Raw genomic sequence first — 55,613 nt, forward strand, 5'->3', positions numbered from 1 at the left:
CCCTGATTCCGCACTCTGCTGGAGCCCCCCATGCCCCGCCGTTCCCAGACTGAAACCCTCGACCTGCCGGTCCTGCCGCTACGCGACGTGGTGGTGTTCCCGCACATGGTCATCCCGCTGTTCGTCGGCCGGGACAAATCCATGCGTGCGCTCGAACAGGCGATGGAAGCCGACAAGCGCATCATCCTGCTGGCACAGAAGTCCGCCGAGACCGACGACCCGGCCGCCGCCGATCTGTACACGGTCGGCACGCTGGCGCAGGTGCTGCAACTGCTCAAGCTTCCCGATGGCACCATCAAGGTGCTGGTGGAGGGCACGGCACGCATCGGCGTGTCCAACGTGGTGGAACGCGACGGTTCGTTGTACGGACAGGGCGAAGAGATCGATTCCACCGACGCCCGTGAGCCCCGGGAAATCGAAGCGGTGGCGCGCTCACTGATGGGCCTGTTCGAACAGTACGTGAAGACCAACCGCAAGCTGCCGCCGGAACTGCTGCAGACGCTGGCCGGCATCGACGAGCCCAGCCGGTTGGCCGACACCATCGCCGCGCACCTCGGCGTGCGTCTGAGCGACAAGCAGCGCCTGCTGGAGACCATCGAGGTCGGCGAACGACTGGAACTGCTGGTCGGCTTCGTCGACGGCGAGATCGACGTGCAGCAGCTGGAGAAGCGCATCCGCGGCCGCGTGAAGTCGCAGATGGAGAAGAGCCAGCGCGAGTACTACCTCAACGAGCAGATGAAGGCCATCCAGAAAGAGCTGGGCGAGCTGGACGAGGCGCCCAACGAACTGGAGGAACTCGCGCGCAAGATCGCCGCCGCCGGCATGCCCAAGCCCGTGGAGACGAAGGCGCGCAATGAACTGAACAAGCTCAAGCAGATGTCGCCCATGTCGGCCGAGGCGGCCGTGGTGCGCAACTACCTGGACTGGCTGCTGGGCGTGCCGTGGAACAAGCGCACCAAGGTGCGCAAGGACCTCAAGGTCGCCCAGGACACGCTGGATGCCGACCATTACGGGCTGGACAAGGTCAAGGAGCGCATCCTCGAGTACCTCGCGGTGCAGTCGCGGGTGAAGAAGCTGCGCGGTCCCATCCTGTGCCTGGTCGGTCCGCCGGGCGTGGGCAAGACCTCGCTGGGGCAGAGCATCGCCAAGGCGACCAACCGCAAGTTCGTGCGCATGTCGCTGGGCGGCGGGCGCGACGAGGCGGAGATCCGCGGCCATCGTCGTACCTATGTGGGTTCGATGCCGGGCCGCATCGTGCAGAACCTCAACAAGACCGGCAGCAAGAACCCGCTGTTCGTGCTGGACGAGATCGACAAGATGTCGATGGACTTCCGCGGCGATCCCTCGTCGGCATTGCTGGAAGTGCTGGACCCCGAGCAGAACAGCGCCTTCAACGACCACTACCTCGAAGTGGACCTGGACCTGTCCGAAGTGATGTTCGTCGCCACCTCGAACTCGCTGAACATCCCGGGTCCGCTGCTGGATCGCATGGAGGTCATCCGCATTCCTGGGTACACCGAGGACGAGAAGGTCAACATCGCGCAGCGCTACCTGGTGCCCAAGCAGCTGAAGGCCAACGGCCTGAGGGCGGACGAACTCAAGATTGCCGAGAGCGCGATCCGCGACCTGGTGCGCTATTACACGCGCGAATCCGGCGTGCGCAACCTCGAACGCGAAGTCGCCAAGATCTGCCGCAAGGTGGTGAAGGAGATCGCACTGGGCGGCGCCAAGGCGCTGGCCAGGAAGAAGGCCGCGAAGGCCGCCGCGATGCAGGTCACCTCCAAGAACCTGGAGAAGTACGCCGGCGTGCGCCGCTACGACTTCGGGCGTGCCGCGGAGCAGAACGAGGTCGGCCTGGTCACCGGGCTGGCGTGGACCGAAGTCGGCGGCGACCTGCTTCAGATCGAGGTGGCGCTGGTGCCCGGCAAGGGTGGCATGCTGCTGACCGGGCAGTTGGGCGACGTGATGAAGGAGTCCGGCTCGGCCGCCCTGTCGGTGGTGCGTGCCCGCGCCACCAGCCTGGGCGTCGACGCCGAATTCCTGCAGAAGCACGATGTGCACCTGCACGTGCCCGACGGTGCCACGCCGAAGGACGGCCCCAGCGCCGGTATCGCCATGGCCACCGCGCTGGTGTCGGCGCTGACGAAGAATCCGGTGCGCGCCGACGTCGCCATGACCGGCGAGATCCCGCTGCGAGGACGCGTCACCGCCATCGGCGGCCTGAAGGAGAAGCTGCTGGCCGCGCTGCGCGGCGGCATCACCACCGTGATCATTCCGGAAGAGAACAAGAAGGATCTGGCCGACATTCCCGCCAACGTCCCCGAGGGGCTGAAGATCGTGCCGGTGAAATGGATCGACGAAGTGCTGGACCTAGCGCTCGAGCGACCCTTGGCACCCGTGCCGGCCGATGGCGGTGGCGGTGGACAGCGCGCCGTGCCGACCGCCGAAAAGGATGGCGACAAGGTGACGCAGCCGCTTGGCGTAAAGCATTGACGAAGGAATGGATTGACCCTGCAATCGCCCGGAAACCCGCGTCATTGCTGGGTTTTCGGGTTGCGTGGCATTTTTCGCACTGGTATAACGAGTCACCTGCGCGCGCGGGGTAAGGCCTTGTTGCGCGCGGAGACAAACGGTCGGACCCGCAAGGCAACCCTTGCCCGAGGTGCCGGCTACTCATTCCGCGGGTTTACCGCAAAGGGAGTTACTCAATGAACAAAACCGAATTGATCGATGCCGTCGCCGACGAAGCCGAAGTGTCCAAGGCGGAAGCCGGCCGTGCTGTCGACGCCGTCATCTCCAGCATCACCAAGGCTCTCAAGAAGGGCGACAGCGTGACGCTGGTCGGCTTCGGCACCTTCCAGGTCCGCAAGCGCGCGGCGCGTACCGGCCGCAACCCGAAGACCGGCGACACGATCAAGATCAAGGCGTCTAAGAACCCCGCGTTCAAGGCTGGCAAAGCCCTGAAGGATGCCGTAAACTAATTGACTCGCTGCCGATGGCAGGGTGCTTGCACCCGGGTGCTTAGCTCAGCGGTAGAGCGTCTCCCTTACACGGAGAGGGTCGGGGGTTCGAAACCCTCAGCACCCACCACATCGGGGCGATGCAAGGTAAAAAAATTGTCGGATGGGCTGGCGCAAAGCGCTTAAATCGTCTTACAATGTTCGTCTCAACGCGGAGTGGTAGTTCAGTCGGTTAGAATGCTGGCCTGTCACGCCGGAGGTCGCGGGTTCGAGTCCCGTCCACTCCGCCACTTGATCCCAAAAAGCCCGCGAAAGCGGGCTTTTTGCTGTCTGACTGCGGATCGGACACGTCGTTGCGGTTCTGCCTGCGCACCGCAGCGTGCCCGCCGGGCGGCGAGACGCCGCCGCGCCGGCACGCTAAACTGCGCGGCTGAACGAATCCGGGTCCCGTGCTCACATGCTGCAGAAACTCCGCGACAAAACTTCCGGCTGGATCGCCAGCCTGATCCTGGGTCTGCTGATCATTCCGTTCGCCTTCGTCGGCGTGAACGAATACATGACCGGCGGCACGGCAAGCGACGTGGCCCTGGTCGAGGCGCCGCCCACCTGGTGGGAGTCCGCGCCGCAGTGGTGGCCGGTGTCTACGCTGTGGCAGCGCGAGGAAGTCACCCTGGACGAGTTCCGCACGGCATTCGAGCAGGCGCGGCAGCAGCAGCGCCAGGCGCTGGGCGATGCATTCGATCCGCGCGAGTTCGAGAGCGCCGACAACAAGCGCAAGGTGCTGGAACAGCTGATCGACCAGAAGGTGTTGGCGCTGGGTGCCCAGCGTGCGGGCATCGTCGTTGGCGATGCGGCCGTGCAGAAGATGATCATGAGCGAACCCGCCTTCCAGGTGGACGGCAAGTTCAGCCCCGAGCAGTACCAGATGCTGCTGTCCTCGCAGGTGCCGGCGATCTCGCCGCTGCAGTTCCAGGAGCAGCAGCGCGATCGCCTGCGCATGATGCTGGTGCCGCAGGCCATCAGTGAGTCGGACTTCGTCACCGAGGGCGAACAGGCCCGCATGTGGAAGGTGCTGGGCGAAACCCGCGACATCGGTATCGCCCTGCTGCCGCCGGTCGCCGAAGACGCCGCGCCGGTCACCGATGCCGAGATCAAGGCCTGGTACGACGGCCACAAGGACGACTTCAAGCAGGCCGAGCAGGTGTCGCTGGAGTATCTGGAGATCAACGGCGCCACGTTGCCCGTCACCGCAACGGCCGACGAGGCCGCGCTGCGCAAGCGCTACGAGGCGGAGAAATCGCGCTTCGTCTCGCCGGAGCAGCGCGTGGTGGCCCACATCCTGATCGCGGCGGATGCGGGTGCCGATGCCGCCACGCTTAAGAAGGCCGAGGACAAGGCGGCGGCGCTGGCCAAGCAGGCGCGTGAAGGCGCCGACTTCGCTGCGCTGGCGCGCGCCAATTCCGAAGATCCGGGCTCCAAGGACCAGGGCGGCGAGCTGCCGCCGTTCGCGAAGGACGGGTCGATGGTCAAACCGTTCGAGGATGCCGCCTTTGCCATGCAGGTGGGCGAGATCCGTGGGCCGGTGAAGAGCGATTTCGGCTACCACGTCCTGCAGCTGAAGCAGGTCACCGGCGGCACCGGCCGCAGTTTCGAGGAAGTGCGCGACGAACTGGCGGCAGAAGAGACCAATGCCGAGCGCGAGCGCGCGTTCAACGACCTCGCAGGCCGCGTGGTCAACGAGACGCTGAAGAATCCGACCGCGCTGGCTCCGGCCGCCCAGGCCACCGGCCTGCCGCTGCAGAAGGTCGGTCCGTTCTCGCGCAACGATCCGCAGGGCATCGCGACCGTGCCGGCGGTGCTGCGTGCCGCCTTCTCCGACACGCTGGTGCAGGACGGCACCATCAGCGATCCGATCGAGATCGCGCCCAACCACAGCGTGGTCATCCGCGTGACCCAGCACACGCCGGAACAGTCGCTGCCGTTGGACAAGGCGCGCGATGCGGTGGTGCTGGCCATCCGCGCCGCCCGGCGCGAGAAGGCGGCCCAGGCCGCGGCGGACGCGTTGGTCGCACGCCTGCAGAAGGGCGAGTCGCTGGCGACCATCGCCGCCGCCGAAGGCCTGCGCTACAACGCACTGCCGGGGCTGCGCCGTGGCATGCCCATGCCGACCGCTGAAGCCAACGAGGCGATCTTCGCTGCCGGGCGCCCTGCGCAGGGCAAGATCACCGCCGGCAAGGTCGCGCTGGGCAACGGCGCCTATGCCGTGTTCACCGTCGACAAGGTGACCGAGGGTGATATCGCGCAGATGCCGGCCGAAGAGCGCGAGGGCATGCGTCAGCAGATGGCCCAGCTCAACGGCGGCATCGCGACGCAGGCCTACGTCGATGCGCTGCGCAAGCGTTTCAAGGTCAAGGTGTTCGAAGAGCGCCTCTGAGGCGCCGCCTTCGCGTCTGACCGAAATCCCGCCGCAAGGCGGGATTTCCTTTTCTGCGTCGGAAATGCCGGCGCGTGGAGTTCAACCGGCCGCGTCGTCCAGCTTCAGCACCATGCCCGGGCGAAGGACGGCATCGGTCTTCAGGCCATTGAGTCGCAGCAGCCGTGCCGGCGCAATGCCGTAACGGCGGCCGATGCTCCAGGCGGATTCGCCGCGCTGGACGGTGTGCGTGCGCGCCGGGGTGGTGGACGGAGGGGCGAAATCGGAGGCGGCATCGAGTGCCGCGATGCTCCCTTGCGGGGCCGGCTCCGTGCCGGTACCCGTCGGCGCAAGCAGGCGCAGCGGTTTGCTGCCGCGGGTGAAACGGCCTGCCAGCGCCGGATTGAGTCGTGCGAGCAGTGCGGCGGACTGTTGCCGGTCGCGGGCCCAGGACGCGAGGGTCGCATCGCCGGGCAGTTCGTGCGCCGCCAGCCGTGGCACCGGACGATCGAGCTCTCTGAGCCACGCGTCGCGGTCGTCGGCCTGCTGGAAGATGCAGGCGAGCGCATGCAGCTTTTCCACGTAGGCGTAGGTGATGCCGGACAGCCCGGGCAGTTCCGCCGGCCGGGCATTGCGCGCATTCATGCCGGCGCGGCGCATCGATTGCAGTACCCGGTACTCGCCGGCGTTGTAGGCCATGACGGCCAGCCGCCAGTCGCCGCCGAACATGCCGTGCAGCGTTTTCAGGTACCGCACCGCGGCCTGGGTGGAGTCCACCGGTGAGAGCCGGCCGTCGTAACCGGCGCGCATCGGCACGCCATGGTTGCGTGCGGTGATGCCGATGAACTGCCACAGGCCGGCCGGCCCATTGGGATTGCGCGCGCCGGGTTTGTAGCCGCTCTCCACGAACGGGATCAGTGCGAATTCCGTGGGCAGTTGCGCCTCGCGCAGGGCGTCCACCACGTAGCCGAACAGGGGCAACACGTCGTCCTCTGCCCGTGCCAGCTGCCCGGGCGCGTGGCCGAAGTGCTTCTTCCAGCGCCCGCTCGTCGCCTGGCTGTCGCATTCGGGGTCGGCCAGGCCCTCGCGGAAGCGCTGGTAGATGTCCAGGCCGCTGCGTTGGTGACTGGGGGTAATGCCAGCGGCATCGGGCGCGGCGACGGAAGCCTCCAATGGTGCCTCCGCCGACCCGGGTGGCTCCGCCAGGGCGGCGGACGCCGACAAGCTCCAAGTCGATGCCAGCAGGGCAAGACGCAGCGCGTGGCGGCCGTTCATGCGCGGAAATCGTTCTTCCACTGCCGCAGCGTAGCGAACGTCTCCACCCGATCGGCCGGCGCACGTCCCAGGCGATGGGTGACCGCGGTGATGAGGGCGTCCTCGTCCACCCGCAGGAAGGGGTTGGTCGTCGCCTCGCCGGCCAGCGTCACGGGGAGGGTGGGTCGGCCGGTCTGGCGCATGGTGCGGGCGTCCTCGATGCGTCGGCGCAGGGCCGGGTTGTGCGGATCCACGGTGGTGGCGAAGGCGGCATTGGACAGGGTGTATTCGTGACCGGAACAGACCAGCGACGCGGGCGGCAGCGCCGCCAGCCGGTCGAGCGAGGCGAGCATCTGCGCGGGCGTACCTTCGAACAGGCGGCCACAGCCGAGGCTGAACAAGGTGTCCCCGCAGAAGAGATGCGGAGCGGTGCCGGGGCTGCCTCCGTGGAAGGCGATATGGCTGCGCGTGTGCCCCGGCACCTCCAGCACGGACAGGCGCCAGTGTTTCACCTGCACCACATCGCCTTCGCCAACGCGGTCCGATGCTTCGGGAATGCGATCGTCGCGCGGGGCGAATACCGGCAGCGTCGGCCAGCGCGCACGCAGGGCGGCGATGCCGCCGGCGTGGTCGGGGTGGTGGTGCGTGACCAGGACGGCGGCAGGCCACAGACCGTTGCCGGTGGCGGCGAGCACGGGCGCGGCATCGCCGGGATCGATCACCAGCGCATCGCCTTCGTCGTCGACCAATGCCCAGATGTAGTTGTCCTCGAAGGCGGGCAGGGCGAGCAGGCGCATCGGGGGCGGACTCCGGACGGGACGGACGCCCGGGGGCGGCGTCCTCTACAATCCGAACATGCCTGCCTTCGCGTTTACCCGTCAACCCGATGCCCTGGCGTGGTTCGGGACGGGCCGCGGGGGGGCGGTCCTGGCCTCGGAACAGGCCCGGGTCAGCCAGGCGCTCACCAGCAGGACCCCGGGGCCATGGCTCTGGGTTTCGCCGGACGGCGTGGAGCCTGTGCCTGCCGGGGACATCCCCCGCATGCGTGGCCTGCGGCTGCATGCCCGGTCCGGTGCCCAGCGACTGACCGGACAGGTGCGTTGCGGCCTGCCGCTGCCGCTTCCCACCGAGGCGGTCGCCGTGATCGTGCTGCAGCACGTGCTGGATGCGGGCTACCCGCAACCGCTGCTGCAGGAATGCGCGCGCGTCCTCGAGCCCGGCGGACGGCTGTGGCTGTTCGTGCTGAACCCCTGGAGCCCGTATCGACTGCGCTGGCGCGGCACCGGCCTGACCGCCCGGGCCTTGGGCCAGTGGCAGCTTCAGCTGGCCGCGGCGGGCCTCACGACGGCCGAACACGTCCTGCACTACGGCCCCGTCTGGCGGGGTGTCCCCGACGCTCCCGGCCACGGCCCTGCACCTCTGCGTGCGGCCCGCCTGCTCGGCGCGGAAAAGCGCGTGGCGGGCCTGATTCCCCCGGCTCCGGTGGCGCGTGCCTGGCGCGCCGCTCCGGCGGCCTGACTTTCTTCCACGAGGACACATGAAGCACGTCAGCATCCACACCGATGGCTCTTGCCTGGGGAATCCCGGCCCCGGCGGCTGGGCCGCACTCCTGCGGTACGGGGAGAAGGAGCGTGAGCTGGTCGGGGGCGAGGCGCAGACCACCAACAACCGCATGGAGCTGATGGCGGCCATCGCCGCGCTGGAAGTGCTGACGGAGGGCTGCCGGGTGACGTTGCACATCGATTCGCAGTACGTGCGCCAGGGCATCACCGAATGGATGCCGGGCTGGGTACGACGCGGCTGGAGGACGGCCGGCGGCGACCCGGTCAAGAACCGCGACCTGTGGGAGCGTCTGCATGCCGCCACCGGCCGGCACACGATCGAATGGAAGTGGGTCAAGGGCCACAACGGCGATCCGGACAACGAGCGCGTCGACGTGCTGGCGCGCAACGCGGCGGTGCGGTTCCGCAACGGGGCGGTGGTATGACGATAGCGGTCATGCCTGGTCAGATCGTCGCCGAGACGCCGCGCCTGTGCCTGCATGCCATGTCCGATCGCAATGACGATGACGCGGCGCTGATGCTCGCGCTGCTCAACGACCCGGACTTCATCCGCCATATCGCCGACCGCGGCGTGCGCACGCTGGACCAGGCGCGTGCCTACCTGCGTGACGGCGCGCTGCGGAGCTATGCGGAGCATGGCTTCGGCATGTACGCGGTACGGCGCAAGGACACCGGTGCGCTGATCGGCAACTGCGGCCTGGTCCGACGCGAGGGGCTGGACGGCCCCGATCTGGGCTACGCACTGTTGCCCATGCACACGGGTGAGGGCTTTGCCCACGAGGCCGCGCAGGCGGTTATTGCCGACGCCGCCACGCGGCTGTGGCTTGGCCGCCTGCAAGCCATCGTCAATCCCGACAACGTCGCGTCGATCGGCTTGTTGCAGAAGCTGGGATTCGAATTCGACAGAATGATCGTGTTGCCGCACATCGAGCATTCGCTCGACCTGTTCCACCTGTCCCTGACCAAGGAAGCCTCCCTCTGATGCGCCAGATCGTCCTCGACACCGAAACCACCGGCCTGGAGTGGAAGAAGGGCAACCGCGTGGTCGAAATCGGCTGCGTGGAGCTGATCGAGCGCCGGCCGACCGGGCGGACCTACCACCAGTACATCAATCCGCAGCGCGAGTTCGAGCAGGGGGCGGCCGAGGTCACGGGCCTCAGCCTGGAGTTCCTGTCGGACAAGCCCGTGTTCGCGGCGATCGCCGACGAGTTCCTGGCCTTCATCGACGGTGCCGAGCTGGTGATCCACAACGCCGCCTTCGACGTGGGGTTCCTGGACTACGAGCTGTCGCTGTTGGGGGAGGCCTACGGTCGCCTGGGCGACCGCGTGACGGTCGAGGATTCGCTGCTGCTGGCCCGGCAGCGGTTCCCGGGGCAGCGCAATTCGCTGGACGCGCTGTGCAAGCGGTTGGGTGTGGACAACACGCACCGGCAGCTGCACGGCGCGCTGCTCGATGCCCAGTTGCTGTGCGATGTCTACCTGAACCTGACGGCGGGACAGCGTGAGATCGGCTTCGGTGGCGCCGATGAGGCGGCACCGGGCGCCGCGGTGGCGGTGGTCCGCCATTTCGATCCCGCGGTTGCGGGCGCCCGTCCGCGCGTGACCGTGTCGGCGGACGAACTGGCCGCGCACGAGGCGCGCCTGGCGACCCTGCGCAAGAAGGCGGGGGGGCGCTGCCTGTGGGACCCGCCGGCGCTCGAAGCCGGCTGAAACGGATCAGTGGCAGCGCACGAGGATGGCGGTGACGTTGTCCGAACCGCCGCCGTCCAGCGCGGCGGCGATCAGGGTATCGACGCATTCCTGCGCACTGCAGTCGTCGTGCTTCAGGGTGGCGGCGATGCTGGGGTCGTCGACTTCCTCGGTCAGGCCGTCGCTGCACAACAGCAGCTGCATGCCGGGGCGGAGTTCGCCCGTCATCGTCTCTACGTTGAGGTGGTTCGGGTCGGTGACGCCGAGCGCCTGGGTGACGACGTTGCGGTGCGGATGCGTGCGCGCCTGCTCGCTGGTCAGCGCGCCCTGCGCGATCAGTTCCTGCACGTAGCTGTGGTCCTGGCTCAACTGCGCCAGTTGGCCCTCGCGCCACAGATAGGCGCGGCTGTCGCCCACCCAGGCCACCTCGAAGCGGTTGCCCTGGATGCGCGCGGCCACCACCGTGGTGCCCATGGGCAGGGTGTCGTTGCGGCGGCGGGAGGTACGGATGATCTCTTCGTCGGCGATCCGGATGGCCTGCGCCAGCGGCGTGCCGTCGCGGATCTCGCGCACGATGGTCTCGCGTGCCAGTGCGCTGGCCACTTCGCCACAGGCATGCCCGCCCATGCCGTCGGCCACCAGCCACAGGCCCAGCTCGCTGTCGCCGTAGTACGTGTCCTCGTTCAGCTCGCGCCGGAGTCCCACGTGCGAAATGTGGCCGAATTCGATCATGGTGCCCTGTCTGTGCGGACGGCGGTCGCCTATCCCGTCATACGCAATGATCCGGGTGGACAGGACATCGGGCAAGGCGGGCGTGCCGTGGGGCGTGGCCGGAGTTCATTCACGTGCAGGCGAAGTGAGGCACCGAGACGGCGGACGCGCCGGTGGGCATGGTGTCGGCTTGTCCGGACGCGGCCTGCCACGTATCATTCACGCCCCGGCAAGCGCCGGGCCACCGGAGAGGTGGCAGAGTGGTTGAATGTACCTGACTCGAAATCAGGCATACGTTAATAGCGTATCGAGGGTTCGAATCCCTCCCTCTCCGCCAGTTTCAAGAAAGCCCCCGCAAGGGGGCTTTCGCGTTCCGGGGCGCGCGCCGGCGCCTAGAATGTCCTCCCCAGCCGCGGAAGTCCCCCATGTCCGAGATCCTCGTCCCCGTGTCCTTCGGCGAACTGCTGGACAAGATCGCGATCCTGCAGATCAAGTCCGAACGCATGAGCGATCCGGCCAAACTGGCCCATGTGCGCGATGAACTGGCCGCGCTGGAAAAGACCGGGCTGGCGCATCCCGTCGCCGGACACGACATCGCCGAACTCCGCGCCAGGCTGAAGGCCGTCAACGAACGGCTATGGGTGATCGAGGACGACGTGCGGCTGAAGGAGAAAGCGCAGGCGTTCGACGACGACTTCGTCCGCCTGGCACGCAGCGTCTACATCGAGAACGACGAACGCGCGCGGATCAAGAAGGCCATCAACCTGGCCCTGGGCTCGAGCTACGTCGAAGAGAAGTCCTACCAGGACTACCGGGTGGCCGGCACGCCCTGAGCGCGGATCCGCTCACGCCGCCAGGTCGGCGCGGCGGCGTTCGAACGCGGCGATGGCGTCGTCCACGGTGATCAGTGCCATCACGCCATCGTGTTCGATCTTGGCGCCCCATTTCAGCTCCGACGCCGGCTTGCCCCTGTAGCGGCGCGCGGCATCGTCGTAGCGGTCCACGCAGTAGCGCACGCTGGAGTACGGGCCGCTGCGGAGCGGGTTGCTGGCGGCATGCAGGCCAAGCACGGCGGTTCCCATCGCATTGGCGATGTGCATGGGGCCGGGGTCGGGCGTCATCACCAGGTCCGCGCGCGCCAGCAGGGCCGGCAACTGCTTCAGGGTGTCCTTGCCCACCAGGTCCAGCGCGGGCGCCCGCATGGCGCCGATGATGGCATCCGCAGTCCGGCGTTCCAGGTCGCTGCGTCCGCCGCAGAGCACGATGCGCCATCCCTGGGCGGCGGCATGGTCGGCCACCGCCGCGTAGCGGTCGGCGTACCAGTTGCGGCGTTCGTGGCTGGAGCACGGCGAAATGACCAGCGTGCGCATCGCGTCCGTGGGCCACTGCGCGCGGGCCCAGGCATGCGCGTCGGCGGGGACGGGCAGGTCCCAGGTGACGCCGGTCTGTTTCAGGCCCAGCGGTTCGCAGAAGCTGCCGATGGCATCCAGCACGTGGATGCCGGGACGGTCCGGGATCCGCTCATTGATGACCAGGCCGTGCAGGTCCTTGGAGCGGCTGCGGTCGTAGCCGATGCGCCTGCGCGCGCGGATGAAGGCCGACAGCAGGTTGGCGCGCAGGGCCACCTGCATCTGCAGCAGCGCATCGAAACCTTCGGCCAGCAGTTCCGCCCGCAACGCCCGCATGCCCGCCAGGCCCGTCTTCTTGTCGTAGGTGTGGAAGGTGACGCCTTCCAGGCCCTCCAGCAGCTTGAAGCCTCCCTTGTCGATCACCCAGTGCAGGCGCGCCTGGGGCCAGTGGCGCTGCAGCGTGCGCACCAGCGGGACCACATGGGTGACGTCGCCCAACGCGGACAGGCGGAGCAGGCAGAGCGATTGGGGAATCGTGGACAAGTGTTGTTAGACTCGCTGGATGGTCGGTTTTGACGCCTCGGAATCCCTGACGCCGTTCCGCGAAGGCCGCGGATACGGTGCGATTCTGTTCGACCGCAAACACCTGCGGCAAGCCAGCCCGGACTGGTTCTCGCCGGAAAAGTGGGGTGAACGCGCCCGGCCGGTCGACAGCGGGGGCCGCGGCGGCGCCTGGTTCATCGATGCCCCTTCCAGCCAGTGCGTCTTGCGGCACTACCGGCGCGGGGGCCTGGCGGCGCGATTCAGCCGCGACCGCTACCTGTGGCATGGGCCCGACAAGACGCGCAGTTTCGCCGAATTCCGTCTCACCCGTGCCCTGTTGGCGCGTGGATTGCCCGTGCCGCGCCCGGTCGCAGCGAGCTACGTGCGCGACGGCATGTTCTACCGCGCCTCCATCCTGCTGGAACGGTTGATGGACGTGCGCACGCTCGCCGACCTTGCCGCGAAGACGGAAGGGCAGGCGCCGTGGGAAAGCACGGGCCGCCTGGTGGCGCGTTTCCACCGCGCCGGCCTGGACCATGCGGACCTCAATGCCCACAACATCCTGTTCGACGGGGATGGCCACGGTTGGCTGATCGACTTCGATCGCGGACGCCTGCGTATCCCCGCCACCGCCTGGCGCGAACAGAACCTCGCGCGCTTGAGGCGCTCGCTGCTGAAGCTGCGGGGCGAGCGCAGCGCGGACGACGTGGGTCTCGCCTTCGCTCATCTGCGGCGCGCCTACGACCACGCCTGGTCGCGGGGGTACTGAGGTGGAGTGGGTGCTGCGCTTCCACGGCGTCGGTAACGCCAGCGCGGTCGAGCTGGGCTCGGCGATGGCCACGCTCGAACGCGAGGGCGCGCCATGGTTGACCATCGATTGCGGGGGCGAAGGCCTGACCGCCTTCCAGGCACGCTACGGCGACATGCCGCGGGCGGTCTTCATCACCCACCTGCACCTGGACCACGTGGCGGGGATGGAACGGCTGTTCGTGGCCAGCTATTTCGATCCTGCGCGGCGCGGCCAGGTGCGCCTGTACGTGCCGGCGCCGCTGGTACCGCTGCTGCACCAGCGTATCGCCAGCTATCCGAACGTACTGGCCGAGGGTGGCGCGAACTTCTGGGATGCGTTCCAGCTGGTGCCGGTGGGCGAGGCCTTCTGGCACGACGGTCAGCGGCTGGAGGTCTTCCCGGTGCGGCATCACTGGCCCGAGACGGCGTTCGGCCTGCGCCTGCGCGGCAGCGTGGTCTGGACCGGCGATACGCGGCCCATTCCGGAAATGCTGGCGCGCCATGCCGATGCCGGCGAACTGATCGCGCACGACTGCGGGCTGCACGGCAATCCCTCGCACAGCGGTATCGACGACCTCGAACGCGAGTACCCGCCCGCGCTGCTGGCCCGCTGCGTGCTTTACCACTACGCCAGTGCCGAGGACGGTGAAGCCCTGCGCGCGCGCGGGCATCGGGTCGCGACGCCCGGCGAGGGCGCGGCGCTGTCGCCGCCCCGGCAGGTCGAACTGCCGTGAGCGACAGCCACCTGCCGTACGACCTGCTGGGACGTCCGCTGCACGACCTGCGCCTGTCGGTCATCGACGCCTGCAACTTCCGCTGCGGCTATTGCATGCCGGCGGACCGTGTGCCCGAAGACTACGGCACGGATGCTTCGCAGCGCCTGTCCTTCGACGAGATCGAGACCCTGGTGCGCGCCTTCGTGCGACTGGGCGTGCGCAAGCTCCGGCTGACGGGCGGTGAGCCCCTGCTGCGCAAGCGCCTGCCTGACCTGGTGCGCCGGTTGGCCGTGATACCGGGTTTGGAGGACATCGCCCTGACCACCAACGGCGTGCTGCTCGCCCAGCAGGCGCAGGCCCTGCACGACGCCGGCCTGCGGCGCATCACCGTCAGCCTGGACGCGCTGGATCCGGAGGTGTTCGCCGAGATGTCCGGAAGGCGCGGTCAGGTCGGCGAGGTGCTGGCCGGCATCGACGCCGCCGTGGCGGCCGGCTTCAAGCGCTTGAAGATCAATGCCGTCGTGCAGCGCGGCGTCAACGAGGGCCAGGTGGTGCCGCTGCTGGAGCGCTTCCGTGGCACCGGGCATGTCGTGCGTTTCATCGAGTTCATGGACGTGGGCGACAGCAACGACTGGCGACTGGAACGGATGGTGCCGTCGTCGGTGCTGCGTGACCGCATCGCCGCGCGCTGGCCGCTGCATCCCGTGCAGGCGGACTATCGGGGCGAGGTGGCCGAGCGTTACGGATTCGACGACGGCGGGGGCGAAGTCGGTTTCGTCAGTTCCGTCAGCACGCCGTTCTGCGGCGACTGCCATCGTGCGGGCGTGTCCGCGGATGGCCGCTTGTTCACCTGCCTGTTTGCGGCCGCGGGCGCCGACCTGCGCGCGGTCCTGGCGCAGGGCGAAGACGCCTTGGCCGCGCATGTGGCCGGCCTGTGGTCGGCGCGCGGCGACCGCTACAGCGAGCTGCGCGGCCGGCCGGAAGTGCGGGACCGGCGCCGTGTCGAGATGTATCTTATCGGCGGCTGATTCCCCCAGGACCTGCATGCCCCGCACCGTACTGACCCATCTGGATGCTGCCGGTCGACCCGCGATGGTCGACGTTTCCGGCAAGGCCGTCACCGCGCGGGAGGCCCGGGCGACCTGCCGGGTACGCTTTCCCGCCGACGTCGCACGACAGCTGAAGCGAAACGGCCTGCGCAGCGCGAAGGGCGGCATCGTCGATACCGCCATCATCGCCGGCACGATGGCGGTGAAGCGCACGCACGAACTGATCCCGTTCTGCCATCCACTCCCCATCGATGGATGCCGGTTGGCCATCGACTGGGACGGAGAGAGTGCGCTGCTGATCGAATGCCAGGTCCGCACCGTGCACCGCACCGGGGTGGAGATGGAAGCGTTGACCGGGGCCACCGTGGCCGCGTTGACGGTGTACGACATGTGCAAGGCGCTGTCGCACGCCATCGTGCTGGGGCCGGCGAAGCTGGTGGGCAAACGCGGCGGCAAGCGCGATGTGGGGGCAGCATGAGCGTCACCCTGACCCTGCTGTATTTCGCCAGCCTGCGCGAGCGCGCGGGTGTGCCCAGTGAGTCGCTCAGCACCGAGGCGGCCGATCTGGCCGGGCTTTATGAGGAGATCCAGGCCCGCCACGGCATCGCCTGGCCACGCGAACACCTGCGCGTCGCCGTGGATGGCGAATTCGCGCGCTGGCAGGAACCGCTGCGCGCTGGCAGCGAGGTCGCCTTCATCCCGCCCGTGAGCGGAGGCTGAGCGATGCCGCGTTTCCTACTGTCGGCGGAGCCGCTGGACGTCGCCGCGTTGGGGGCCGGCCTGCGCGATCCGCGCGCGGGCGGCTTCGCGACGTTCGAGGGCTGGGTCCGCGACCACCACGCCGGTCGCGCGGTGGATGGCCTGGACTATGAAGCCTATGGCGCCCTGGCCGAATGCGAAGGCGAACGGATCGTGGCCGAGGCGATGGCGCGTTTCGATGTGCTGGCGGCCTGCTGCGCGCACCGTGTCGGCGCCCTCGCGATCGGCGATCTCGCCGTGTGGGTCGGGGTGAGCGCAGCGCATCGTGGCGCCGCCTTCGACGCCTGCCGCTACATCATCGATGAAGTGAAGCAGCGCGTGCCGATCTGGAAGCGCGAACACTATCGCGAAGGCGATGCGGACTGGCTGCATCCCGTGGCGGACGGCCCGTGAGCGCGGTTCGGGCGGTCGCACTCGGCATCGGCATCGCCCTGGCATGCCTGGGCGCACGTGCGACGCATGCGGCCGAACTGCTGGTGGGCAACAAGTCCGCGGACACCGTGTGGCGGCTGTCGCTGCGCGACGGACGCAGGACGGGCGAGTACAGGACGGGCGAGGCACCGCACGAAATCGCGGTGGCGCCGGACGGCCGCACGGCCGTGGTGACGAACTATGGAGGCTCGCAGTCCGGCAACACGCTGTCGGTCCTGGACCTGGTGGGAGGCAAGCCCACGCGCTCGATCGACCTGGGGCAGCACAGCGCCCCGCATGGCATCCGCTTCCTCCCCGACGGTCGCCGGGTGCTGGTCACCACGGAAGCCACCGCCAGCCTGGTGGTGGTGGATGTCGCGTCGGGCGAAGTCGAGCGGACGCTCGACGTGGGCGCCGGCACCGGCCACATGGTGGCGTTGTCGCCGGACGGGCAGGTGGCCTACCTGACCAAGATCCAGGCCGGCACGGTCAGCCGGATCGACCTGGCCACCGGTGCGCGCGTGGAACGCGCCGCGGGCAAGGGCGCCGAAGGTGTCGCGGTGCGGCCGGACGGGGCCGAAGTCTGGGTGAGCAATCGCGAGGACGGCACCCTCACCGTGCACGACCCGCGCACGCTGGCCATCAGGCGCCGCATGAGCAGCAAGGGCTTCCCGATCCGCGTGACCTTCGCTGCCGACGGTACGCTCGCCTTCGTCACCAATGCGCGCGCCGCGACGCTGGCCGTGTTCAATGCGCGCACCAAGGTCCCGTTGGCCACGGTCCCGCTGTCGCGCGAGGACATGACTTACCAGCCCACGATGCTCGGCCATGCGGCGCTTCCCATCGGAGTGGTGGTGGCGCCGGACCGTCCGCGCGCCTACGTGGCGATCAGTGGGGGCGATCGCATCGCCGTGATCGACACGCAGCGCTGGCAGGTCATCGACTACTGGGTGACCGGACGTGAACCCGACGCCCTGGCCTTCATTCCTGACTGAACAGCCGGCCTGACGGGAAGAAGAGGCCGCGCCCAGTGACTCGCTGAAAAGGCGGTGACCCCGCCGGCTGACCTCGGCGCCCGCGTCGATCGATACCGTTGCTGCCTTCCGGCCCTGGCGGGATTTTCGACCTAGCGTCGCGAGGGGCCGACGGGGCCACCATAGAAACGAAACCGCGCCTTGGCGCGGTCCGTCGTCACCCGCCATGGCGGGTTGCGATGAATCTGGCGGAGAGAGGGGGATTCGACCCCCCGAAGCGCGGTTTAGACGCTTACACGCTTTCCAGGCGTGCTCCTTCAACCACTCGGACACCTCTCCGGGCCCTGAACGCGGCTTGCGGCCGCTTTCAGGGGCGTGAATTCTAGCCCCCGCAGGGGGCGCGCCACAAGCGAAACCGGCAAGCGGTCCCCGGCGGGAGGACGGGCTTGCGCAGCGTGGCACAATGGCGGCATGTCCTATCTCGTCCTCGCCCGCAAGTGGCGTCCCAAGCGATTCGCAGAGCTGGTCGGCCAGCAACACGTGGTCCGCGCGCTCACCAATGCGCTGGACAGCGGCCGCGTTCACCATGCCTTCCTGTTCACGGGTACGCGCGGCGTGGGCAAGACCACCATCGCCCGCATCTTCGCCAAATCGCTGAACTGCGAGAAGGGCACCAGTGCCGATCCCTGCGGCCAGTGCGCGGCCTGCCTGGACATCGATGCCGGCCGCTACATCGACCTGCTGGAGATCGACGCCGCCTCGAACACCGGTGTGGACGATGTGCGCGAAGTGATCGAGAACGCGCAGTACATGCCCTCGCGCGGCAAGTACAAGGTCTATCTGATCGACGAAGTGCACATGCTGTCGAAAGCGGCGTTCAACGCGCTGCTGAAGACGCTGGAGGAGCCGCCGGAACACGTCAAGTTCCTGCTCGCCACCACCGACCCGCAGAAGCTGCCGGTCACCGTGCTGTCGCGCTGCCTGCAGTTCAACCTCAAGCGCCTGGACGAGGAACAGATCCGCGGCCAGATGACGAAGATCCTGGGGGCGGAAGCCATCGAGGCCGATGCGACCGCCATCGCCCAGCTCGCGCGCGCCGCCGACGGTTCGCTGCGCGACGGCCTGTCGCTGCTCGACCAGGCCATCGCCTACGCCGGTGGTGCGCTGCGCGAGGAGGGCGTGCGCACCATGCTGGGCACGGTGGACCGTACGCAGGTCAGCGCCATGCTGGCGGCCCTGGTGCAGGGCGATGGCGAGGCCCTGCTGCAGGTGGTGGCACGGCTGGCGGAGTTCTCGCCCGACTGGGCAGGCGTCCTCGATGCGGTGGCGGAAGCGCTGCATCGCATCCAGGTGCGCCAGCTGGTGCCGTCGGCCAGCGTGGAAGCGGAGGGCGTCGATGTCGATGCGTTCGCCGGCCAGCTGCGGCCCGAGGTCGTCCAGCTGTGGTATCAGATGGCGATCAATGGGCGTCGCGACCTGCACCTGGCGCCGAGTGGGCGCGCCGGCTTCGAGATGAGCCTGCTGCGGATGCTCGCGTTCCGTCCCGCCCAGGCCGGCGAGATGCGCGGCGACGCGCGCACGTCTTCCGCCAGCGTCACGTCGGCATCCGCGCCAGTGGCGTCGGCACCGGCTTCCAGCGCTTCCGCGCCTGTGCAGGCGAGGGTGACCGCCACAGCGGAGCCGGTCATGCCGCCGCAACAGATGGCGCGCGAAGAGATGCCGGCGCCGGCACGCGTTGCCGTCGACGACATGCCGCCGTGGCCTCCGGCCGAACCGGCGAAGGTTGGCGCATCTGCACCTGCGCCTGTATCTGCAGCGTCGGCGACGATGCCGGCCGACATCGGCATCACCGATGCCGAAACCTGGCTGCATTTCGCCGGGACCTGCGGCCTGAAGGGCGTGGGCAAGCAATTGGTGGACAGCGTAGCCTTTGCCGGTTATGCGAACGGAACGTTGACCCTGGCGCTGGACAGCGGCTTCGACTACCTCCGCTCCGAACGCACCCTGGGCGAGTTGCGCGATGCGATCGCCAGCCGCTATGGCGTGGCGCCCCGGCTGGCCTTCGCCACCGCGGCCGAAGGCGAGACGCTCAAGCAGCGCAGCCATCGCCAGCGCGACGAGCAGCAGAACGTCGCCGAGGAAACCTTCATGAACCATCCGGACGTGCGGCAGCTGATGCAGCAGCATGGCGCCAGGCTCGTCCCGGATTCCATCCGACCTTACGAAGAGTGATCACGACATGCGTGGAAACATCGCCCAACTGATGCAGCAGGCGCAGAAGATGCAGGAAAACCTGCAGCGCGCCCAGGAAGAACTGGCCAAGCTGGAGGTCACCGGCAACGCGGGCGGCGGCATGGTCAGCGTGACGCTGACCGGCGCCAAGGAATGCCGCAAGGTCCGCATCGACCCCTCGCTGCTGTCCGACGCCGAGATGCTGGAAGACCTGATCGCGGCGGCCTTCAACGACGCCTCCAACAAGGTCGATGCCGAATCAAAGGCACGCATGGGCGCGGCCACGGCCGGGATGCCGATCCCGCCGGGCATGAAGCTGCCGTTCTGAGCGTCGTGGGGGGCAGGGGGAGGGCAAGCCGTCGTTGCGGTTGGCCCGTCTGCACGCTGCCGCATAGCCGCGACCAACCGCATCCGTGTCCACACTCCTCGAACAACTGATCGAGTCGTTGCGCGTCCTGCCCGGTGTCGGGCAGAAGACCGCGCAGCGCATGGCCTACCACCTGCTCGACCGCGAGCGGGACGGCGGCAAGCGCCTGGCCGGCGTGCTGGCGGAGGCGCTGGACCATATCGGCCATTGCGCACAGTGCCGCGACTTCACCGAGAGCGAGATCTGCGCTTTGTGCGCCAGCGGCAGCCGCGACCGTCATCAGCTGTGCGTGGTGGAGTCGCCGTCGGACCGGCTGGCGATCGAACAGGCGACCGGTTACCGCGGCCTCTATTTCGTCCTGCATGGACGGCTGTCGCCGCTGGATGGCATCGGTCCGCGCGAACTGGGGCTGGACGCACTGTCCGCGCGCCTGGCGCAGGGCGAGGTGACCGAACTGATCATCGCCACCAATCCCACCGTCGAAGGTGAGGCGACCGCGCACTATCTGGCGCAACTGGCGCGCCAGCAGGGCGTGCGGCCGAGCAGGCTCGCCCACGGCGTACCGCTGGGGGGCGAACTGGAATACGTGGACCGCGGCACGCTGGCGCACGCGTTCGGTGGCCGCAGCGAAATGAATTGACCGTACCCGCACGAGGACGCGCCCCATGACCGACACCATCTTCGCCAAGATCATCCGCCGCGAAATTCCCGCCACCATCGTCTACGAGGACGAGGAGGTGCTGGGCTTCAAGGACATCGCGCCGCAGGCGCCCGTGCACGTGCTCTTCATCCCGAAGAACGAAGCCATCCCCACGCTGGACGACGTGCGCCAGGACCAAGCGCACCTGATCGGCAAGCTGGCGCTGGCGGCAGCCGAATATGCGCGCCGAGAAGGCTTCGCCCAGGACGGTTACCGCATCGTCATGAACTGCCGTGAGCATGCGGGCCAGACCGTGTTCCACATCCACCTGCACCTGCTCGCCGGTGCACCGCTGGGGCGCTTCGGGACCTCCGCCTGAGCGATGCGATGCAGGCCCATGAAAAATGTCCGCTGTCAAGCCTTTGATGCGGACAGGCAGCAACATGAAAGGTCTTGTGGGGCAATAGGTTAGGCCAAAAATCGACCGTTGCGCGCTCCTACTGCTTTTTAGGCTAGGTGCCACATAGGCGCTTTGCGGTGGCAAGTGTAGGGGCACTCCGGCGAGCCGGGGCGCATCGCTGTTGTAGCTTCTAGCCTGGTGCAATCCACTCCAAAAGCGAAAGCGCAGCCCGTAGGCTGCGCTTTCGTCGTGATGAACCAACAAAATCAGGCCTGTTTCGGTTGCACGGCCTTCGCCGCCGCCACTGCTCCTTTCCTGAATCCTCGATCCCCAGCCATGAACGCCTCCAGCATGTGCGGGATGAGCGTCGCAGCATCGACCGCCTCGCCGTAGGTCTGCGCGTGCAGCGCGGCGTAGCGGTCGAGGTCGGCCCGCAGGCTGGCCGGACACGCGAAGGTCAGCTTCGTGGACTCCAGTTTCGGCAGTGGCCCGAGCCGCAGCTTCTTGCCCGTGCTCATCGCATCGCCCCCCTGTTGAAGAACATCGGCTGGTACGGTCGCAGCACCAGGTCACGCTTGACGATGATCCGCACCGGCAGGCCCGGCCGCTCGGTCAAGGTCGGCTGGATGTTCATGTTGCGCCGGGTCATCTCCTGGCCGACCTGATTGATGCTGTCCTGCGCGCTGTCGCGCCCCGCGATCACGATGCGGTTGCCGTCCTGCCGGTTCTCCGGCGCGGCCAACTCGGCACCCACGCCCAGTAGCGTCGTCAGCGCCGCGCCGGCGACGATGCGGCTCCAGTGGTAGTCCACGCCATCTTCGAGGCCGGAATAGCCGGCCGGGTCGGTGCCCACAAGGTTGTCGATGGTCAGCGAAGACGTGTCCGGCAGGATGATCCGGTTCCACACCACCTGCACGCGACTCTGCCCGTAGCTGACCTGGCTGTTGTATTTGCCCATGATGCGCGAGCCTTGCGGGATCAGCAGGAACTTGCCTGTGGCCGAGTCATAGACCGGCTCCGTCACCGTGGCGATCACGTCGCCCGGCAAGTCCGACTTGATGCCCGTGACGAGCGCCCCGGCGATCACCGTGCCAGCCATGACCTGATACGGCGATGCCGGCATTTGCAGGTTGCCGGAATTGCGGGTTTCCGTAGAACCGCCTTTCAGGAACGCCTCCTTCTGGTCTTGCCGGTTCTGCGTGGCGGTCGGGTCGGCGGGCTGGGCCGCTGTCGAGGCCGGCCCGGCCGCCAGCGGGTCGAAGGCGCTGCCCGGCGCAGCCGCAGGGGTTTGGGCCGTGGCTGGCGCTGCGGCCTTGCCCTGCTGGCCCGAGCGGAAGAACACCGATGAGGCCGCCGCGGCGTCGGCCTCCTTGCGCAAGGCGTCCTCTGGGTCGTGGCCGGGCGGCGCATAGGTCGGCGTTACCGGCTGCTGCGAGGCCACGATGGCGGGGCCAAGGTCGCCCGGCAGCGGCGGCCCCAGCTCGGGCACCTTCTGCGGCAGCTTCGAGTAGTCCGAAGGCAGGCCGTCCAGCCCTTCGGACTTGCTCACGCGATCGACGTTGTAAAGCTCGGTCTGCTCGCCCGCGCCCCGCCGGTGCGGCTGCAATGACCAGATAGTCGCACCCAGCACGGCGACCGACAGGCCGCCCATGAGCATCGCCAGCGTGCGCCGGTTCAGGCGAGTGACCGGGCGCGGCTGGGCGCGCAGCGCCACCGCCTCGGGCGCGACCTTGCCCGCCTGCGGCGCGGCACGGTCGGGGGTGTCGTCCTTGCTCATGGTCAGTTCCTCCGGGTGCCGTCCGTGCGCTCGATCCGCACCACGTCGCCCTTGTCGCCGCCCAGGCGCAGCTCCGCCGCGCCAAAGAGGCGATCCACGATGTAGTACGGCGCGCGGAAGCGGTAGTTCACCAGTTGCCCGTCGCCCTGCGCACCGATCACGAACAGCGGCGGCAGCTCGCCTTGCGCGATGCCGGCGGGGAACTGGATATAGACCTTCTCGCCGTCATCGAAGGCGCGCAGCGGCTTCCACGGCGGATTGCTGCCGCTGACCGCGTAGCGGAAGCGGATCTTCTCCAGCGACAAGCCGGTATCAACAGGCGCGGCGGTGCTGGCCGCCTGCGCCTGGCGCTGCAAGGCCAGCATCTTGTCCTTCGGGTACTCCCAGGAAACCGAGGCCATCCATGTCTTTTCGGTCGAGGTCAGCTCCAGCAGGTAGGTGCGCCGGCTGGTGGTGATGACCAGATTCGTCTTGAGGCCCGAGCGGATGGGCTTGACCATCACGTTCACGCGCAGCGCATCACCGCTGCCGCTGGACGTGTCGCCCACGATCCAGCGCACCGTGTCGCCCGCGGCGACCGTCACCAGTTCCTCGCCGGGCTGGAGCGCGATCACGGTCACGCGGCCCACGGCCGCATAGACCTGATACAGCGCGCCATCGGTGAAGGGCCACACCTGAATCGCATTGACGTAGCCCTCGCGCGTGGGCGCGATGCGCGCCTCGGCATTGGCACGCGAGACGCGCACAGTTTCGTCGGCCGGTTCCGGCACGGGCTTGGCGGCCTCGGCTTCGGGCAACGGCTTCAACTGCGCCGGCAGCGCCAGCGGCTCGGGCACCTTGACCACTTCCACCGGCGCGGGCGGCTCCGGCAGCGGCTGGGCCGGCACCGGCTCATCGAGCGAGATGGCCGGCGGCGGCTTGCCCTGTGTGGCGCAGCCCGCCAAGGCAACGAGCATCAACGGCAAAGCGTAAAAGCGGAAAGACAGGTTCATGGTTTTGCTCCTTCGGAAGAATCCAGCTCACGGCTCCACGACAGGCCGTTGACGTAGATGCCCAGGGGGTTCTTGCGCAGGCGCTGTTCGGTGCGCGGGGTCTGCTGCACGATGGAAATCACGGCGTTCCAGCGTTCAGTGCCCGCCGCGGCGCCGTTGACGAAGCGCCGTTCCGTCCAGCGCACGTTGAAAGACGTGTCGCTGGCGCGGGTCACGCTGGTTATCTGCACCGTGACGGATTCCTTGCCGATACGCGCGAACGGGTCGTTGGTGCGCGCGTAGTCGTTGAGCACCACGGCGCCCTTGTCGGTGGTGTAGTCGTAGGCGTCGAGCCAGTTCTGGCGCACGACAATGGGGTCGATGGACAGCGAGCGCACCAGCTCGATGAAGCGGCCCAGGTGGTAGGCCACTTGTGCATCGCTGGGCCGGTACGGCGTGGCGGCTTCGCCGACGGCGCGCACTTGGCCCGCGTTGTCCACCTCCACCACGTAGGGCGTGACGATGGATTGCGCGGAGCGCCACACCAGGCCGCCGGCCATCAGCAGCGCCAGCAGCAGGCAGCCGAAAGCCATCAGCCGCCAGTTCTTCGCTTGCACGCGGGACGAACCGATGCGCTCGTCCCACACTTGCGCGGCGGATTGATACGGGGTCGCAGGCTGCGGCGTGTCGGCATAGCGCACCTGCGGGCGTTTGAATCGCATGGGTGTTCTCCTTGAAGATCAGGAATCGGAATCGCGCAGGCTCGGCCCTTGGCTGGAACTGCCGCCGTCGCCACCGCGCAGCGTGTGGGCGGCGGTCGTCGCGGCATGGGTGAGCTGTTGGCGTCGGTGCAGGCGCTTGGCCCAGGCCGGTTGCTCCTGCGGTGCTGACGGCGGCGCATCGCCACTCGCTGGGGACGCGGCTGCTGGCGCATCGGTGCTGAACGCAGCGGCAGCGCGATCGCGGATCGAGCGCGCGCCTTGCGCCACCTTCTGCCCGGCCGCCTGTGCGCCGGTCTTGGCGACGTTGCCCACGCCGGCGGCTGCGCCCTTGAGGCCGCCGCCAGCAGAAGCGGAACCAGCCTGAAACGCGGACTTCGCGCTGCTGGCGGCCCCGGCGGCGGCACGCGCGCCGCTACCGGCCAGCTTGGCGGCAGCCGGGGCCATGCGCGCGCCGGCAGCGACGGCGCCACCAACGCCCGTGGCCGCAGCGCCCACGGCAACGGCGGTGCCGGCCGCGCCCAGCACGGCGCCGGCCATCGCGCCCGCGCCGAGTTGCGGGCCGCCCGATACCAGCCCGGTCGCAATGCCTGGCCCGAAGATGCCCAGCGCCAGCAGGGTCAGCGAGGCCAGCATGACGACGACCGAATGGTCGATGGACGGCTCGGCCGGTTGCACCTGAAACTCGGCGAACAAGCCCGAGCCGATGCCCACGATGACGGCCAGCACCAGCACCTTGATGCCCGACGACACCACGTTGCCCAGCACCTTTTCGGCGAGGAACGCGGTCTTGTTCCAAAGGGCGAACGGCACCAGCACGAAGCCCGCGAGCGTCGTCAATTTGAACTCGATCAGCGTGATGAAAAGCTGGATCGCCAACACGAAGAAGCACAGCAGGACGATCAGCCAGGCGAGGAACATTACGACGATGGGCGTGATGTTCACGAACACCTCGGGAAAGCCCGCCATGTCGCCGATCTGATCGAGGATCGGCGCTCCGGCGTCGATGCCGATCTTGGCCAGCCTTCCCGGATGCAGGAAGTTCTCCATGCTCAAGGTCGAGCCGCTGGCCGTCAGGCCCAGCCCGGCGAAGGAGCGGAACACGATGCCGGCCAGCCAGTTGAAGTTGCCGATGATGTAGGCGAAGGCACCGACGTAGAGCACCTTGCGGATCAGCTTGGCGATCACGTCTTCGCCCTGGCCGGTGGCATGGCTCATCGCCCAGAACAGCCCGGCGATCGTCATGTCGATGACGATCAGCGTGGCGGTCAGAAACGCCACCTCGCCATGCAGCAGGCCAAACCCCGAGTCGATGTAGCGCGAGAACGTATCGAGGAAGCGGTCGATGATGGTTACGTCATTCATGGCGAGTTCTCCTGCCCAGGCCCGTTGTCATCGGCAGCGGGTTCATCGAAGCTGGGTGGGATCGGCGGCAGGTCGGCGAGCGTCTGGTACTCGCCGGGGCCGGCCTTGCCGGAGAGAAAGCGGCGCAGGTCGGCTCGGGCCACCTGCGCGCAGAACGCGCCGCCGTGCTCGCCCGCGCGGCATTGCGCGCGTAGCGCGTGCAGCCGGGACGGGTCGGCGGCCAGCGCGTCCACCGAAGGCGGCCGGCCGCACCCGGCCAACAGGGAAGCGAGAGCGAACAGGACGGGCGCGTTCTTCATGGCCGCACCCGTCAGGGGTTGTAGAAGTTGACGGGCTGCGGCGTGTACGGCGTGCCGCTGCCCAGGAAGCGCCGCGTCACTTCGCGCCCGCGCTCGGTGGCTGCGGCCTGCCGCGCCAGCTCCAGTGCGGTGGCTCGGTCTTGCGTGATCTGGAGCCGCTGCGACTGGATCGACTGCTTGGCCTGCAAGGCGAGCAACTGGTTCATGGCCTGCATCGCCTGCAACGCGCCTTCGGCCGATTGGCTCTTGCCCACGAGGTCGGCCAGCACGGTTTCGTCAACGCCCAGGTTCTGCGACACCTGCGCCTGCATCTGCATGGTGGTCTGCAAGCCGTTGAGCGTGTTCTTCCAACGCTCCTGCGTGTCGCGGTACATCTGGTCGCCACTGACGGTGGCCGCGTACTGCTCGGGGTACAGGCGCGCGAACTCCTGATCCAGATTCGTCACGTCGTAGGCCAAGCCCTTCGCCTGGGCGATCAGCCGCTCGGTCGTCGCCAGGTTGGTGCGCAACTGGCCGACCACGCTGGACGGCAGGCTGGCGAGGTTGCGCGCCTGGTTCATCAGCATCTGCGCTTCGTTCTGGAGCTGCTGGATCTGGTTGTTGATCTGCTCCAGCGTGCGAATCGCGGTCAGCGTGTTCTGCACGAGGTTCGTGGGGTCGATCACGACCCATTGCGCGTGTACGGTGGAAACGGTGCAAAGCATGGCCGCGACGGCAGCGGCGATGAGTCGCTTTTTCATGGCTGGTTCTCCTGTGGGTAGTCGGCGGTACGGAGGAAATCCGGCGTGAGGCCGGAGAACAAGGGCAGCAGGTCAGCCGCCCAATCGAGGCCGCGATGGCGCAGCCAGGCGCCGGCGAAACCGGGGGTACCGGCGTCCAGCCGCACGCGGTCTATGTCGAGCTGGTCTTGCGGCGTGGAAGCGCCTACGAACGCGAGCGCAGCCGCCCCCAGGTCGAGGTCGAACAGGCGGTTTCCGAGGCGGGATTGGTAGTAGTAGTCGCGCTTCGGAACTGCCGTGGCGACGATTTCGATCTGGCGGTTGTTGAGGCCGAAGCCCTGATAGATCGTCTTGATCTGCGGCTCGGTCGCCTGCGGGTTCGGCAGGAAGATGCGGCTCGCGCAGCTTTCGACGATCGCGGGCGCGATGCCCGAATCCTTGATGTCCGCGAGCGACTGCGTGGCGGAGATGACGCTGACGGTTTTCTTGCGCCGCGTCTTGAGCCATTGGCGGATGCGCGCTGCAAACACTGGGTCATCGAGAAACAACCAGGCTTCATCGAGGATCAGCAGCGTGGGCGCACCGTCGAAGCGTTCATCGAAACGCGCAAAGAGGTAATGCAGCACGGCCAGGACGGCGGCCTTGCTGTGCATCAGCTCCTCCATCTCGAACCCCTGCACGTCCGCCATGCCCAGCCGGTCGGGGTCGGCGTCCAGCAGCTTGCCGTGTGCGCCGCCCAACACATAGGGCGACAAGGCTTGGCGCAGCGCGTTCGATTGCAGCAGCACTGACAAGCCGGTCATGGTGCGCTGCTCCACCGGCGCACCAGCGAGGCTGCCGAGTGCCGACCAGATAGCCGCCTTCTCGTCCGGGCCGACGGCCACGCCTTCGTGCAGCAAGCGGCCTTCGATCCATTCGGCCGCCCAGGTGCGGTAGCCGTCGCGGTCAATGCGTGCCAACGGCTGGAAGGCGATTTCGCCATCCATGCCCAGGTCGTAGTGCTCGCCGCCCAGCCCGAGAACAGTGGCGCGCATCGAGCGCCCCATATCGAACGCGAAGAAGCGCGAGCCGCGATAGCGGCGGAACTGCATCGCCAGCGTGGCAAGCAAGACCGACTTGCCCATGCCCGTCGGGCCGGCGACCAGCGTGTGGCCCACGTCGCCGATGTGCGTCACCAGCCGGAACGGCGTCGCGCCATCGGTGCGGGTGACGATCAGCGGCGGGCCGTCCAAGTGGTCGTTCTTCTCCGGCCCGGCCCATACCGCCGACACCGGCCTCATGTGCGCCAGATTGAGGGTCGAGATGATCGGCTGCCGGACATTCGCATAGGCGTTGCCGGGAAGCGAGGACAGCCACGCATCCACGGCATTGAGCGTTTCGGGGATGGTCACAAACCCGCGCCCCTGGATGACGCGCTCCACCATCCGCAGCTTCTCGTCGGCTGCGCCGGCGTCCTCGTCCATGACGGTGACGGTCGCCGTCAGGTAGCCGAAGGCGACTTGATCGCTGCCCAGCTCCTGCAAGGCGGCATCCGCATCGGCGGCCTTGTTGCTGGCATCGGTATCGACCAGCGGGCTTTCCTGCTGGAAGATCGTTTCGCGCAGCAGCGCGATGACGTTCTTGCGCTTGGCGAACCACTGGCGGCGCAGACGCCCCAATTCCCGTTCCGCCTCGGATTTGTCGAGGCACAGAAAGCGCGTACTCCAGCGATACCCAAATCCCAGGCGGTTGAGGTCGTCCAGAATCCCCGGCCAGGTCGAGGTCGGAAAGCCCCGCACCGACACCACGCGCAGGTGCCGGTCGCCCAGCATGGGCGCCAGGCCGCCGACCAGCGGCGAATCAGTCAGTAGCGCGTCGATGTGGAACGGCACTTCGGGCACCGCCAGCCGATCGCGCCGCGTCGATACCGTGGCGTGCAGGTACGTCAGCGTCTGGCTGTCGTCCAGCCAGGAGATTTCCGGCATCACGCCATCGAGCAGATCAAAGACCCGATCCGTCTCCGCCACGAAGGCGGTCAGGCGCTCACGCCAGTCCACGCCCTCGGTGGGCCGGTTCTCGTACAGCATTCCCGCTGCACGGGCACGCGATTCTTCGGGCGGCAGGTACACCAGCGTCAGGTGATAGCCGCTCTCGAAGTGGTTGTCGGATTCCTCGAACGCTGCACGGCGTTCCTCGTCCACCAGCCACGAAAGCGGCTCGGAAAACTCGGAGTGAGGATAGTCGGCGGCGGCGCGGCGCTCGGCCTCGATGAACAGCGCCCAGCCCGAACCCAGCCGGCGCAGCGCGTTGTTCAAGCGCGCCGACGTGGCGATCAGCTCGCCTTGCGTGGCGCTGTCGAGGTCAGGACCGCGAAACCGGGCCGTGCGCTGGAAACTGCCGTCCTTGTTCAAGACGACACCCGGCGCGACCAGCCCGGCCCAGGGCAGCCAGTCGGCGAGCAGCGTGGGCCGCTGGCGGTATTCGGCGAGGTTCAGCATGGCATCACCTCACACGTCCAGCAGCGGGCGATGCTTGACGTGCCGCGCGAAGACCTGCATGAACTGCGGATCGACGCGCGCCCCCCAAACCGCCAGCGCATGGCCGACGATCCAGAGCACGGCACCGGGAATCCAGAGTTGCAGGCCCAGCCCGACAGCGGCGGCCAGCGTGCCGTTGGCGATCGCCACGGTGCGCGGTGCGCCGCCCAGCAAGATCGGCTCGGTGAGCGAGCGATGCAAAGGCACCTCGAACCCTGCCGCGAAGCTGTCCGGGCCGCTCATACGACAGCCCCGCCGGAGAAGCTGAAGAACGACAGGAAGAAGCTCGAAGCCGCGAACGCGATGGACAGGCCGAACACGATCTGGATCAGTTTGCGGAAGCCGCCCGACGTGTCGCCGAAGGCCAGCGCGAGGCCCGTGGCGATGATGATGATGACCGCGACGATGCGCGCCACCGGCCCTTGGATCGACTCCAAGATCGACTGCAGCGGCCCTTCCCACGGCATCGAGGAACCTGCGGCCTTTGCCGTCCCGGCCATGAACAGCATTACCGCAGCCATCATCATTCCCTGCTGTGCAGGGCGAGCCAGGCGGCGCAGTCGGGCAAGGCCGGACAGGCGCGAAGGCGGATTTACGGAAATACGGAAAGCAGGAACGTGCATCTGCGTCATGGCAGTTCTCCAGGGTGGTTGAGGGACGGGGAAGAAAGGTCGGACTGCGATGGCAGCTCGGGAAACGGCGCGGCCAGAGCGTCCGCCAGTTGGTAGCCCACGCCATCGAAGCCGACGACGCGGGCGATGCTCTCGATGCGGCGCTTGCGCCCGCGCCCGGCGATATGGATCACCACGTCCACGGCTTCGGCGATCAGCGCACGGGGCGGGTTCACCGCCACTTCGAGAATCAGTTGCTCCATGCGCAGCAGCGCGCCCAGCGCGGAGCCTGCGTGGATCGTGGCGATGCCGCCGGGGTGGCCGGTGCCCCACACCTTGATGAGATCCAGCGCCTCGGGGCCGCGCACCTCGCCGACGACGACGCGATCCGGCCGCAGACGCATGGATGAGCGCACCAGCTCGGTCATGGACACCACGCCGGAACGCGTGCGCAGCGGAACGTGGTCGCGGGCCGCGCATTGCAGCTCCACCGTGTCTTCGAGCACTAGCACGCGGTCGCCGGTAGCGGCGATTTCAGCGAGCAAGGCATTGGCGAGCGTGGTCTTACCGCTGCTGGTGGCCCCGGCGATCAGGATGTTCTTGCGCTCGCGCACCGCGCGAACGAGAAAGGCCGCCTGGGCGGCGGTCATCATTCCGTCCACGACGTACCGCTCCAGCGGGATCACGCCGATGGCGCGCTTGCGCAGCGCAAAGGCAGGCCCCGGCGCGGCGGGCGGCAAGATGCCCTCGAAGCGTTCGCCGGTTTCGGGCAGCTCGGCGGATAGCAGCGGCTGGCCGCGATGCACCTCCGCGCCGACGTGAGCCGCGACTAGGCGGATGATTCGCTCGCCATCCGCTTCGGGCATTTCCACGCCCATCGGCGCGCGGCCCGAGGACAGGCGATCCACCCAAAGGGTGCGATCCGGGTTGAGCATGATTTCCACCACGTCGGGGTCTTCGAGCGCGGTGGCGATCAGCGGCCCCATTGCCGTGCGCAGCATCTGGATGCGCCGGTCGAGCGACGTGGCGCTCATGGATTGGGGAACTGCGCTCATGACGCACGCTCCTGCGCTTCTGTGGCTGCCGCCGCGTCCTCCATCCGTACCGGATCAGGATGCAGTTCTTCCACTACGTCACGCACGAGGCTTCGCCCGCGCAGCAGGTGGCGACCAAGCTGCTCCACGAACTGCTCGAAGCGCGCTTTGCCCTGGGCGCGCGCTGCCTCTTGGTGCGCCTCGGGAACCGGCATGCTGACCGTGAGGTAGTAGCGGATGAACAGCGCCAGCGTTTCGATGGCGATGTTCTGGTCGCGCTCCATACGCTCGGCCTGGCGCGACAGGCGATCCAGCCGCTTGGCGATGGCCGCCTCGCGCTGGTCGGCGGCATCGGGCGACAGCCAGGACGCCAAGGCGGCAGCGACGATGCTGGATTTGGACACGCCTTTCTTGGCGGCCAGTTCGTCGAGCCGCTGGGCGTGCTCGGGCTGGATAAAGAGATTCAGGCGATAACTTGAACGATGTGGGCTCATAGTTCGATTCCATCGTTGGGGTCGAGGGATGCCAGCCGGGCCGTGCGCTGCATGGCCGTATCGAGCTGGCGAGGAAGGGGAAGCGGCAGGTCGTCGTCGTCATCGAGCAGCCCGAGGTCGGCCGCGGGTGCGGCTTGCTCGGGGTCGTAGGCGACGGCCTCAGTTAGCTCGGGCTGGCGGCGCGGGCCGCCGTCGTCGGCCGTTCCCAGGTGCTCCAGGCCATCGGCGGATGCCGTGGCCGGTGCGGCAGGCGTCGGCGGAATCGCCAGGCCACTCCAGTCGTCAGCGCGTGCCGGAGGAACATCGGCATAGCGCCCTGGACTGGACGCTGTGGCGAGCGCAGGCGGCGACAGAACGCGCCGCTTGAAGTTGGCGTCGGCGTAGTAGCGCAGCTTCTTGGCCCTGATCGGCGCCACGCTCGACACCATCACCACGGCTTCGTCGGGTGGTAGCTGCATGACTTCGCCCGGCGTGAGCAGCGGGCGGGCCGTTTCCTGCCGCGACACCATGAGGTGCCCCAGCCACGGCGCGAGGCGATGGCCCGCGTAGTTGCGCTGCGCGCGCAGCTCGGTCGCGGTGCCCAGCGTCTCGGAAATGCGCTTGGCCGTGCGTTCGTCGTTGGTGGCGAACGTCACGCGCACATGGCAGTTGTCGAGGATCGAATGGTTCTGCCCATACGCCTTGTCGATCTGGTTGAGCGACTGCGCGATGAGGAAGCTGCGGATGCCGTAGCCCGCCATGAAGGCCAAGGCCGTCTCGAAGAAGTCCAGGCGCCCGAGCGCCGGAAACTCATCGAGCATCAGCAGCAGCTTGTGGCGGCGCTCGATGCCATCGCTGCCGTCGAGTGATTCGGTGAGCCGCCGCCCGATCTGGTTGAGGATCAAGCGGATCAGCGGCTTCGTGCGCGAAATGTCCGAAGGCGGCACTACGAGGTACAGCGATACCGGGTGCTCGGCGGAAATGAGGTCTGCAATGCGCCAGTCGCAGCGCGACGTGACTTCGGCCACCGTAGGGTCTCGGTACAGGCCGAGGAACGACATGGCGGTGGACAGCACGCCCGAGCGCTCGTTGTCGCTCTTGTTGAGCACTTCGCGCGCCGCAGAGGCCACCACCGGATGCGGGCTTCCACCGTTCCCGTTCATCAGGTGGGGCGTGGTCATCATCCGGTGCAGGGTCAGCTCGAAGGGACTGGCCGGATCGGAGAGGAAGTTGGCGACGCCGCGCAGCGTCTTGTCTTCGCCCGCATACAGAACATGCAGGATGGCGCCCACCAGCAGCGCGTGCGAAGTCTTCTCCCAATGGTTGCGCTTCTCCAGCGCGCCTTCGGGATCGACCAGAATGTCCGCGATGTTCTGCACGTCGCGCACCTCATGCGCGCCGCGCCGCACCTCCAGCAGCGGGTTGTAGGCCGCCGACTTCGCATCCGTGGGGTTGAACAGCAGGCAATGCGAGAAGCGCGAGCGCCAGCCGGCGGTGATCTGCCAGTTCTCGCCCTTGATGTCATGGACGACGGCGGACGCGGGCCAGGAAAGCAGCGTTGGCACCACCAGGCCGACACCCTTGCCGCTGCGCGTCGGCGCGAAGGTCAGGACGTGTTCCGGGCCTTCGTGGCGCAGGTACTGGCGGTCGTGCGGGCCGGGGAACACGCCGGCCGGCTGCGGGAGGCCCGCCTTGCGGATGTCCTCCGCGTTGGCCCAGCGGGCCGAGCCGTAGGTGGTGACGAGGCGTGATTGGCGCGAGCGCCAGATCGACATGCCGATGGCGACCAGCACAGCGACAAGGCCGCTGCCGCCGGCAAACGCACCGCCGATGTCGAAAACACGGGGCGCGTAGGCGTCGAAGAAGAACCACCACTCGAACAACCGCCACGGGTGGTAGATCGGCGTACCCAGGAAATCAAACCAGGGCGAGCCAAGGCGTAGCTGATAGCCCAGAGCGGCGGCTGTCCATTGCGTGGCGCTCCAGACGCCAGCGATCACGATGCCGAATACCACGGCGATCTGACCGAACAGTACGTTCGTCCCTTGCATGACCTTGCCTCCGATTTCTCCTGCGCTGATTCCTCATGGGAAAAGCGGCACAAGGGCGTGCCGCAGGCGTCAGGATCGGTGTCAGGTCAGTGCCGGTCAAAGACCGTTTCAGGCAGAAAGATCGAGCAAAAGGAAAGAATTCGTGAAGCGGCGAGTCAAAGAAAAACGCCACAAGAACTGGCGCATTGCGGCGTGTTGAGAAAAATAAGGCTCTGTTGAATTTCAAGTGGGTTGCGGGGCATGAGGATTGATGGCCTGGAAGTCGAGCTTGCCGGCGATCAGGAAGATGACGGTTCTGATGGTGGCCAGGCGCACGAAGCCACGGGCGCGGCGCTTGGCGGCCTGGAACAGGCCGTTGATGGCCTCCAAGAAGCCGTTGGTCTGGCGGGTCTGCGCCCAGGCGACGATGCCCTCCAGGTGGCGACGCACGAGCGCGGCCACCTCCTTCATCGGTTCAACCTTGGAGTGCATGACGCAAGTGCACCAGTGCTGGAGCATGGTGCGCACGACGTTGATCTGCTTGCGCTCGAGGATCTCTCGCAGCTGCTCCTTGTAGACCCAGGCGCGGGCCGTGCGCACCGTGGTCATTCTGGCGATCAAGGCGTCCAGATCGGCGGCGGCCTCGGGCCTGAGGCGGCTGCGATCCTTCAGCAGCGACCAGCGCAGACCCTTGAGCGACTTGTCGCTGCGCTGCTCGATGCGGCGCATCTTGTCCACCGCCGCACTGGCATGCCAGACAACGTGGAACTTGTCGAAGGTGATGCGGGCGTTGGGCAGGAACTCAGTGCAGCCCTTGATGAAGGCGGGTGACATGTCGATGCTCACCGAGGTGATCTGCTCGGCCGGGCAGCCGTGCGCAGCAAGGTCCGCTGCCAGCGCTTGGAGCGTCTTGGCGTCACGGCCCTCGGTGACGAACAGCACCCGGCGTGCGGCGGCGTCGGCAGCCAAAGTGGCGTAGTCGTGGCCTCGGGCACGCGAGGTCTCGTCGATGGCCAGAGCCGTGACCTGGCTGAAGTCGGCCAGGCCCAGGGCGATCTCAACGTAGCGCTCGCACACGGCCATCACCCGGTGGGCCGACTCGCCCACGATGCGCGCCACGGCGGCAAACGGCATCTGCTGCGCCAGCATCAGGATCAGCGCCTCGAACAGCAGCGTGAAGGTATCCGTCCGGCCAACTCACCTGGACGGATTTGCATTCCTTTGATCTGGCGCGCTGCTACGGGGCTGCCGCAAGCTTCCAGCGATGCGGCAGCAACTCATCAATGCGGCTGGCCGGGTGCGTGGGCAGGCGCTCCAACACGTTCTTGATGTAGGCGTAGGGCTCATGCCCGTTGATGCGCGCCGAGTGCAGCAGGCTCATGATGGCCGCCGCCCGCTGGCCTGCGCGCAGGCTGCCGGCGAACAGCCAATTCGAGCGGCCGATGGCGATGGGCCGGATCTGGTTCTCCACCCAGTTGTTGGAGATCGGCACATCGCCGTCCTGCACGAAGCGCGTGAGTTGCGTCCAGCGCTTGAAGCTGTAGTCGATGGCCTTCATCGTGGCCGAGCCCGGCGGCACCAACTGCCGCTGTCTGAGCAACCAGCGATGCAAGACCGCTAGCACCCGACGTGACTTGCGCTGCCGTATCTTCCTGCGCTCATCGCCAGGCAGTTCCTCGATCTCGCGCTCGATACTGAACAGCACCTGGAAGTAGCGCAGCGCTTGGTGGCCGACCGCGCTGGCGTGGTTGGCCCACAGGTCGTTGAATTTCCTGCGCGCGTGCGCCATGCATTGCGCCGATGTCACGCCCTTGGTCGTCGTGGCGGTGTAGCCGCCAAAGCCGTCGGTAACCAGCGTTCCCTGCCAGGCTCGCGGGGTGTCGAGCTTGAGGAACTGCTGAACGTTCTCGCCGCTGCGGCCCTCGGTGAACTGGAAGACCACGGCCTTCGTCGCGTTCAAGCTCGTGGTGCAGTACGACCAGATGTAGGCCTTGTGCGTCTTGCCGTCGCTCAGGTGCTTGGGCTTGAGCATGGCCACCGGCGTCTCGTCGGCGTGCAGCACCGCATGGCGGCGCAACTCGTCGGCCAGCGCGTTGACCAGCGGCTGCAATTGCGCCCCGCACTCGCCGACCCACTGCGCCAGCGTCGAGCGGGCGATCAGGTGGCCGGCGCGCTCGAAGATGGCTTCCTGGCGGTACAGCGGCAGGTGATCCAGGAACTTGGCAACCAGCAGGTGCGCCAGCAGGCCGGCGCTCGGGATGCCCTTGTCGATGACGTGTGCCGGCACCGGCGCCTGAACAATCCGCTCGCAGCAGCGGCATGCCCACTTGCCACGCACATGGCGCTCGACGCTGAACACGCCGGGCTGGTAGTCCAGCCGCTCGGCCACGTCCTCGCCGAAGCGCTGCAGGGGCTGCCCGCAATTGCAGGTGGTGTCCACCGGCTCGTGCAGCACGTCGCGGCGCGGCAGATGCGCTGGCAACGGGGTGCGCTTGGGCGTCTTCTTCTCGGTCTTGTCCTTGGCCTTGTCGTCGGCCTGGCCCTGCTCGCGTTCGATCTCCCGTTCGAGTTCGGCCAGGTCGGCGTCCAGCGTCTCCTCCAGCAGACTCCTTTGCTCGGGTGCCAGGCTGGCAGCGAAGCGTTCGCTGGTGGCGGCGAACTTCATCCGCTTGAGCACGGCCATCTCGTGCGTGAGCTTGTCGATGAACGCCTGCTTGAAGGCGATCTCGGCGTCGCGCTGCTGGATCTGCGCCAGCAGCGACTGCACGGCCTGGCGCATCTGCGGCTGCAGGGTGTCCAGTTGCTCGGCGCTGATCATGGACGTGATCCTGCCGCGCCGAAGCGCCCTGCGCATCGGCACATCCGGCAATTGCAAGGGTGGTTCAGATCACACGGATGATCCCCGCATCGCCCAGCCGCTGCCAGGGCAGGCCCAGCACCAGGGCATCGAACTGCGGCCGCGTCAGCTGCAGCGTGGCGCTGGCGTCGGCGGGCCAGACGAACTTGCCGGCGTTGAGCCTGCGAGCGGCCAGCCACACGCCGATGCCGTCGTGCACCAGCACCTTCATGCGGTTGGCGCGCCGATTGGCGAAGAGGTAGGCATGGTTCGGGTGCGCAGCGCCGAAGACGCCGACCACGCGGGCGAGTGCGGCCTCGGTGCCCAGGCGCATGTCCAGGGGCTGTACGGCCAGCCACACAGCATCGACCTTGATCATGCGCGTCTCAAGCCAGTACGTCGCGCAGCCAGGCGGCGCTGCGCGCGTCCATCGGCAGGCTGGCGCTGACACTGGTGGTGCCGCGGCGGATCTCCACCGTGACGCGTTCGGATGCCGAGGGGGCAGCGCTCGGCTCGGGCGCGGCAGGTGTTCGATCACCGAAGTCGGCCAGCGTCACCGGCACGAATGCGGGTGGGCTCATGGCGGCCTGGGTGCGCGTCGCCGCGGATGCATCGTCGGCCATCTCCGACTCCCGCACCCAGCGTCGCAGCATGTTCGCGTTCAGGCCGTTGGCAAGCGCCACTGCGGCGACCGAGCCATGGCCTTGGCGGGCCATCGCGATGACATGCGACTTGAACTCATCGCAGTGCCGCCGCCAGCTCCGCTTGGGTGGCCGCGCCACACCGGGATCGGGTTGGGAAGTGTCCATGTGTCCACGCATTTGTTCGTGGACACAAGCATCCAGGGCCGGCTGCGGCAATTCAAGGTGGGTTGGCCGGACGGTTACGCGTGAAGCCCGACAGGCGCCCGGCAAAGTCCGGCTCGACCAGGCGCACCGAGCCGTTGGGCAGCTTGACACGAGGCGTGCGCACCTGCAGGTGGCATTCGTGCTGGAAGAAGTTCAGGTGCCGATAGGTCTTGGTCACGGTGTCGTGCACCGGGTGCGCACCTTCGTGTCCGGAGATCGTGAAGCGCGTGCCCGGCTTGAAGTCGATCAGCACCGTCAGCACCTTGGCCGCTTCGTCGAACTCCACCGTGTCCACCACCCAGGGCTGGGCAATCCCCAGCGCCACCTCAAACAGCTTGGCCGTCATCACTGCCCCCCGCTTCTATGCCCACCAAGGCCCAAGATTACCCACTCGGAATTCAAGAGAGGCAAAAATAATGAGGTGATGCGGCTAAGGAAGGTCTGAACAAGTGCATGTTTCTTGCATGAGGCACAGGGTCACGCAGCGGAGCCACATCGATGAGCCAGATCAGTTTCTCGGACGCGGAGCAAGCGGGCAAGAGGAAGAAGACGCGGCGCGAAGTCTTCCTCGGCGAGATGGAAGTGGTGGTGCCGTGGAAGGCGCTGCTCAAGGTGATCGAGCCGCACTACCCGGTGGCGGGTCGGGGCCGCAGGCCGTATCCGCTGGAGGCGATGCTGCGAGTGAACCTGATGCAGAACTGGGTCGCGCTGAGCGATCCGGCGATGGAAGAGGCGCTGTACGAGATCGCCTCGCTGCGCACGTTTGCCGAGCTGGATCTGGCGGCGATCCCTGACGAGACGACGATCCTAAACTTCCGCCACCTGCTGGAGGCCAACGACCTGGCCGAGGACATCCTCAAGACGGTCAACGCGCACCTGGCCCGCAAAGGCCTGCTGCTCAAGCGCGGCAGCATCGTGGACGCCACGATCATCGCCGCGCCGAGTTCGACCAAGAACGCCGAGGGTGGGCGCGACCCCGAGATGCACCAGACCCGCAAGGGCAAGCAGTGGCACTTCGGCATGAAGGCGCACATCGCGGTGGATGCCGACAGTGGTCTGGTTCACACGGTCACCACCACGGCGGCCAACGAGTCCGACGTCGAACAGATCGGCGATCTGCTGCATGGCAAGGAACAAGACGTGTGGGCCGACTCGGGCTACCGGGGCGCGCAGCGCCGAGTGACCCGAGATGATCGGCACTGGCACATCGCCGGCCGGCCCAGCGACATGGCCAAGCTGCCCGAGGGGCGTGCGAAGCAGAGGCTCAGGAAGCAGGAGTACCGCAAGGCCAGCGTGCGCGCAAAGGTCGAGCACCCGTTTCGGGTCATCAAGTGGCAGTTCGGGCTGGTGAAGGTCAGGTTCCGGGGGTTGGCGAAGAACACGGCCCACGTGGTCACCCTCTTCGCGCTGTCGAACCTGTGGATGGCGCGCAAGAAGTTGATGGCGATGGTGGGAGTCGTCCGCCTGCAGATGGCATGACGCACGAACAACGCGGCGCGATGCGCCCAAAATCCTCGAAGCGCCGGCACTCTTCCGGGCCGAACCAGTTCGCACGGCTCAATGCCATCGCGTTCTTGCCCTGTTCAGACCTTCCCTAACCGCCAACAGTCAGAACTTCGGCGATTCTTTCGGTGGCGCGTACGGGGTTTCGCCGTCGCCATAGAACCGCTTGCGCGTGGCTTCGGCGACCCGGTTGCACAGAAGGTCACCCAACTTGGGGCGGCCGGCTTTGCATTGCCGCCGCAGCTCCTTGAGCCGTTCGGGGTTGGCTGCCAGTTCTTCCACCGTTGGAATGCTGACCTCTGAGACGGCGGCCTTTTGAGGCGTCTCGGACTGGCCGCAGGCTGTCAGGGCTGCCACGAACAGGAAGGGGATGATCTTCTTCACGGCCTCGGTTCCTCCGGTGGATCGGGATGGAGGTCCGGTATGGGCCCGGGCGACTCCGGTGACTCGACGGCCTGCACGCGCTCAATGAACCGCGCCAGCACATCGGACGAGTTGCCTTCGAGACGCAGCAGGTAAGTTGTCAAAGGCGGCACGCGCGATGCCAACGGCCGGGCCACGACGCCAGGCTCGCGATTGGCAGCAATGCGTGCGGCGCCGACCAGTCCCAGCGCGAAGCCGGCTGATACCAGGGCCATCATCAGGTCAGTGGATGCCACCCGCTCTGCAATCAGTGGCTCCATATCCGCGCGGCGTAGCACCCGCTCAACGTGCTTGGCATGGCCTTCACATGCCTGTGGATCGCACAAGACCAACGGATAGCGCAAAAGTTCGTCTAAAGGAATGCGCTTATGTGCCAGTAGGGGGTGCCGAGCGGGCACTGCCACTATCAGCGCATCGCTCCAAGCGGGCACGGAAACGATGCCATTGCCAACTTCGTTGGACTGGGCGAACCCTACGTCATAGAGATCGTCATGTAGCCCTTTGATCTGCTGCGACAGCGGCACCTCGAAGAGGCGAATCTCGACCTCAGGTTCTTCTTGGCGACAAAGTACAAGCAAAGCGGATAGGCGCGACAGCGTGATACCGTCGGACAGAGCCACGCGCAGTTGCCTGTGAAAGCCATTGGCTGCCGCTTTCACGCTGTCACGCGCTTGTTCCAAGGCAGCAAACACGCGACGCACGTGCTCAAGGAACAGATTCCCGGCTCGGGTTAGCCGCGTGCTGCGTGTGGTGCGAGCAAACAAAATCACGCCTAGTTCTTCTTCCAGTTCCTTGATGGCGCGCGATAGCGGCGACTGCTCGATATACAATCGCTCGGCGGCGCGGGCGAAGTGGAGTTCTTCGGCCACAGCCAGAAAGCAGCGCAAATGACGAAGTTCCATATCCCGTTCCTCACTAGGTGACTGGCAAAGCCTTGTGGTGATGCATGGCCGAGTGACCTGCCCCAACGCGCGCATTGCCTTCGATAAGTTCTACTTCGTTGCCCACGCCACAAGCGATGTTGACTAGACGCCTCACCTTGGACAGAAGATCGAACCGGATCTCGAGGGCTCATGCTGGGCGTTGATCAGAGACCGCATCCGCCAGCCCGCCTTCCTACGGGCCGATCTGAGCAGCCTCATCACCCAAGTTGCGACCAAGCGCACGGCGCGCGAGCCTTTACCGAAAGCGGCTGCACGAGTTCCCCGTTCGGAAGCAGACCATCGTTGCGTGCGAGATGCGCACCCAGTGGTACACGACCTTCATGCGCTCCGGGGTTGAGCCGAGGAGGGGCGCTTGTCTGATCCGCAAACATTTCGAGGACATCGTTGCCTAGACGCAAGTCCGTCAGACCAACGGCTTCTTCCATGCGGCTAAGCGCAAGGCGCGCGTCTACCCGCTTCGCCACCAGGTGAACCGTATTCTTCCTGAGCACAGGCAAGCACAACTTCGTTCAGATAGGCCCGCAACTGCTTAACCCACGCAAAGTCGGAAAGAGTCTGTAGCGAAAGAGCCCTTGATTCACCTCCAGACTTGCTTGGGTAAACTGAAAATCCTTTCAAATTGGTATGAATTTCTCGCCGTCACCCACGCAGGGCGTTGACGAAAATCCTCGGCAGCTTGGTCCAGCTGGGTTTGAACTGGAAGTCGGTCAAGAGACGGCCAATCACATCTTGCCGCCGGTTCGTGATGAACCAAGGTGGCCGAGGAAGGAGCGTTGGATGCAGTGAGAGCAGACTGCGAGGGAATGGTCGCCATGGGGCGGATATGACGGTACGCTCCGTTCCTTCAAGCATGAACGAGTTATGTACCGTCCCAATACCAGATTGCGGATCGCGCGACGACCCTCCGGGAAATCCTCCCCAGGGGCAGGGTGCAAGCAGAAATCCCAATCCGGTCCAAGCATTCACGGCGATGGTGCCGTAGCGCAGCTTTTGAAGCAGTTCTTCGAAGCGTTGACGACCGATCTCTCGCACAGTCTTGGGGTGAATCAGAATATTTGCCCCCAGGGTGCCGTACAAACGGTCATTAGCGTACGCAATGGCTGATTCAAGGTACGACCCCGCATCTTTATATTCGAAGGACTTTATTGCTAACGCCGTGCCGAAGACTTCGTGCTGCGCCAGCCATGGCTCATCGCCCCGATCCATGTTCGCAAGAATGCACGCAGGCGCAAGCAGACCACGGTCGATCGCATCCGAACCTCCGGCGTGGGCGGCAAACTCTTCGATGCGCTGCTCGTTGCCAGGGTAGTAGGCCTCCCGCTGCCCGAAGCGCGACATGACATTGGACACAGCAGCCAAAAGTTTGTCCGTGTGTCGCCAGCCACGAGGCACGATCAAGGTTTGGCACGCCACGCAGTTAAAGCCGGAGTTGTGCAACTTGTGCGTTGCTATCTGTTCGGCCTGAAAGCGGATGTCCGCGTTCGACCACGGCCCGGGCACCACAATGGTGGGGCAGACTGCGCCCAGTTCGGACGTGATCTTTCGATGGTTCTTCGGTGTATTCGCGGCCTTGTTGCGTGCGCCTTCTTCTCCGATGCCCCAGACGATGGCATCGTGGGTGGCCTTTGCGCCGGTGATGTGGATTTCCTCTACCAGCGGATGCTCGCACAGGTAGGCACCCACGGCGCCATCGCCGCGAATGATGCGTAGCGCGTCGCATTCGATCAGGGGCCGCAGGGCTGCCTTGAGATAGTCGGTCAGGTAGTCGTTGACCGGATTCATCTTCAGCAGAACCACCTGGTTTTCGATAAACAGCTTCTGAAATGCATCGAGAGGCGAGATGGCCGCGATGTTGCCTGCCCCCAAGACTAGGGCCACCTTACCGCGCCGCTGTTCGGGAGGGATGTCATAGGCGACCGCCGCATGTTGAGCGAGACTGGCCTCGGAGATTCCCTTTTGCATCCAGACTTCAGCTGAGACCCCGGATAGGAGCAACCGATCCCAGATCGAATGGGGCAGAACTCTAACCGCCAATTGCCCATTCTTGAGGTGGCCCAAGGGCAAGTGCTCAAGATATTCCTTTCTATCAATGGCACCGAGTGTCTGCATCAACCCGTTGCAGGCGCCCATGAGGGCGTAGGGGCCGGAGAGCCATTCCTCCCCGGCCAGCGGCGATGCATGCGGAATGCGCTTCTTCCGGGCAGCTGTCTCCGCCCACCCCTGCGCAACCTGCATCAGCGCTGGCTTGATGCGGCCGAGAATAGCAATCCGATCGGCGACCGAGGTTTTTGCCCAGTGGTGCTTGGCCCCATCCAGTGCCTGCAAGTCCTGATCCAACAGGGCCTGAATATCGAAATTTGGGAGAGCGGCCCCCATCACTGCGTGCTCTCCGTGGTATTGCCGGTCAGGAGGCTGCCGTAGGCTTCGCGGAGCCTGTTCTTGAGCACCTTCCCCGTGCCACTGAGTGGCAGCACATCAACGAAGACGGCTTTGTCGGGGATCTGCCAGTCCGGCAGGCGTCCTTTGAAGCAGGCCAGAAGGTCCGCTTCGGACACATTCGCGCCTTCCTTTTTCACGGCGACCAGAACCGGTCGTTCGTCCCACTTCGGGTGGGGCACGCCGATGGCCGCCGCATTGGCGATGGCAGGATGTCCGATAGCGATGTTCTCGATCTCGACCGATGAAATCCACTCTCCACCAGACTTGATGATGTCCTTGGCGCGGTCGCGGATGACCATATAGCCGTTGACATCAAGCGTTGCTATATCACCGGTGTCGAACCAGCCATCACTGGTCAGCGCACTGGATTCGGCGCCGAAGTAGCTGCTGACGATCCAGTGCCCCCTGATCTGTAGTTTGCCCGGGGATTTGCCGTCGTTCGGCAAGACTGCGCCGCCGTCATCGACCACGCGCAGCTGAACGCCGTAGGGTGGTCGTCCCTGCCCCAGTCGCACTTCGCTCTGCCGCTGAGGATCAAGATGGATGTGGCGAGCCAGTGGTTGATTCAGGGTGCCCAGCGGGCTCGTTTCGGTCATGCCCCAGGCATGGATCAGTTCGACACCGAACTCGTCCCGGAACGCGGCGAACATCGACGGCGGCAGTGCCGCGCCGCCAACGATGGTGCGTTTCAAGCTTTTGGGCTTGGTGCCGCGCGCCCTCAACGCCGCCAGCAGTCCCATCCAGATCGTGGGAACGCCAAGTGCCAGACCGACTTCCTCGTCGTCGATCAGGGTGGCGAGACTTGGGCCGTCAAGGTTCGGGCCAGGCAATACCAGTTTCGCTCCCTGCGCCGCCGCAATGTAGGGCACTCCCCAGGCGTTGACGTGAAACATGGGAACAACCGGCATGACAGCATCGCGGGCCGAAACGCCAATGCCGTCCGGGCTGTTGCCCGCCAACGCATGCAGCACCGTGGAGCGGTGGCTGTAAAGCACACCCTTCGGATGTCCCGTAGTGCCGGAGGTGTAACACAACGAAGAAGGTAGATCCTCGTCAATGCTCGGCCACGGGTAGTCGGCGTCGCCCGAGGCGACCACCTCGTCGTAGAACTGCAAGCCATCCAACATGCCCGATGCCTCCTCATCGCGTGGCCCCATGAGAATGACATGTTTGACGGTGCTCAATGCCGACCGAAGCTTGGCCACAATGGGCAGAAAGGTCCGGTCGATGAACAGCACCTGATCATCGGCGTGGTTGACGATGTAGATCAGGGTTTCGGCGGACAGGCGCGGATTGACTGTGTGGCACACCATGCCCGCGCCGGAAACGCCATAGTAAATTTCCAAATGTCGCCGATTGTTCCATGCAATGGTCGCGCAACGCTCGCCCGATTGCACGCCCAGCTTGGCCAGCGCTGACGACAGGCGTCGCGCATTGATCTCGACTTGACCCCAGGTCGTGTGTTCGATCCCGCCCGTGGTGTTGACGGAAACGACTGGCGTATCGGCATGGTAACGCGCAGCATGGGCGATGAGACTGGAGACGAGCAAAGGCTCGCGCATCATTTTTCCGAGCATTTTTCTACTTTCTTTCAGAATTGGTATTTGAGGCCGACGTCGACAACCAGAGGATTGAGGCGAATGGAGACTGAAGTAGACGGTCCACCAAGCGCAAGCATCGTGCCAGCGGCCTTTAAGAGGTTTTTCTATTGGTATGCAAGAAGTAATGCACCAGATTTACCTGAGGAGTGCGCTCTCGTATGCTTGGCGTTCGTTCTTTCGGGAAATCTGGGCTGGGTGTCCATGTGCTCGTTTAATGAGGTCCGCAGCCCTCTCGGCGATCATGATCGTTGGCGCGTTGGTGTTGCCGCTGATCAAAGTCGGCATGATGGAGGCATCGACGACACGCAAACCTTGCAGACCATGTACCTTCAGCTCCGCATCGACCACGGCCATTGGGTCCACACCCATCTTGCAGGTGCCGACCGGGTGGTAAATGGTGTCGGATCGATCTCGAATGAGCTGGCCCCATTGCGCATCACTCATGCCATCGGTAACGCCGAACAATTCGCGCCCACGGTACTTGGCCAAGGGGGATGCCAGCATTATCTCTCGTGTGGCCTTGGCCCCTTGGACCAGGAGCTTCACGTCACGCTCGTCAGACAGGAAGCGCGGATCAATTCCTGGGTCGTCCAGCGGGTTGGGTGATTGCAAGAACACCTCGCCACGCGAGTAAGGGCGCAGATTGCAGACGTGGCACGAGAAACCATACCCAACATGCAGTTTGCGCGCGTGGTCGTCCACGATCGAGATCACGAAGTGCAGTTGCAAATCCGGCCGATCCACGTCAGGGGCGCTCTTGAAGAATGCGCCGCCCTCGGCAAATGGGGTGGCAAGCATGCCGCTGCCATCCTTGCGCCAACTGGAAATGTGGCCCAGCATGTCCACTGACCCTTTGAGTCCGATGCCGAAGTTGTCAGTGTCCTGGGAGGTGTAGGCCAGAATGAAATCCAGGTGATCCTGCAAGTTCTGGCCAACACCGGGCAACTCATGCACCATGCGGATGCCGTGATGGGTGATGTCTTCCGGGCGCCCGACGCCGGACAGCTGAAGAATCTGCGGTGAACCAAAGGCGCCGGCAGCCAGAATGACCTCCCGCTTGGCCCTGACCTCGTGTTCGGCACCGCCGGCATGGTAGGCCACGCCCACGGCGCGCTTGCCCTCGAAGATGATCCGGCTGGCGCGGGTATTCGTCTTGATCGTGAGATTCGGCCGTTGCCCCCGCAGAGGATGCAAGTATGCGGCTGCAGCGGAGCAACGCTCGCCTCGGCGGGCAGCATCGTGGAATTGCGTGACCTGATACAAGCCAACGCCTTCGTTGTCTCCATCATTGAAAGCGGCACGAAACGGAATGCCGCGCTGCTTGGCTGCCTCAATGAACGCAAGCGTGATCGGCCTGGGGCTACGCTGCTCGGACACATGCAAAGGTCCATTCCCGCCATGGAGCTTGCTCGCTCCACGCTCGTTGTTCTCTGCCTTCAGGAAATACGGCAGCACCGAGTTCCAGTCCCACCCTTGACACCCCAGGTCGGCCCAGTGATCGTAGTCCTGACGCTGTCCACGGACATAGAGCATGGCGTTGATGGCCGAAGATCCGCCAAGGGCGCGGCCCCGCGGTTGATAGCCCCGCCGACCATTGAGGTTCGGCTGAGGTGCGGTGTTGAATGCCCAGTTATTGATCTTGCCCTTGCCTGGCATCATGACCACCGTTCCAGCTGGCATGCGGACGACCAATGAGTCGCCTTGTCCGCCCGCCTCAAGCAGGCAAACACTGATGCGGGAGTCTTCGCTCAGCCGCGAGGCCAAGGTGGCGCCGGCAGAGCCGCCGCCTAAGATGATGTAATCGAAATTCATAAGAGCCCACGAAGGAGCCGATGGCTCCGAATTGAAAGAAGGGAGTGGAAGGAGCAGCGAGCGTGTTCAGCCAGCCGCCAATTCCTTGTTCCATTGGCGTGGGTCGTAGAAACGCAATGCCTTCAGGCCACTTTTCTGGTTTGCACGCAGCGCCAACTCCCTCTCCTCTGGCGTGGCGTAGTGCCGATCCCACTCCATGAGCTTGGGGATCATCATTCGCTGCCAAAGCGGCGGAATCATCGTCAGCAGTATCGTGGTAAGGTAGCCAGCGGCCATTGTCGGGGCCTCCGGCAAGGGCATCAAGTTCTGGTAAGGCACCTCGCCTTGGGCATGGTGGTGCGAATGCCGACTTAGATTGAACATGGCCCAGGAACTCATTCTGGCATTGGTATTCCATGAGTGCCGTAGTTGTACAGCCTGATCGGGAGCGCGCACCATGCCGTAATGCTCCATGTAGTTCACGATTTCGAGCAGGGATTTTCCCCACAGCGCGCTGCCGGTAAATCCAAGCACGCCGATCCATCCCGCCATCCAGTAGGCGATCGCCACGAGCACCGCACTCATGAGCAATCCGCGGATATAGGCGTTGCGCAAGGAGATCACCGGAAGATGCTTGCGCTTGAGGCGTTCGGCTTCGATGCGCCAGGCGCTGGCGTTGCCGCGAATGGTGGAGATTACGATGTGCTGATACACATTGCGTCCTCGCGGGGCCGTGGCCGGATCATGCTCGGTCGACACATAGCGGTGATGCCCGTAGACATGCTCGATGGCGAATCCCACGTCGAAGCTGAAAGACAGCAGCCAACGGCCAATGAACATCGAGACCGGCTCCCAAGTGCGATGCGTCAATTCGTGCGCCGTGATCGTTCCCAGCACGCCAATCACGAAGCCAGTCAATATGCCTCCAGTGAGGTGGTGCCAAAAGCCCGTCGCCTCCCGGGCGGCCAGAACGTCATAGTGGGTGAGATGGGCTACCCATGCGCCGAATCCCAACGGATCACCGGAAGAAAGCGTCCAGATGTAGGCAAATACGATCAGCGCCACCAGGGGCAGGATGAACCACAGTTGCACCGTGAGAATCCACGGTGATTTGTATTTTGGCGTTCGGGTATCGTTGCCCAACAGCGCATCACCGCCAACGTAGAAGGCGAGAAAGCCGAGCAGCCCCAAACTGGTGTAGGCGCCGCCCGCCAGAATGGAGACCAAAGCACCGATCCCCGCCCCATGCAAAAGGAAGAACTTCAGATAGTCCAAGATATTGGCTGGCACACGCTCAACGGTAGGCAAGCCGACAGCGCCGTAGAAGCCGGTGTGGAGCTTGGGCGCCTGATCGACGAAGCGGTCCGCGTGCAAATTCGTGTCTGCAATACCACGCTGGCGCAGGACGGCGATGGCCGAGTCGATCATGGCCGGCGGGCCGCACAGATAAGCCGACGTGGCGCCCCCAAGCAGTTCTGGAATGGGCTCCGTCACCAAGCCAGTGCGCCCGTCCCAGGGCGATGAAGGGTCGGCCTCGGACAGAACCGGCACGAACCGGAAGTTCGGCCAATCCTTTTCGTAGGCTGCCATCTCGTCGAGCGCGTACAGATCCTTCTGGCTCCGAGCGCCAAACAGCACCGTCACCGGCCGCGTGTCGCCCGAGCGCTTCATGTCTTGAAGCATCGCGAGGATGGGCGCCAAGCCGCTGCCCCCAGCCACCATAAGGACTGGCCCCCGGCCCGGGCGCATGTAAAAGTGACCGCCGGGGCCGCGCACGGCGACCGATTCGCCCACATGCGCCTGGTCCACGAGATGCCCGGACACCCGCCCCCCCGGCACACGGCGCACCGTGAAACTCACTTGGCGATCATTGCCAGGTGCGGCCGAGAATGAATAGCTGCGAGGAGCATCCCACATCGAAGTCAGCGTGACCTCTGCAAACTGGCCGGCACGATAGCGAATCGGCGTGTCCAGTTGAATGTCGATTCTCGCGATGTCGTGAGTCAGCATTTGCTTGCCGACGATCACGCCCTTGACCGGAGGGCCATCGATCGCACCCTCCCGATCCAGCTCGATCTTCACATCGCTGCGCAGGCGGCTCTGGCAGGCCAATATGAACCCGTCGGAGATTTCCCTCTCCGTCAGCAGGTACGCCGTCTCGGTCAGTTCGTCAACCTTGCCGCTCTTGAGCTTGCACTTGCAAGTCCCGCAGCCGCCGACACGACAGATGGAGGGAATGTTGATGTTCTGGCGTTGCGCTGCCTCCAGCAAAGTTTCATCGGGCTCGACGGTGATGGTCTGCCCGTTTATCTCCGCTTGGTGCAAGCTTCTTCCGTGAAGAAAATTCATCGCAATTGTCTCCTAATGAATGTTTTTTTCCTTTTTTATTAGACTTCGCCACCACTTTCTGTCGCAAGCGCATAAACTGACAAACATGGTGCATTTCTTGCCAAGCACCTGCCGCTACGTGTAGGATCGTTTTGATAGTCATCAGAGGAAGAAGGCTGAGGAGCGTGTCGGACTCCTCAGGGCGGCCACCGGCCGGCACAAGAACATGGAGCGAGACAACCGTGAACCCAAAAACTGTTCGAGTCACCTACCTGCGGCAAATTGCAGATCAAGCGGCTGAACTGGGCGTGGATACCGTGGCGTGGCTGGCCATTTCCGACCTCAAGCAAGATGATCTTGCCGATGCGTCGGCGGTAGTTGCCGTCGAAAAGTTTGGAGAGCTGATCACCCGCGCCGTCAGTCTGTCGCGTGAGACGGGCTTCGGGGTATTGGCTGGGCGTCGTTTGCTTACAGCAACCCATGGTGTCCTCGGCATGGCGGCTGCGGCAAGCCGCAGCATCCGTGAAGCCATGCAAATCGTCGAGCGTTTTGTCTGCATCCGAACGGAGGCTATCAGTATTCATACCCGCGAGGTAAATGGAAGTCTGGAGGTCTGGTTTGAACCGGCGATCGGTCTGGGTTCTGCAAGCAACACGGTGACGGAAATCGCGATGGTTGCAGTCAAAAATATCGCCGACGACATATTTCTGAGTCGCAGTGCCTGCAATATGGCTTACTTTCAATTTCCTGAGCCGCCTCATGCGGCACTGGCACGCGGCGTTTACGGCTGCGCAGTTCGATACAATCAGAAATGGTCAGGTTTATCTTTTGATATTTCTGCTGCCGAAGAAGTCACCCAGAAATACGATCCATTGGTTCTAACAGAGGCAGTACGCTTCTGCGTCGAAGAGTTAAATGAAACTGGAGATAACAGGAGCGCAGGCTCGAAATTGGAGAAAATTGTTCTAGAACGGCTTCCGCCAATTCCTCATCTCACCGTATGTGCACGGCTGCTGAGCACGACGCCTCGGACACTTCATCGGCGCTTGATCGAAGAAGGAACCACTTACCGTGAAATAGTGGAATCAATTAGGCATCGCATGGCGTTAAAACTGCTCAGAAAAGGGTCTTCCATCAAAGAAGTGACCTATTTCTTGGGCTATGCGGACATCGCCAGTTTCAGGCGCGCATTCCGGCGCTGGGAAGGTATGGCGCCGTCGGATTGGTCGGCAAGAGTGCAAGAGCCGGCGGGTGAATCCAGGTAATTGATGGCTCTTGGAATGTGAAGGATATGCTTGATGACACACCAGAAAAGTTCGTGCGACTGAACTATATTCGGCCAAATTTTTGCCGAATATTTTGATCAAGTGTAGAGCCAGCAGATGCCCCGTGCGCGTGCGATGCTTTCTTGATCGAAACATTGCAGGCCTTCGGTATCGAATGGAAAAAAACGTTTTGTCCATCGTCTCAAACGATAGCAGGCCCGCGTTTACGCCCGATCTCCCAACATACCCCGCTACCGCGCACTATGGCCGCAAGCGGCTGCCCCAGGCGCTGTTCAATTACCGGTTTCCAGGGCACCAGGCTGAATCCTATGCCATCGTCCAGCATCGCGTAGCGCCCACTGGCGAGCATGACGCTGCGGCGGTAGATGCCGGCCACGCGCTGCCCGTCGGCCACCGGGCGATGCTCCAGGCCGGTTTCGCCGGCAATGTCCTTCGCGGCCTGCGCCAGTTCCCGGTTGCGCAGCATGCCCAGCAGGTTGCGCGCCAGGATCACACGCTGCCCGCGCCGCTCGGCCAGCCCCTGTTCGGCCAGGAAGTCGGCGCGCTGCTGCATCGCCTGCTTGGCCTCCGCGCCAAAGCCCAGGTCGCCCAGGCCCGAGCCGCCGCCGATCAACTGCTGGTCGAGCCAGGTGGCCCCGATCACGCGTGCCTGCCGCTCGATGGGCAGGTGCGATTTCAGCTCCACGGCCACGCCGCCCAGGCGTTGCGCGTCGTAGCGCTGGCCCTGCTCGGGCAGGTCGCCCGGCACCTTCCATAGCCCTTCCGCCACACGCTCCACGATGCCCGCCCGGCGCAGAGCTTCCAGGCGGCGGACATGGGCCGCCACAACTTCCTGCGGGTCGCGGCCCGGTACGACCTGGCCCTGCGCGATGGCGAGGTGGTGGTCGGTGCGGTACAAGCCATCGCTCGCCAGCGCGGCGATGTTCCTGTCGGCCGCGCGCACATCGGCCGATCCCTTCACCTCCACTACGGCCCCGGTCGGATAGTTCGCCAGCTCGTCGCGGGCGTTGAGCGCGACGTAGTGGGCCTTGCCGTCCACGCCGTCTATGACCAGATAGCCCCGGTCGCGCAACTCGTCGGCCAGCCCCTTCGCGGCCACGCGGCCGAGGATGGTTCGGCCGTCGTCCCCCGGCTCGAACACCGCCAGCTCGCGCGGCTCGCCGCGCATGGCCCGCTGCATCGTGCGGATGATGTCGCCGCGCTCGCCCAGGGCGCACAGGGTCTTCTCTGCATCGGCATGGACGGCCCAGGTGCCCGGCCGCGTCTCGTCGGCCAGGCCCAGGCGCTGCAAGCGTTGCAGGCGGCCGATCAGCAGCAGGCGCCGGCGCTGCAAGCGGGGTTCGTTGAGCCGTTCGGTATGCACCAGGCCATCGCCGCCGGCCTCGCCCATTTCTCGTTTGAGGGTGCGATCCAGGCTCGTCCACCGCTCTTGCTCCACCTCGCGCTGCAAGGTCTGCTGGATCTCCAGCTCGGTGCGCGGCCCCAGCCATTCGGTCGCCAGCTCGGCGGCGCGGTGGCGGAAGCCAACGGCGATGTAGTCGCCCGCGATGATGAGGTCTTTGCCCGTGTCGTCGCGCCCGCGCACGACGATGTGCGTGTGCGGGTTGTCGGTGTTCCAGTGGTTCACGGCCACCCAATCGAGGCCCGTGCCCAGGTCGGCCTCCATACGCTGCATCAGGTGCCGCGTGTAGGTGCGCAGGTCTTCCAGCTCCGCGCCATCCTCGGGCGAGAGGATGAAGCGGAAATGGTGCCGGTCGTCGGCGCAGCGTTCCTTGAAGGCGTCGAGGTCGGCCATGTCTGTCTGCGGCCTATAGGCTTGGCCCGGCTCGCCGTCGCGACCCACGCCATCGCGCTCGATGTAGCGCAGGTGCTTGGCAAGCGACTGCGGGCTGGCCCGCTGGTGATTCACCAGCAGCGTCTTGATGGTCACGCGCCGGGACATCGGCGTCAGCTTCGCGCCCGCAAAGCGCGCCGCCGTATGGCCGCGCCCCAGGCGCGATCCGGGCCGTTGGCCGGTGCCGCCCGCCGAGCCAGGACGGCGCACCGTGGACTTGCCGCTGCTGGCCTTGCCCGTCTGCTTGAGCACCTTGGAAACGAAGCTCTGCCCCTGGCCCTTGCCCCGGTTCTTCGGGGCCTTTGGAGGGTTCGGGTGCACGCGGAAATCGTCATCGCGGCGGTCGCTCATGGCTGTGCTCCCTGCAAGCTCTGGCGTGTCCTGTCGTGCGAAGCACGCGGACATGCCTGCATTGGCGCGGGCCTCGCGCCATACGCGGCACGGCGGCGAAGCCGCTCCGTGCCGCGCCACCCCCACGTGCAGACTGGCTTTCGACGCGGCCCGGTGCCGCGTCCTTTTGTCTTGCCTTCCGCCTTTGCCCTTCGCTGTCGCTCCGGGCAGCGGCGGCCCGGTGGCGCTGCTGCGCGTGCAGCCAGCGCGCCGGCGAACGCGGCGACGGCCATAGGCCGGGCGCGTTCAAGGCAAGACGCCTGCACATGGGAAGGCAGCGCGAAGTGCGGCGCCCGATACGAAGGATCGGCGCTCGCACTGCATGCGCGATGACACGCGGAAAGCCACGGGATCGACACGCCCGATGGCACGAGAAGATGCACGGCAACGTGCAGCGAATCGGCGGCCATCATGGGCGGGACTCCAGCCACACCGGACGGGCGATGCCGATCACGGCGGATGCGCTGACCGGGCCGAAATACCGGCTGTCGAACGATGCCGGATTGGTCACGCTCAACAGGAACAGCTCGCCCGGTTCGAGGCGTCGGCAAAGGTGCAAAGACGGCAGCGCCCGACCCATCCGGTCGGCAGGCAGCACGGCGGCCGAAGGCATGCCGTCGATGCGTACCTGACCTGCGGCTATGCAGACGTGTTGCGGCGCGACTGCGCCCACACGTTTGAGCAGCGGAACGCGCGTCGGCAGGTAGCCGCGCTGCGCAGCGAGCGCGGCGGCCGTAGCCGGAAGCGGCACCAGCACGATGCTGTCCACGGACAAAGGACGTGGCAGCGAGGTGGTGTGCGAATCGAGCGGTTCGATGCGATACCAGCCGACCGCCACGCTGTCGGACGGGTTGTAGGTCAGACGCGGCAGCGGCGACACGAAAGCCGCCCAGGCCAGCGAAGCGAAGCCGATGGCGGCCAGTGTCGCCACGACGATGCGAGCGCGCAGGCGTGAGCGAGGACGCGGCGCCACGTCGAGCGCCTTGGGTGTGGTGGTCGGGGCGGTCATGGCAGCACCTCCCCGGCCAGCCAAGCAGCGTGCCGCCCGGTGGTGTATTCGGGCAGCGCAAGGCGAGCCGCAAGACGGTTGCCCAGCGTGCGCCAGTACGCGGGCGACACGTCGATGACGGCGATGCCCAGCGCCTCGATGCCGTCGATGCGCTCCAGCACGGCGCGCACGTTGGCATCGCCTTCGGTGTGCAGCAGCAGGCGCGCGCCCGGCTGCACGCCGGGGATGCGCTGTGCCGCGTCCAGCGGTGTGCAAGCCTGCATCACCATGAGCTGCCAGCGGATCGTGCCGTAATCGTTGGCCTGCCAGCGGATGCGGCAGAACATCGCGCCCGGCAGGAACACCGCGCAGCGCCGCCAGTCGTCCAGGCGCAGCGTGCGCGCCGGTTCACCAAAGCGCAGGTAGAGCTTGAAGCGATGTTCCAGGTAGGCCAGCGAAACGCGCGTCAGCGGCACGTTGCCGGCCTGGCCGGCGAGTACCGCGGGATGTAGCGACGGTGCAGCCGTGGCCGCGCCAGCGGCGGGCGAAGCGGATGCGGTCATGGTGTGTTCTCCCTGCGGTGTTCTGGAAACTCTCGCTCCAGCAGGCCGCGCAGCAGGTCGGCCACGGTCACGCCTTGCGTGAAGGCCGACACCTTGATGCGCGCCCGCATGGCGGGTGTGATGTCGAGGGTCAGGCGCGCGGTGTAGAGGTCGCCTTTGCCCAGCGCATCGGCATCGCCCTGGCGAATCCACGCCTCGGCGTGTGGATTCGCAGGAGGACGTGCGCCGATGCCAACGCGCTTGCCCGTGCGTTTGGTGTTGGGTGGCTGCTGCGCTGTCATGTCGGCCACCGCAGCAGTTCGTCCACCAGGGCGGTGATTTCGCGGGCGGCGGCGCTGTCGGGCGCTGTCTCGCGTGCGAGCCGGCCAGCGGCCACGCTGTCGGCGAACACGATGCGCTGATGCACTTCCGAACGCAGCGCGGGCAGCGGCTGTTCGGCCAGCGATTGCCGCGCCTCGCGGCCGATGATGGTGGTGCTGACGCGCCGGTTGATGATGAAGGCCGCGCGCAGCGCAGGCCTGAACACCTGCGCCTCGCGGATCAGCGCCACCATCTCGGCGCTGGCCCAGAGGTCGTAGGGGCTGGGCTGCACGGGGATCAGCACGCGCTCGGCCGCCAGCAGCGCGGAGCGCGCCAAGGCGGCGATGCGCGGCGGGCCGTCGATGATGACGTGATCGGCCCGCCTGGCGAGTTCTGGCGCTTCCTGATGCAGCGTTTCGCGGGCAAGGCCCACGGCGCTGAACAGCCGTGGCAAGCCTTGCTGGCTTCTGCGCTGCGTCCAGTCCAGCGATGAGCCTTGCGGGTCGGCATCGAGCAGCACGACATGCTGCCCGCGCAGCGCCAGCTCGCCGGCGATGTGTGTGGCGAGCGTGGTCTTGCCGACGCCGCCTTTCTGGTTGAGCAGCGCGACGATCATGGCGTGGCCCTCCTGACTGGAAAGCCAAGCTTTGCCTGCCGTGCGAAACGCTGTTCGCCGTGCCGTTTGATGGTTGTCCACCGAAACGGCGCGCTTCTACTAAAAGTTATGTATTTCTTGTTAGGGAAGTTAGAGGGGACGCAAACCCGCGCCGTTATTGGCTTTCCGGCGCTTTCGTACTCCTGATAGCACGATAGGCGTACTCCCGATAGCACGATACCTGGTACTCCTGATAGCACGAGGCCGTCCACACCTTTTCCCGCAGTTATCCCCGTGCCGTGTGCAGCACGGGCCGGAAGGTCAGCAGTTCTTGTCCGTCGTCCGGCATCCGCTCGATGCCCAGGACGTAGCCGGGCAGCGACTGCCGCGCCACCAGGGCGCGCAGGTCGTAGGCGAAGTCCGAGAAGCGCGCCGCGCTGCCCGACTTGCGGTGCAGGTGCTTGAAGTCGAATTGCCAGCCGTGTTCCTGCCGCCCGCCGTGCTTGCGCACCAGGCGGTACAGCCAGCGTTCGATGCCGCCCTTCAAGCGGAAATAGGCCGGGTCGATGGTCAGCACCAGGGCGGCATCGAGCACGCCCGCATAGAACCAGTCCGGCAGGATCAGTTCGATGCCCAGCGGCACGCCGCTGGCATCGGCCAGTTCCTTCCACTCGTTGATCCACGAGAAGCGATGCAATCGCCTTCCCGTGGTTTCGCGGATGGACGTGGCCACCGTGGTCGATTGCAGCCGGTCGAGCGCGGCTTTCAGCCGCAGGTAGTCGTTGAGGGACGTGCCGCGCCCGATGAAGCGCAGGATCTCGTAGGGCGTGGCGCGTATCCAGCGCGAGGGGCGGATGCCCGCGTCGCGCGCCTCCACGATCTGCGAGGCGGCCCATATCAGCACGTCGGCATCCCATATCGTTGCGATGCCATGCTCGGCCGTGCCTTCCACGCGGATGGTGATGCCGCCGGCGCGAAAGTCGATCGGCGCCGTGCGCCGCGACTTCGCCAGCGAGAAGAACGGAAAGGCCATCAAGTCCTGGCTGTCGCGGGGTGCCATGTCGCCCGGCAGCGCGCGGAACAGGTCGAGCTGTTCGCGCTGCGGCAAGGCTTGCCCTGGCGGGCTGGACATGGCGACGGCCACCCACGCGCCAGCGATCAGCGGCCGTCACGGTAGTCGCCCGCATGGCGTTCGGCATATTCCGGGTCGGAAGTCGCCTCGTAGCTGCGCTGGTCGGCCCAGGCGTCGAGGTCGGACACGGCGTACATGACGCGGCGGCCGAACTTGCGGAACTTCGGGCCGCCGCCGACCACGCGCTGTTTCTCCAGCGTGCGGGGACTGAGGCGCAGGTACTCGGCGGCTTCGTCGTTGGTCAGGTAGCGTTGGGGCTGCGCAGGTGCAGTGACAGCAGCGGCGGCAGGCCGCAAGGGAGCAGGTCGCATGGGATGAACCTCCATCAAGCCCGGCCGCACCACGCGGCCGGATAGAGGCACTTTCAAGTAAGCGCGGCCCCCCGCGAAGGGACGATCTGCGGGGGACGCGAAACGTCCCCCCTACTGCAACCGCAGCGGCGGAAGCTGTGCCAGGCGGCGATAGCCGCCGCGCATCAGC

Annotated in this window: 55 protein-coding genes, 4 tRNA genes, 1 other RNA gene and 2 pseudogenes (1 of these 62 running past the window's edge); 24 read left to right on the forward strand and 38 right to left on the reverse strand. The window is 66.0% G+C overall.

Features of this window, described 5'->3' with window-relative positions; translation table 11 throughout:
- Positions 1-30 precede the first annotated feature (30 nt).
- The 5 genes from lon (at position 31) to CSC76_RS06295 (ending at position 5,394) form a co-directional block, all read left to right on the forward strand.
- Positions 31-2,493 carry an endopeptidase La gene (lon, locus tag CSC76_RS06275; protein WP_162109237.1) on the forward strand — a complete coding sequence of 821 codons (2,463 nt, stop codon included), beginning with the start codon at positions 31-33 and terminating at the stop codon, positions 2,491-2,493.
- 182 nt (positions 2,494-2,675) lie between these two features.
- A complete protein-coding gene (locus CSC76_RS06280) occupies positions 2,676-2,981 on the forward strand; it encodes an HU family DNA-binding protein (RefSeq protein ID WP_260619029.1) in 306 nt (101 codons plus the stop codon).
- Between the two features lie 34 nt (positions 2,982-3,015).
- Positions 3,016-3,090: transfer RNA gene (locus CSC76_RS06285), tRNA-Val, on the forward strand.
- A gap of 83 nt (positions 3,091-3,173) precedes the next feature.
- Positions 3,174-3,250, forward strand: a tRNA-Asp gene (locus tag CSC76_RS06290).
- 167 nt (positions 3,251-3,417) lie between these two features.
- Positions 3,418-5,394, forward strand: a complete 1,977-nt coding sequence (locus tag CSC76_RS06295; protein ID WP_162109238.1) for a SurA N-terminal domain-containing protein — start codon at positions 3,418-3,420, stop codon at positions 5,392-5,394.
- 81 nt (positions 5,395-5,475) lie between these two features.
- Here CSC76_RS06295 and CSC76_RS06300 read toward each other — a convergent pair whose 3' ends face one another.
- Together CSC76_RS06300 and gloB are read right to left on the reverse strand one after the other, a co-directional pair.
- Positions 5,476-6,630: a lytic transglycosylase domain-containing protein gene (locus CSC76_RS06300; RefSeq protein ID WP_425500844.1), complete on the reverse strand. Its 1,155-nt coding sequence runs from the start codon at positions 6,628-6,630 to the stop codon at positions 5,476-5,478.
- Positions 6,631-6,644: 14 nt separating this feature from the next.
- Positions 6,645-7,424: a hydroxyacylglutathione hydrolase gene (gene gloB / locus CSC76_RS06305; protein WP_162109240.1), complete on the reverse strand. Its 780-nt coding sequence runs from the start codon at positions 7,422-7,424 to the stop codon at positions 6,645-6,647.
- A 58-nt stretch (positions 7,425-7,482) separates the two neighbouring features.
- Between gloB and CSC76_RS06310 the strand changes: the two genes are divergently transcribed.
- Genes CSC76_RS06310 through dnaQ form a run of 4 tightly spaced genes read left to right on the forward strand, consistent with a single transcriptional unit; the run spans position 7,483 to position 9,899 of the window.
- Entirely contained in the window at positions 7,483-8,145 is a 663-nt protein-coding gene (locus CSC76_RS06310; protein ID WP_162109241.1) for a methyltransferase domain-containing protein, read from the forward strand.
- A 19-nt stretch (positions 8,146-8,164) separates the two neighbouring features.
- The gene (gene rnhA / locus CSC76_RS06315) at positions 8,165-8,614 is read left to right on the forward strand and encodes a ribonuclease HI (RefSeq protein ID WP_162109242.1); all 450 of its coding nucleotides are present in this window, start codon (positions 8,165-8,167) and stop codon (positions 8,612-8,614) included.
- An 11-nt stretch (positions 8,615-8,625) separates the two neighbouring features.
- Positions 8,626-9,171, forward strand: coding sequence for a GNAT family N-acetyltransferase (locus CSC76_RS06320; RefSeq protein WP_162109243.1), 546 nt, complete (start codon positions 8,626-8,628; stop codon positions 9,169-9,171).
- A complete protein-coding gene (dnaQ, locus tag CSC76_RS06325) occupies positions 9,171-9,899 on the forward strand; it encodes a DNA polymerase III subunit epsilon (RefSeq protein WP_162109244.1) in 729 nt (242 codons plus the stop codon). Before CSC76_RS06320 ends, dnaQ begins: the two co-directional genes overlap by 1 nt.
- A gap of 6 nt (positions 9,900-9,905) precedes the next feature.
- Here the strand turns inward: dnaQ and CSC76_RS06330 are convergent, their stop codons facing one another.
- Complete coding sequence (locus CSC76_RS06330) at positions 9,906-10,610, reverse strand: PP2C family protein-serine/threonine phosphatase (RefSeq protein ID WP_055942014.1); 705 nt, start codon at positions 10,608-10,610, stop codon at positions 9,906-9,908.
- Between the two features lie 225 nt (positions 10,611-10,835).
- Between CSC76_RS06330 and CSC76_RS06335 the strand changes: the two genes are divergently transcribed.
- Both CSC76_RS06335 and CSC76_RS06340 read left to right on the forward strand, forming a co-directional pair.
- Positions 10,836-10,926, forward strand: a tRNA-Ser gene (locus CSC76_RS06335).
- 88 nt (positions 10,927-11,014) lie between these two features.
- A complete protein-coding gene (locus CSC76_RS06340; RefSeq protein ID WP_162109245.1) occupies positions 11,015-11,422 on the forward strand; it encodes a DUF6165 family protein in 408 nt (135 codons plus the stop codon).
- 12 nt (positions 11,423-11,434) lie between these two features.
- On the opposite strand, the gene CSC76_RS06345 is transcribed toward CSC76_RS06340, so the two are convergent.
- On the reverse strand, positions 11,435-12,481 hold the full coding sequence (locus tag CSC76_RS06345; RefSeq protein WP_202923494.1) for a glycosyltransferase family 9 protein: 1,047 nt from the start codon (positions 12,479-12,481) through the stop codon (positions 11,435-11,437).
- 19 nt (positions 12,482-12,500) lie between these two features.
- Here CSC76_RS06345 and CSC76_RS06350 point away from each other — a divergent pair, with 19 nt between their 5' ends.
- The 7 genes from CSC76_RS06350 to CSC76_RS06380 are packed head-to-tail and all read left to right on the forward strand — an operon-like array spanning position 12,501 to position 17,200.
- Positions 12,501-13,250, forward strand: coding sequence for a 3-deoxy-D-manno-octulosonic acid kinase (locus CSC76_RS06350; protein WP_162109246.1), 750 nt, complete (start codon positions 12,501-12,503; stop codon positions 13,248-13,250).
- A 1-nt stretch (position 13,251) separates the two neighbouring features.
- Positions 13,252-14,004, forward strand: a complete 753-nt coding sequence (locus tag CSC76_RS06355) for an MBL fold metallo-hydrolase (RefSeq protein ID WP_162109247.1) — start codon at positions 13,252-13,254, stop codon at positions 14,002-14,004.
- Positions 14,001-15,014 (forward strand): GTP 3',8-cyclase MoaA, encoded by a 1,014-nt coding sequence (gene moaA / locus CSC76_RS06360; RefSeq protein ID WP_162109248.1) that lies wholly within the window; start codon positions 14,001-14,003, stop codon positions 15,012-15,014. Before CSC76_RS06355 ends, moaA begins: the two co-directional genes overlap by 4 nt.
- A gap of 16 nt (positions 15,015-15,030) precedes the next feature.
- Positions 15,031-15,513 (forward strand): cyclic pyranopterin monophosphate synthase MoaC, encoded by a 483-nt coding sequence (moaC, locus tag CSC76_RS06365; protein WP_162109249.1) that lies wholly within the window; start codon positions 15,031-15,033, stop codon positions 15,511-15,513.
- Positions 15,510-15,755, forward strand: a complete 246-nt coding sequence (gene moaD / locus CSC76_RS06370) for a molybdopterin converting factor subunit 1 (RefSeq protein ID WP_162109250.1) — start codon at positions 15,510-15,512, stop codon at positions 15,753-15,755. Before moaC ends, moaD begins: the two co-directional genes overlap by 4 nt.
- A 3-nt stretch (positions 15,756-15,758) precedes the next feature.
- Positions 15,759-16,187 (forward strand): molybdenum cofactor biosynthesis protein MoaE, encoded by a 429-nt coding sequence (locus CSC76_RS06375; RefSeq protein WP_162109251.1) that lies wholly within the window; start codon positions 15,759-15,761, stop codon positions 16,185-16,187.
- Complete coding sequence (locus CSC76_RS06380; RefSeq protein ID WP_238394890.1) at positions 16,184-17,200, forward strand: beta-propeller fold lactonase family protein; 1,017 nt, start codon at positions 16,184-16,186, stop codon at positions 17,198-17,200. The genes CSC76_RS06375 and CSC76_RS06380 overlap by 4 nt, the downstream gene beginning before the upstream one ends.
- Positions 17,201-17,257: 57 nt before the next feature.
- On the opposite strand, the gene ffs is transcribed toward CSC76_RS06380, so the two are convergent.
- Together ffs and CSC76_RS06390 are read right to left on the reverse strand one after the other, a co-directional pair.
- Positions 17,258-17,354: signal recognition particle sRNA small type (gene ffs, locus CSC76_RS06385), an RNA gene on the reverse strand.
- A gap of 71 nt (positions 17,355-17,425) precedes the next feature.
- A tRNA-Ser gene (locus CSC76_RS06390) sits at positions 17,426-17,518 on the reverse strand.
- A gap of 132 nt (positions 17,519-17,650) precedes the next feature.
- On the opposite strand from CSC76_RS06390, the gene dnaX reads away from it, so the two are divergent.
- From dnaX to CSC76_RS06410, 4 genes are all read left to right on the forward strand, one after another.
- A complete protein-coding gene (gene dnaX / locus CSC76_RS06395; RefSeq protein ID WP_162109252.1) occupies positions 17,651-19,411 on the forward strand; it encodes a DNA polymerase III subunit gamma/tau in 1,761 nt (586 codons plus the stop codon).
- 7 nt (positions 19,412-19,418) lie between these two features.
- Entirely contained in the window at positions 19,419-19,739 is a 321-nt protein-coding gene (locus CSC76_RS06400; RefSeq protein WP_162109253.1) for a YbaB/EbfC family nucleoid-associated protein, read from the forward strand.
- Positions 19,740-19,824: 85 nt separating this feature from the next.
- Positions 19,825-20,418 carry a recombination mediator RecR gene (gene recR / locus CSC76_RS06405; RefSeq protein ID WP_162109254.1) on the forward strand — a complete coding sequence of 198 codons (594 nt, stop codon included), beginning with the start codon at positions 19,825-19,827 and terminating at the stop codon, positions 20,416-20,418.
- Between the two features lie 25 nt (positions 20,419-20,443).
- Entirely contained in the window at positions 20,444-20,797 is a 354-nt protein-coding gene (locus tag CSC76_RS06410; RefSeq protein ID WP_162109255.1) for a histidine triad nucleotide-binding protein, read from the forward strand.
- 287 nt (positions 20,798-21,084) lie between these two features.
- Here the strand turns inward: CSC76_RS06410 and CSC76_RS06415 are convergent, their stop codons facing one another.
- The 18 genes and pseudogenes from CSC76_RS06415 to CSC76_RS06500 form a co-directional block, all read right to left on the reverse strand.
- Positions 21,085-21,336 carry a DUF2274 domain-containing protein gene (locus tag CSC76_RS06415; RefSeq protein ID WP_024100052.1) on the reverse strand — a complete coding sequence of 84 codons (252 nt, stop codon included), beginning with the start codon at positions 21,334-21,336 and terminating at the stop codon, positions 21,085-21,087.
- On the reverse strand, positions 21,333-22,595 hold the full coding sequence (locus CSC76_RS06420) for a TraB/TrbI/VirB10 family type IV secretion system protein (RefSeq protein ID WP_024100053.1): 1,263 nt from the start codon (positions 22,593-22,595) through the stop codon (positions 21,333-21,335). The genes CSC76_RS06415 and CSC76_RS06420 overlap by 4 nt, the downstream gene beginning before the upstream one ends.
- A 2-nt stretch (positions 22,596-22,597) precedes the next feature.
- Positions 22,598-23,587, reverse strand: a complete 990-nt coding sequence (gene trbG / locus CSC76_RS06425; RefSeq protein WP_162109256.1) for a P-type conjugative transfer protein TrbG — start codon at positions 23,585-23,587, stop codon at positions 22,598-22,600.
- Positions 23,584-24,288, reverse strand: a complete 705-nt coding sequence (gene trbF / locus CSC76_RS06430) for a conjugal transfer protein TrbF (protein ID WP_024100055.1) — start codon at positions 24,286-24,288, stop codon at positions 23,584-23,586. Before trbF ends, trbG begins: the two co-directional genes overlap by 4 nt.
- 18 nt (positions 24,289-24,306) lie before the next feature.
- Positions 24,307-25,650 carry a P-type conjugative transfer protein TrbL gene (trbL, locus tag CSC76_RS06435; protein ID WP_024100056.1) on the reverse strand — a complete coding sequence of 448 codons (1,344 nt, stop codon included), beginning with the start codon at positions 25,648-25,650 and terminating at the stop codon, positions 24,307-24,309.
- Positions 25,647-25,949 carry an EexN family lipoprotein gene (locus CSC76_RS06440; protein WP_024100057.1) on the reverse strand — a complete coding sequence of 101 codons (303 nt, stop codon included), beginning with the start codon at positions 25,947-25,949 and terminating at the stop codon, positions 25,647-25,649. Before CSC76_RS06440 ends, trbL begins: the two co-directional genes overlap by 4 nt.
- An 11-nt stretch (positions 25,950-25,960) precedes the next feature.
- A complete protein-coding gene (trbJ, locus tag CSC76_RS06445; protein WP_024100058.1) occupies positions 25,961-26,689 on the reverse strand; it encodes a P-type conjugative transfer protein TrbJ in 729 nt (242 codons plus the stop codon).
- Positions 26,686-29,145, reverse strand: coding sequence for a conjugal transfer protein TrbE (trbE, locus tag CSC76_RS06450; protein WP_162109257.1), 2,460 nt, complete (start codon positions 29,143-29,145; stop codon positions 26,686-26,688). The genes trbJ and trbE overlap by 4 nt, the downstream gene beginning before the upstream one ends.
- Before the next feature lie 9 nt (positions 29,146-29,154).
- On the reverse strand, positions 29,155-29,427 hold the full coding sequence (locus CSC76_RS06455) for a VirB3 family type IV secretion system protein (protein ID WP_024100060.1): 273 nt from the start codon (positions 29,425-29,427) through the stop codon (positions 29,155-29,157).
- Positions 29,424-29,816: a TrbC/VirB2 family type IV secretion system protein gene (locus CSC76_RS06460; RefSeq protein ID WP_024100061.1), complete on the reverse strand. Its 393-nt coding sequence runs from the start codon at positions 29,814-29,816 to the stop codon at positions 29,424-29,426. Before CSC76_RS06460 ends, CSC76_RS06455 begins: the two co-directional genes overlap by 4 nt.
- Positions 29,813-30,850: a P-type conjugative transfer ATPase TrbB gene (gene trbB, locus CSC76_RS06465; protein ID WP_024100062.1), complete on the reverse strand. Its 1,038-nt coding sequence runs from the start codon at positions 30,848-30,850 to the stop codon at positions 29,813-29,815. Before trbB ends, CSC76_RS06460 begins: the two co-directional genes overlap by 4 nt.
- Positions 30,847-31,323, reverse strand: a complete 477-nt coding sequence (locus tag CSC76_RS06470; RefSeq protein WP_024100063.1) for a CopG family transcriptional regulator — start codon at positions 31,321-31,323, stop codon at positions 30,847-30,849. Before CSC76_RS06470 ends, trbB begins: the two co-directional genes overlap by 4 nt.
- Positions 31,320-33,353, reverse strand: a complete 2,034-nt coding sequence (locus tag CSC76_RS06475; RefSeq protein WP_162109258.1) for a conjugal transfer protein TraG — start codon at positions 33,351-33,353, stop codon at positions 31,320-31,322. The genes CSC76_RS06470 and CSC76_RS06475 overlap by 4 nt, the downstream gene beginning before the upstream one ends.
- Before the next feature lie 222 nt (positions 33,354-33,575).
- Positions 33,576-34,526: pseudogene (locus CSC76_RS06480) on the reverse strand (ISL3 family transposase); the annotation flags it as partial.
- 43 nt (positions 34,527-34,569) lie between these two features.
- Entirely contained in the window at positions 34,570-36,150 is a 1,581-nt protein-coding gene (gene tnpC / locus CSC76_RS06485; RefSeq protein WP_162109259.1) for an IS66 family transposase, read from the reverse strand.
- 64 nt (positions 36,151-36,214) lie between these two features.
- Complete coding sequence (tnpB, locus tag CSC76_RS06490) at positions 36,215-36,547, reverse strand: IS66 family insertion sequence element accessory protein TnpB (protein ID WP_024100067.1); 333 nt, start codon at positions 36,545-36,547, stop codon at positions 36,215-36,217.
- Between the two features lie 7 nt (positions 36,548-36,554).
- Positions 36,555-36,977, reverse strand: a complete 423-nt coding sequence (locus CSC76_RS06495; RefSeq protein ID WP_041025200.1) for a transposase — start codon at positions 36,975-36,977, stop codon at positions 36,555-36,557.
- Positions 36,978-37,056: 79 nt separating this feature from the next.
- Positions 37,057-37,362 (reverse strand): annotated as a pseudogene (locus CSC76_RS06500) (ISL3 family transposase); the annotation flags it as partial.
- A gap of 152 nt (positions 37,363-37,514) precedes the next feature.
- Here CSC76_RS06500 and CSC76_RS06505 point away from each other — a divergent pair.
- Positions 37,515-38,495, forward strand: coding sequence for an IS5 family transposase (locus CSC76_RS06505; RefSeq protein WP_162109260.1), 981 nt, complete (start codon positions 37,515-37,517; stop codon positions 38,493-38,495).
- Between the two features lie 129 nt (positions 38,496-38,624).
- Here CSC76_RS06505 and CSC76_RS06510 read toward each other — a convergent pair whose 3' ends face one another.
- The 6 genes from CSC76_RS06510 to CSC76_RS06535 all read right to left on the reverse strand — a co-directional run bounded on the left by CSC76_RS06510 (position 38,625) and on the right by CSC76_RS06535 (position 48,066).
- Positions 38,625-38,903 (reverse strand): EexN family lipoprotein, encoded by a 279-nt coding sequence (locus CSC76_RS06510; RefSeq protein WP_024100071.1) that lies wholly within the window; start codon positions 38,901-38,903, stop codon positions 38,625-38,627.
- Positions 38,900-39,844: a LysR family transcriptional regulator gene (locus tag CSC76_RS06515; RefSeq protein ID WP_024100072.1), complete on the reverse strand. Its 945-nt coding sequence runs from the start codon at positions 39,842-39,844 to the stop codon at positions 38,900-38,902. Before CSC76_RS06515 ends, CSC76_RS06510 begins: the two co-directional genes overlap by 4 nt.
- 681 nt (positions 39,845-40,525) lie before the next feature.
- Positions 40,526-42,262 (reverse strand): aldehyde dehydrogenase family protein, encoded by a 1,737-nt coding sequence (locus CSC76_RS06520; protein WP_024100073.1) that lies wholly within the window; start codon positions 42,260-42,262, stop codon positions 40,526-40,528.
- A complete protein-coding gene (locus CSC76_RS06525; RefSeq protein ID WP_274382085.1) occupies positions 42,262-43,887 on the reverse strand; it encodes a long-chain fatty acid--CoA ligase in 1,626 nt (541 codons plus the stop codon). Before CSC76_RS06525 ends, CSC76_RS06520 begins: the two co-directional genes overlap by 1 nt.
- Positions 43,888-44,061: 174 nt before the next feature.
- The gene (locus tag CSC76_RS06530; protein ID WP_162109261.1) at positions 44,062-45,738 is read right to left on the reverse strand and encodes a GMC family oxidoreductase; all 1,677 of its coding nucleotides are present in this window, start codon (positions 45,736-45,738) and stop codon (positions 44,062-44,064) included.
- A gap of 66 nt (positions 45,739-45,804) precedes the next feature.
- The gene (locus CSC76_RS06535; protein ID WP_162109262.1) at positions 45,805-48,066 is read right to left on the reverse strand and encodes a fatty acid desaturase; all 2,262 of its coding nucleotides are present in this window, start codon (positions 48,064-48,066) and stop codon (positions 45,805-45,807) included.
- Between the two features lie 221 nt (positions 48,067-48,287).
- Between CSC76_RS06535 and CSC76_RS06540 the strand changes: the two genes are divergently transcribed.
- Entirely contained in the window at positions 48,288-49,310 is a 1,023-nt protein-coding gene (locus CSC76_RS06540; RefSeq protein ID WP_079280739.1) for an AraC family transcriptional regulator, read from the forward strand.
- A gap of 202 nt (positions 49,311-49,512) precedes the next feature.
- On the opposite strand, the gene CSC76_RS06545 is transcribed toward CSC76_RS06540, so the two are convergent.
- The 8 genes from CSC76_RS06545 to CSC76_RS06585 all read right to left on the reverse strand — a co-directional run.
- On the reverse strand, positions 49,513-51,516 hold the full coding sequence (locus CSC76_RS06545) for a relaxase/mobilization nuclease domain-containing protein (RefSeq protein ID WP_024100077.1): 2,004 nt from the start codon (positions 51,514-51,516) through the stop codon (positions 49,513-49,515).
- Positions 51,517-51,964: 448 nt separating this feature from the next.
- Positions 51,965-52,564 (reverse strand): S26 family signal peptidase, encoded by a 600-nt coding sequence (locus CSC76_RS06550; RefSeq protein WP_060092115.1) that lies wholly within the window; start codon positions 52,562-52,564, stop codon positions 51,965-51,967.
- Positions 52,561-53,106 (reverse strand): DUF2840 domain-containing protein, encoded by a 546-nt coding sequence (locus tag CSC76_RS06555; protein WP_162109263.1) that lies wholly within the window; start codon positions 53,104-53,106, stop codon positions 52,561-52,563. The genes CSC76_RS06550 and CSC76_RS06555 overlap by 4 nt, the downstream gene beginning before the upstream one ends.
- A complete protein-coding gene (locus tag CSC76_RS06560; RefSeq protein WP_162109264.1) occupies positions 53,103-53,387 on the reverse strand; it encodes a chromosome partitioning protein ParB in 285 nt (94 codons plus the stop codon). Before CSC76_RS06560 ends, CSC76_RS06555 begins: the two co-directional genes overlap by 4 nt.
- Complete coding sequence (parA, locus tag CSC76_RS06565; RefSeq protein WP_060092113.1) at positions 53,384-54,022, reverse strand: ParA family partition ATPase; 639 nt, start codon at positions 54,020-54,022, stop codon at positions 53,384-53,386. The genes CSC76_RS06560 and parA overlap by 4 nt, the downstream gene beginning before the upstream one ends.
- A 265-nt stretch (positions 54,023-54,287) precedes the next feature.
- Entirely contained in the window at positions 54,288-55,145 is an 858-nt protein-coding gene (locus CSC76_RS06575) for a replication initiator protein A (RefSeq protein ID WP_425500841.1), read from the reverse strand.
- Between the two features lie 14 nt (positions 55,146-55,159).
- Positions 55,160-55,444, reverse strand: a complete 285-nt coding sequence (locus tag CSC76_RS06580; RefSeq protein ID WP_060092109.1) for a helix-turn-helix transcriptional regulator — start codon at positions 55,442-55,444, stop codon at positions 55,160-55,162.
- Between the two features lie 111 nt (positions 55,445-55,555).
- Positions 55,556-55,613, reverse strand: the final stretch of a protein-coding gene (locus CSC76_RS06585; protein WP_162109265.1) for a DUF2285 domain-containing protein. 713 nt of this gene lie beyond the right edge of the window; 58 of the gene's 771 nt are visible here — the last part of the coding sequence; its start codon lies beyond the right edge, outside the window — the gene reads right to left on this strand; it ends in the stop codon at positions 55,556-55,558.

It is taken from the genome of Pseudoxanthomonas mexicana, from assembly GCF_010093385.1.
GTDB classification, from domain to species: Bacteria; Pseudomonadota; Gammaproteobacteria; order Xanthomonadales; family Xanthomonadaceae; genus Pseudoxanthomonas_A; species Pseudoxanthomonas_A mexicana.

Coding starts and splice junctions, on each gene's coding strand:
- CSC76_RS06550 (WP_060092115.1), bottom strand. CDS start 52,564: ATGACCGCCCCGACCACCACACCCAAGGCGCTCGACGTGGCGCCGCGT.
- CSC76_RS06295 (WP_162109238.1), top strand. CDS start 3,418: ATGCTGCAGAAACTCCGCGACAAAACTTCCGGCTGGATCGCCAGCCTG.
- CSC76_RS06555 (WP_162109263.1), bottom strand. CDS start 53,106: ATGACCGCATCCGCTTCGCCCGCCGCTGGCGCGGCCACGGCTGCACCG.
- moaD (WP_162109250.1), top strand. CDS start 15,510: ATGAGCGTCACCCTGACCCTGCTGTATTTCGCCAGCCTGCGCGAGCGC.
- CSC76_RS06525 (WP_274382085.1), bottom strand. CDS start 43,887: ATGCGCGAGCCTTTGCTCGTCTCCAGTCTCATCGCCCATGCTGCGCGT.
- rnhA (WP_162109242.1), top strand. CDS start 8,165: ATGAAGCACGTCAGCATCCACACCGATGGCTCTTGCCTGGGGAATCCC.
- CSC76_RS06320 (WP_162109243.1), top strand. CDS start 8,626: ATGCCTGGTCAGATCGTCGCCGAGACGCCGCGCCTGTGCCTGCATGCC.
- CSC76_RS06470 (WP_024100063.1), bottom strand. CDS start 31,323: ATGAGCCCACATCGTTCAAGTTATCGCCTGAATCTCTTTATCCAGCCC.
- dnaX (WP_162109252.1), top strand. CDS start 17,651: ATGTCCTATCTCGTCCTCGCCCGCAAGTGGCGTCCCAAGCGATTCGCA.
- CSC76_RS06415 (WP_024100052.1), bottom strand. CDS start 21,336: ATGAGCACGGGCAAGAAGCTGCGGCTCGGGCCACTGCCGAAACTGGAG.
- CSC76_RS06545 (WP_024100077.1), bottom strand. CDS start 51,516: ATGAGCGACCGCCGCGATGACGATTTCCGCGTGCACCCGAACCCTCCA.
- CSC76_RS06460 (WP_024100061.1), bottom strand. CDS start 29,816: ATGACGCAGATGCACGTTCCTGCTTTCCGTATTTCCGTAAATCCGCCT.
- trbJ (WP_024100058.1), bottom strand. CDS start 26,689: ATGAAAAAGCGACTCATCGCCGCTGCCGTCGCGGCCATGCTTTGCACC.
- CSC76_RS06350 (WP_162109246.1), top strand. CDS start 12,501: ATGGTCGGTTTTGACGCCTCGGAATCCCTGACGCCGTTCCGCGAAGGC.
- CSC76_RS06560 (WP_162109264.1), bottom strand. CDS start 53,387: ATGACAGCGCAGCAGCCACCCAACACCAAACGCACGGGCAAGCGCGTT.
- CSC76_RS06475 (WP_162109258.1), bottom strand. CDS start 33,353: ATGCAAGGGACGAACGTACTGTTCGGTCAGATCGCCGTGGTATTCGGC.
- CSC76_RS06375 (WP_162109251.1), top strand. CDS start 15,759: ATGCCGCGTTTCCTACTGTCGGCGGAGCCGCTGGACGTCGCCGCGTTG.
- CSC76_RS06420 (WP_024100053.1), bottom strand. CDS start 22,595: ATGAGCAAGGACGACACCCCCGACCGTGCCGCGCCGCAGGCGGGCAAG.
- trbG (WP_162109256.1), bottom strand. CDS start 23,587: ATGAACCTGTCTTTCCGCTTTTACGCTTTGCCGTTGATGCTCGTTGCC.
- trbB (WP_024100062.1), bottom strand. CDS start 30,850: ATGAGCGCAGTTCCCCAATCCATGAGCGCCACGTCGCTCGACCGGCGC.
- moaC (WP_162109249.1), top strand. CDS start 15,031: ATGCCCCGCACCGTACTGACCCATCTGGATGCTGCCGGTCGACCCGCG.
- CSC76_RS06535 (WP_162109262.1), bottom strand. CDS start 48,066: ATGAATTTTCTTCACGGAAGAAGCTTGCACCAAGCGGAGATAAACGGG.
- trbE (WP_162109257.1), bottom strand. CDS start 29,145: ATGCTGAACCTCGCCGAATACCGCCAGCGGCCCACGCTGCTCGCCGAC.
- CSC76_RS06410 (WP_162109255.1), top strand. CDS start 20,444: ATGACCGACACCATCTTCGCCAAGATCATCCGCCGCGAAATTCCCGCC.
- CSC76_RS06310 (WP_162109241.1), top strand. CDS start 7,483: ATGCCTGCCTTCGCGTTTACCCGTCAACCCGATGCCCTGGCGTGGTTC.
- CSC76_RS06400 (WP_162109253.1), top strand. CDS start 19,419: ATGCGTGGAAACATCGCCCAACTGATGCAGCAGGCGCAGAAGATGCAG.
- dnaQ (WP_162109244.1), top strand. CDS start 9,171: ATGCGCCAGATCGTCCTCGACACCGAAACCACCGGCCTGGAGTGGAAG.
- parA (WP_060092113.1), bottom strand. CDS start 54,022: ATGATCGTCGCGCTGCTCAACCAGAAAGGCGGCGTCGGCAAGACCACG.
- CSC76_RS06340 (WP_162109245.1), top strand. CDS start 11,015: ATGTCCGAGATCCTCGTCCCCGTGTCCTTCGGCGAACTGCTGGACAAG.
- trbL (WP_024100056.1), bottom strand. CDS start 25,650: ATGAATGACGTAACCATCATCGACCGCTTCCTCGATACGTTCTCGCGC.
- CSC76_RS06520 (WP_024100073.1), bottom strand. CDS start 42,262: ATGGGGGCCGCTCTCCCAAATTTCGATATTCAGGCCCTGTTGGATCAG.
- CSC76_RS06330 (WP_055942014.1), bottom strand. CDS start 10,610: ATGATCGAATTCGGCCACATTTCGCACGTGGGACTCCGGCGCGAGCTG.
- CSC76_RS06530 (WP_162109261.1), bottom strand. CDS start 45,738: ATGAATTTCGATTACATCATCTTAGGCGGCGGCTCTGCCGGCGCCACC.
- CSC76_RS06505 (WP_162109260.1), top strand. CDS start 37,515: ATGAGCCAGATCAGTTTCTCGGACGCGGAGCAAGCGGGCAAGAGGAAG.
- lon (WP_162109237.1), top strand. CDS start 31: ATGCCCCGCCGTTCCCAGACTGAAACCCTCGACCTGCCGGTCCTGCCG.
- CSC76_RS06580 (WP_060092109.1), bottom strand. CDS start 55,444: ATGCGACCTGCTCCCTTGCGGCCTGCCGCCGCTGCTGTCACTGCACCT.
- CSC76_RS06495 (WP_041025200.1), bottom strand. CDS start 36,977: ATGGACACTTCCCAACCCGATCCCGGTGTGGCGCGGCCACCCAAGCGG.
- CSC76_RS06440 (WP_024100057.1), bottom strand. CDS start 25,949: ATGAAGAACGCGCCCGTCCTGTTCGCTCTCGCTTCCCTGTTGGCCGGG.
- CSC76_RS06515 (WP_024100072.1), bottom strand. CDS start 39,844: ATGGAACTTCGTCATTTGCGCTGCTTTCTGGCTGTGGCCGAAGAACTC.
- CSC76_RS06455 (WP_024100060.1), bottom strand. CDS start 29,427: ATGAGCGGCCCGGACAGCTTCGCGGCAGGGTTCGAGGTGCCTTTGCAT.
- gloB (WP_162109240.1), bottom strand. CDS start 7,424: ATGCGCCTGCTCGCCCTGCCCGCCTTCGAGGACAACTACATCTGGGCA.
- trbF (WP_024100055.1), bottom strand. CDS start 24,288: ATGCGATTCAAACGCCCGCAGGTGCGCTATGCCGACACGCCGCAGCCT.
- tnpC (WP_162109259.1), bottom strand. CDS start 36,150: ATGATCAGCGCCGAGCAACTGGACACCCTGCAGCCGCAGATGCGCCAG.
- tnpB (WP_024100067.1), bottom strand. CDS start 36,547: ATGATCAAGGTCGATGCTGTGTGGCTGGCCGTACAGCCCCTGGACATG.